Below are 51,399 nucleotides of genomic sequence, written 5' to 3'. Positions count from 1 at the left end.
GGTCGGGGATCAGCGGTGCCGTGGCAACCGGGGGTTGGTCGGGAGCGGTGGGCGCGACGTCCTCGTCGGCGCCGGCAAACAGCGGCACGCCGCGGCTGCGCAAGACGAGCACAAGAACGGCTCCGGCAATGATGCCGCCGATATGGCAGGCCCACGAAATCTGGTCCTCGCCGCCGGCGGCAAACATCACCACCTGGAACAGCACCCACAAGATGAGCGGGATGAAGGCCGGAATCCGCAGCGGGATGCGGGCAAAGGCCAGCACCCAGACCTTCACCCTGGGATAAAGGATCAGATAGGCGACGACCACGCCGGCGATGGCGCCGGAGGCACCGATCAGCGGCACTTGCGAATCCCAGGCGACGAGGCCCTGGAAAGCGGCGCCGGCGATCGCGCACAACAGGTAGAAGATGAGGTAGCGGATGTGGCCGAGCGCATCCTCGACATTGTCGCCGAACACCCACAGGAACAGCATGTTGCCGCCGAGATGGAAGATGTCTGCATGCAGGAAGGAATAGGTGAGATAGCTCAGGCTTTCGGGGATGACGATGAAACGGGGATCGAGCTCGGCGGTGTCATGGACGACCGACGGGATGAAGCCGAGACCAAGCACGGCGGCATTGGAGAAACTCTCGCCGCCGAGCGCGGTGGCAAGGTAGACCAGGGCATTGACCACGATCAGCCCGATGGTCACATATTGCAGGCGGATGTGCCGCAGCCTGTTGGTGTCGTAAAGCGGGATGAACATTGCCCCAGGCCCTCTTCCGCTTTCGACAATCAGCGGTTCTTGCCGGGAACCCATAGCACGTCGGCGTTTCCGTTGTCATTGACCGCCCGGGCGGCGACAAACAGGAAATCCGAGACGCGGTTGATGTATTTCAGTCCGTCGCGGTTGACGTGCTCGTTCGGGTCCTGGGCAAGGGCCACGATCAGCCTTTCGGCCCGCCGCGCCACGGTGCGGGCAAGGTGAAGTGCCGCCGCTGCCGGCGTGCCGCCATTGAGCACGAAGGATTTGAGCGGCTGAAGCTCCTTGTTGAGAAGGTCGATGTCCTTCTCGACCCGGTCGGTCTGCACGGCGACGATGCGAAGCGGCTCGTAGCCGAGTGGCTTGCCGTCGTCGGGCACGGCGAGATCGGCGCCAAGATCGAACAGATCGTTCTGGATGCGGGAAAGCATGTCATCGATCGCGGGATGGGTCGCGGCCGTGTGGACCCGGGCGATGCCGATGCAGGCATTGGCCTCGTCGATCGTGCCGTAAGCGTCTACCCGAAGGTCGGATTTCAGCCGCCTTTCGCCGGTGCCGAGACCCGTGGTGCCATCATCGCCGGTGCGGGTGTAGATCTTGTTGAGCTTGACCATTTCGCCTCCCCGGCTGCCGATATCCTCACTTGCGGGTGAAATACACCGCAAGCAGAATCAGCACCAGCGCCACGGCCTGCAGCATGACGCGTGCCTGCATCAGCTTGTTCGACGTGACGCCGGAACCACCGCGCATCATGTTGATGAGGCCACGAACAAGCACGACCGCAACGGCGACCATGACCAGAATGGCGAGAATGTTGAAGACGGTTGCCATTGTTGCGTTCCAGTTGTTTGGCGTTCAGGCGCGTTTGGCCATCAGGCGGTAGAGCATCGATGCCGGCAGGATGCGTTTGAGCACCGCACCGATCCTGGCCGGCACTGTTACCACATAGTGCGGGCGCGGGCGCCGCGACAGAAGTGCATGGCGCAGCGCCGCATGAACGACTTCCGGCCCTGGCTTCAAGGCCGATTGGCTGCCGCCGGCCCGCAACCGCTCGAGTTGCGCCGCATAGTCCACGCGGTGCACGGAATTTTCGTGGTCGATGTTGCTGAGAAACCAAATGAGGCCATTGCTGGCGATCTTCGACTTCACCGGCCCCGGCTCGATCAGCGAAACGTGGACGCCGCTGCCGGCCAGTTCCTGGCGCTGGCAGAGCATCAAGGCCTCCAGTGCGTGCTTCGATGCCGAATAGGCGCCGCGAAAGCGCACCGGCACCAGGCCAAGGATCGACGAGCAGTGGACGATGCGGCCCTGACCCTGGCGGCGCATCACCGGCACCAGTCGGCGGGTCAAATCATGCCAGCCGAAGAAATTCGCCTCGAATTGCTGCTTGAGCGCCGCAACGGGCAGATCCTCGACGGCGCCCGGCTGCGCATAGGCGCCGTTGTTGAACAGGGCGTCGAGCCGGCCGCCGGTGCGGTCGAGCACCGCCGTCACCAGCGCGGCGATGGAGTCCGGCTCGCAATAATCGAGATAGAAGGCCTCGATGCCGTCGGCTTCGAGCGCGGCGATGTCCTGCGGCTTGCGCGCCGTTGCGAACACCCGCCAGCCTTCCGCCTTCAACGTGCGGGCGCAGTACGCGCCTATTCCCGAAGACGCACCGGTGATGATAATCGAGCGCACCTTCTGCGCCGGACTGTTCGTGGTTTCGCCAAGGGTTGCCATTTGCCGCAATCCCTTCCCATATTCCCGGCGTGGAGACAATTGGAGGGCGCGGTTCTTGTTGCGGAAGATCGTAGCCCTCAAGCGGGTTCTCTACGACGCGCTTGGCCATTTCAACACCGATGACGGCTGGGCCATGGCCAGCCATCTGGCGATCACATCGCTGATGGCGCTGTTCCCGTTTCTGATCTTCGCGACGACGCTGGCGAGCTTCCTGGGCGCGCAGGCGTTCTCCGACACGGCCGTGCATCTGGTCTTCGACACCTGGCCCGAACAGATCGCCAAGCCGATCGCGCGCGAAGTGCTCAATGTGCTGACCGTCCGGCGCACCGACCTTTTGACCTATGGTGTGGTGCTTGCTGCCTATTTTGCGTCGAACGGCATCGAGGCGCTGCGCACGTCGCTCAACCGCGCCTACCGCGTTTCGGAAACGCGCGGCATCATCTACCGCCGGGTGCAGAGCATCATCTTCGTTCTCATCGCCACGGCCGGTTTCCTGGCGATCAGCGTGCTCCTGGTGTTCGCGCCGCTGCTGGCGCGGCTCGCCGAAGCCCATATCGACTGGATCAAGCCCTATATGGGCACCATCACCCTGTGGCGTTACGTCATCGCTTCGGCGGTCATCGTCGGCGGATTGTTTGCCGTGCATTTCTGGCTGCCGGCGGGCAAGCGCCGCTTCGTCTCGCTGGTGCCGGGCATCGTCTTCACGCTGGCGGCATGGCTTATCGGCTCGACCATCTTCGCCACCTATCTCGACCACTTCTCGTCCTACGTGACGACCTATGCCGGCTTGGCCTCGATCATGATCGCCGTGGTCTTCCTCTACATGGTCTCGGCGATCTTCATCCTCGGCGGCGAGCTCAACGCCGCGATCAGTCGCTATCTGGAGGCGCGTGCGCGGGTGGGATGACAGGTCGAATTGGGGAACTGGAATGGGAGAATTGAGGAATGGGAGAATTGAAGAATTGAAGAATTGACGTAGCACCCAGCGCCAGATGGCCCCCATCTGCCTCAATGCCTCAATGCCTCAATGCCTCAATGCCTCAATGCCTCAATGCCTCAATGCCTCAATTCCTCAATTCCACAGTTCTTCCCTTGGTCTGCCGCGCCGTTGCCAGGCCAACGCCGAAGGTCGTGATCGCCATGCCGGCGATCTGCAGCGCGTTGAGCTGTTCGTCGAAGAGTGCCCAGGCGATGACCGCCGTCACCGCCGGCACCAGGTAGAACAGCGACGCCACTTTCGACATCTCGCCGTCGCGGATCATCACCATCAGCAGGAAGATGGCGCCGAGCGACAGCACCAGCACCAGCCAGGCCATGGCGAAGATCAGTTCGCCGTTGATGACGACGGTGTGGGTCTCGAAGGCGAGTGAGGCGAGGAGCATCAGCGAACCGCCACCGATATATTGCCACATGGTAGCCGCGACGAGGTCGCCGCCGGAAGCGAAGCGCTTTTGCCAGATGGTGCCGGCGCTCATGCCGAGCACCGAGACCAGCGAGGCGGTCAATGTCGCCGCGGTCACGCCGCCGCCGAGCGCGCCGAGCTTCGGCCACAGCACGATGACGATGCCGATGAGGCCGATACCAAGGCCAAGCCAGTGGCGCGGCAGGATCGCCTCGCCGAGAAACTTACCGGCAAGCACCGCCGTGATCAGCGGCTGCAGGCCGACGATGAGGGCCGAAAATCCGGCCGGCATGCCCCTGTGGATGGCCCAGAAGACGGCGCCGAGATAGACGCCATGCATCAGGATGCCGGCGCCGGTGGCATGCAGCGCCTCCTCGCGGGTGGCTCTTTTCGAGCCCAGCACAAGCATCAGGACGGCCAGCAGGATGGCGGCGATGACGAAACGCGCGGCGAGGAATGTGAACGGTTCCGCCCACGGCATGGCGTAGCGCGCGCCGATAAAGCCGGTCGCCCACAGGACGACGAAGGTGGCGGGGATGAACCGCTTGATGCTGTGCATGTTCCGGAGACCGCCGCGCTGGAGGGAGTTGACCGTGGCGCTGCTCTACTGCGCTTCAACCCGGCGCGCAAAACGAAACCGTTGATCCATGCGTCACCGGAATTCAACGGCCGGCGCATTTGGGGGGTGGCGCCCTGGTCTCACCGAGCTCAAAACCCGACCATCCGCCTGATGTCGTCAGGCGATGCGCCGGCATGGCGCAATGCGGCAAGGCCGGTATCACTGAAGCTCTTCGACAGTTTTCGTCCGTCCGTCCCGAGGATCAGACGATGATGGAAATAGGCCGGTTGCGGCAGTCCGAGGAGTTGCTGCAGCAGGCGCTGCACGCCAGTGGCGGAAAACAGATCCTGGCCGCGCACGACGTGGCTGACGTCTTGCAGCGCATCGTCCATGACGACGGCGAGGTGGTAACTGGTCGGAATGTCTCGGCGCGCCAAGATCACGTCGCCCCAGTCCCGCGGGCGGGCTTCGACGGAGCGCGTCGCGGAAAGCGTCTCGTCAGAATACTCCGTCCATGAAAGGTCCTTGCCGACACGCGCCATGGCGGCATCGACATCCAGCCGCCAGGCGAAGGGTGCATTCTCGGCGATCCGCCGCTGGCGTTCCTTCAGCGGCAGCGCCTTGTCGGTGGCGGGGTAGAGCGGCACGCCATCGGGATCGCGCGGCCAGTCGCGCCCACGCTTTTCGCTGTCGGTGATGAAGGCGCGGATCTCGCCACGGCTCATGAAGGCGGGGTAGACGAGTTCGTCCGCGATCAACCGCTCGAGCACCGCTTGGTATTCGGCGAAATGCTCGGACTGGCGGCGCACCGGCTCTTCCCAGCCAAGCCCCAGCCATTTCAGGTCGGCAAGCACGCCTGCCTCGAATAGCGGCGTGCAGCGCGTCGTGTCGATATCCTCGATGCGCAGCAGCAGGCGGCCGTGCGCCTGTGCCGCCAGCTTCTGGTTGAGCAGCGCCGAATAGGCGTGGCCGAGATGCAGGTCGCCGTTGGGGCTGGGCGCGAAGCGGAATGTCAGGAGTGTCATCTCTCAGGCGGCAATCATGTTTTGCGGCGCTCCGCCAATTGCTACCCTGTCGACGGTCGAGGAACAAGAAAGCATGCGCCGTATCGTGACATCAGACGACATTGCCCGGGGGCTCGACGCGCTTTGCGTGATCGACCCGCGCCTGGAAAAGGTGCGCGGCATGGCCGGCGAGGTGCCGCTGCGGCTGTCCGAGCCGGGGTTTCGAAGCCTGGCGTCGATCGTCGTCTCGCAGCAAGTGTCCCGCGCCAGTGCCGATGCGATCTTCGGCCGGCTGACCAAACTCGTCGATCCGCTGACGCCGCAAGCGATCCTGGCCGCCGGCGAGGACATGTTTCGCGAGGCCGGCCTGTCGCGGCCCAAGCAGCGCGGCCTGATCGCAATTGCCCAGGCGGTGGCCGACGGCCTCGACCTTCATCACCTCTGTTCGCTCGATGCCCAGGAGGCGATCACGACGATGACGGCGGTGTCCGGCATCGGCCCGTGGACGGCGGAAGTGTATCTCTTATTCGCCGCTGGGCATCCCGACATCTTCCCCGCGCGCGACGTCGCGCTGCAGAGCGCGGTCGGCCACGCGCTCGGCATCGAGCCGCGTCCGCCGGAGAAAACCCTGATCGCATTGGCCGAATCATGGAGCCCGTGGCGAGGTGTCGCATCGCGGCTTTTCTGGTCCTATTATCGTGAAACCAGAGGGCGAGACGCCGCGCCGCCGGCCTGAATCCGCAAAAAATCATAAAAATCACGCATTTTTGGCGCTTAGGCCACGCGACAATCCGCTTCACATCCCTGTCATGTCGGGCTTACAGTATCCGCGCCGTTCGGGTCTAGAACCAAGGAGGTGAACACGTGACGGTTGCCGTATCTCCGGATGGGCTTCCAGCACTGGTGCTGAATGCGGATTACCGTCCGCTCAGCTATTACCCCTTGTCGCTCTGGTCGTGGCAGGATGCCATCAAGGCGGTGTTCCTCGACCGGGTGAACATCGTCGCCGAATACGAGCACGCCGTCTCCTCGCCGACCTTCTCGATGAAGCTGCCGAGCGTGGTCAGCCTGAAGGCCTATGTGAAGCCCTCCAGGCACCCGGCCTTCACCCGCTTCAACGTCTTCCTGCGCGACCGTTTCCAGTGCCAGTATTGCGGCACGCCGGAGGACTTGACCTTCGATCACGTCATTCCCCGCCACCGTGGCGGCGCGACGACATGGGAGAATGTCGTTGCCGCCTGTTCGCCCTGCAACCTCAGGAAGGGCGGCATGATGCCGGCGCATGCCAAGATGTGGCCGCTGCAGAAGCCTTTCCAGCCGACGGTGCACGATCTGCACAACAATGGCCGCCTGTTCCCGCCCAACCATCTGCATGAGAGCTGGATGGATTATCTGTACTGGGATGTCGAACTGGAGCCCTGAGATCGTTCGAGAATTCGGGAGGCTGGCCGTCTGGAGCGATTCACATGCCTACCACTTCCCGGTATCGGGCCAGCACGGTGGCGCTCACCTATCAGCGGCTTCGCGCTTAAGGACCGGCTTCCCCCACTCCGTCGCTGCTTCGCAGCGCCACCTCTCCCCCCTCCGGAGGGAGAGGAAGGGAGCCCAGCGTAAGGAGCGCTGGCTCAATAGGCTCGCGCCTTTCCTCTACCCCGTCGATCGGGGGAGAGGTGGCTCGGCGAAGCCGAGACGGAGTGGGGGTCGATCTTGCTCGGACGTCGAAAGTCGCGCCATCCGGCTCAGTCTGGCGAATTTTTGCTCGAACTCTGCGTCGCGCTGCTCAATCAGTCGCGGGTGAGGGCGCCGCGGAAGGCTACGGCGGCGAGGATCAGGCTGGCGATGGCGTTCCAGCCGGCCAGCGACAGGCCGAGGATGCGCAAGGCGGCCTTGTCACAGGACGGCGGCACGAATTTGTCGAGCGCGTCGAGCACGCCCTTGCCGCCGGTGTCGACCGGCCCGGCGCCTGCGGTACAATCGGTCGGGCCGGCCCACCACTGCCATTCGACGCCGGAGTGGTAGACGCCGAGATAGAGGCCGTAGAGCATCAGGATGCCGCCGACGGCCAGCAGGCCGCGCGTCAGCCAGCTGGGTGCGTGCAGCATCGACGCAATCACCGCCAGCACCATCAGCGGCACGCCGATATAGTAGGGCGTGCGCTGTTCGAGGCAGAGGTGGCAGGGGATGTAGCCGCCGAGATACTGGAAGCCGAGCGCCGAACCAACGGTGGCGGCCATGGCAACGGCGAGGAACAAGGCGGTTAGCGTGCGCTGGCGTCCGGTGTCGGCATTCATGGTCGCTGTCATTTCAATCGGTCCGTCCGGCTCGCAATGGTTCTGTTCAGAACGCGTATTTGACGAGGATATAGAGCAAAATCAGGGCAGCCGCGCCGGCGCCGGCGATGAGGCCGAGGCGCTTTTCGATGAATTCGCGGATCGGTTCGCCATAATGGCGCAGCAGCCAGGCGAGCAGCAGGAAACGGCCACCGCGGGCCACGATCGCCAGCACCACGAACAACAGCAAATTGACGCCGATGACGCCGGACAGGATCGTCACCACCTTGATCGGCGGCAGGTGGGCAGCGCCCGACGTGATCAGCATCAGGACGATGAAGCCGACGCCTGCCCCCGCGCGCAGCGCTTCGAACTCGTCGTACTTGCCGTAGAATTCGAGGATCGGCCTCGCCACCGCGTCATAGGCGTAGTGGCCGATGAACCAGCCGGCGATGCCGCCCAGCACCGAGGCGACGGTGGCGATCAGCGCATAGCGGTAGGCGCGATCCGGCCGCGACAGCGCCATCGGCAGATAGAGCACGTCGGCCGGCACCAGGAACACCGAGCTTTCGACGAAGGCGATGAAGGCCAGCCACCATTCGGCGGATTTGCGGGCCGCCAGCGACAAGGTCCAGTCGTAAAGTCCGCGAAGCATCGGCACTCCTAATGCGTGTCGTTCAATTGCGCAGGCAGGTTGGGGTGTAACGGCATGCACAGAACAAAGACCCAGAGCACGCCATCCGTCCCCGCAGACGTGCCGCGCTTTGATGCGCCGCCTGTCTAGAAAGATTTTCCGCGCTGCACAATGGCAGCCCCGTCACGAAATCGAAAGGCGCAGTTTGGTCGCATCTTGAGAGCGCCGGAGAATTGGCCAGTTGACGAACAGCCCTCCAACCGTATAGTCCCGCGCCATCCAGGCCGCCCGGCCTGAGCCCCTATGGCGGAATTGGTAGACGCGCTCGACTCAAAATCGAGTTCCGCAAGGAGTGCTGGTTCGATTCCGGCTAGGGGCACCAACCTTCACTCTTCGAGCTTTGGGTGGCAAATCCCAACGCGATCAAGACGCCTTGCGCGTCGCGGTGGGATCGCCGTCATTGGCCGCGCCAAGCTCGCCAGCCGCCAGCAATTCGTCGAATGTCCGTTCGAGATCGGCATTGTCATCCGCTGCCGGTCCGCTGGGCGGATCCTGGCGTCTCAGCGTTTCCAGCCTGTGGTGAAGCTGGCGGTTCTCATCGCGGCAACGGGCATGCGCGAGCTCGTCGGTCATGTCGCGCAAGCGGAGATCGGCGAGTTGAACCTTCACCGCGCCATAGTCTCGGCGCGCCGCGTCGCGCTCCTGGCGCAACGTCGCAATCTCGGTTTCCGGGGTTTGGCGCCGATGCTCGGCCACGTCCTCGGCGCGCTGCCCCACGCTCGGCGTTGCGCGGACCACGCTTTGATCGGCGGCGCTGCGCTGGAGTGAGCGCAACCTCTTTTCAAGTTCGGCGGCCCGTACCTGCGCGGTGGCGGCGCAATCGCCGAGAACGCCGCGCTGATGCTCGACCGTGGACAGCCGCACCTGCAGGTCCTGCTGCACCAGCATCTGCGCAGACAGTCTGCCGGTCAGTCTTTCGTTGTGGAGCTGGTAATCCGCGACTTTGGAACGAAGCAGCATGGCGGCCTGTTGCAAGCTGGCGAGCCGCGATGCAACGTCCTCACGCGCCTGCTCGGCGGCTTGCCTGGCGATGATCTCGTCGCGAAGTTGCCCCGACACGCGCGCCAGGTTCCGGCCCAGACGCTCGACCTCGACATTCGCTTCGAGGAACCGCGTTGCGCGCTGGCCGGCATGCCTGTCCGCTTGCGCAATGGTCTGCCGTGCCTTGTTGAGTTGGACCTCCAGGTCGGCGATTGTCTTACTCGCGATCGATAGCTCGCGCGATTTTCGCCCAAGCTCTTTCGAGGTGCGATCCTGCAAGCGCTGCAGCTTCGCCACCTCTTCCTGCAATTCCCATTTGTCGGTATCGGGAGCGTCGGCATCGTGATCAACCAACGACCACGCCAAGTCGTCATCGGCACGTGGATCCAGCCTATCGTTGGACAAGAGCGAGGAGCCGCGCATGGCGCGGGCCTGGCTCGAGCCCGTCCGGGCCGAAGTCGAGCCGAGGGAGGCGGCCAGCGTGTCTGACTGGGCCAACCCGGTCACGGGCTCCTCTTCGAAGAGAGGCAAAGCTTGATGCGTTGCGGCTCGAATGCTTCGAATCAGTTCTTCGAAGTCTTCGTCGGCCCTTCGGACAACGGCGCTGTCCTCCGCACTGATGTGCCGGGCGCCGTTGGCCTCATGATTCAGCGACATTTCTCTCTCATCGCTACCGAATCACTAGATTATCGTGAATTAAGAACAAGAATGCGAGTAGGTCTTATGGGCTTTCACTGGAAATTTCTGCGAGAAATCTCGTTTTTTTATAAGCAGAGATCAATATTCGCGTTTGCCTGCTGGCAACCGAAGTAAATTCCCGGTCACCCACCTGTCAAATATTGCAGCGAAGATGTGCCATTCTCCAGAACCGCACCCTGCCTTTTCTTACCGCCGCCCCAGCAAGCTCTTCATCCGGTTGCGCAGCAGGCGGGCCATGTTGCGGGTTTCGCGGTAGAGGTGCAGTTGCGAGGCGGCCTGGCGGGTGAGGCGGTCGGCGTCCGGCGCCAGGCCGATCACCAGGGTGCCCATCGGCTTGCGCTCGGCCCATAGCCGGCTCATCACCGGATGGTCGGGCACCGCGCAGGAATCGGTCATCATGATGTTGGGATCGTCGAGATGCTGCCTGGTCACCTCGATCATCAGTAGCGTGCCGGGCGAATAGCTGGCCAGCGTCTCGTCATAGGCCGTCTTCCAGGTGTAGGCGATGCCGGCTTCGACGAAGACGATCAGGCAGGCGATGGTGCGGCCGTCGAGCGTCAGCGAGTGGATGCGGCACATGTCCTGTTCGGCCAGCCGGTGCACGGCTTCGCGGGCGAAGGCGGCGCGGAAGCGGTCGATCGCCATGGCGGTGCGTTCGCGGCCTTTCCAGCCGGCCGCTTCCAGCGACAGGAAGCCTTCGATAGCATGGCGGATGTCTTCGGGGCCGCGCGCCACGACATGCTCAAGCTTGCCAAGGTCGCCAAGGCGCCGCTTCAGGCGGCGGAACTCGCGATAATGGTGCGAGCGCAGCGAGGCCTTCAGATAATCGTCTCCATCGAGCTCGCTCTCCAGCGCCGGGCGCTGGCTCTGGCCGGTGGTGACCAGCGTCAGGCCGCGAGCCTCGGCCACGGTGGCAAGCAGGCTCGCCACCGGGCCATCGAGCCGGATGTCGGGCAGGACGAACACTTTCGGCAGCTTGAGATGCGGGCGCGACAGCATCGCAAAAAAGTCCTCGACGACGCCGACCGGGTCGTCGCGGTCGACCAGCGGCGTGCCGAGCGGACCGAACGGGCTCGACCATGTGCGCATGACCGGAACGCCGAGCGGCACCACCGGCCGCTCAACAGAGAACGGCACCAGAAGGCGCAGCCGGTTGCGGTATTCGTCGCCGTCACGGATGACCGCCAGCCGCACCTCGCGATCCTCCAGCCGCGGCATGGCCGGGGCCAGGAAGCGCGGATTGAAGAAAACATTGGGCTCGACCGTGCGGGCGCAGAGATAGTCCAGTTCCTCGACCAGGTCGAAGCCGGCCGATGCCGGGTAGATGGCGAGCTTGCGCTCGGGCCGGTTGTTGGCGAGGATCTCGATATGGGCGGGGTCGGCATCGCGGGTCAGCCCGGCGAGCCCCGACACCATGGCGCCGGCGGTGCCGCCGCTGGTTTCCTCAAGCAACGGGATGGCAGCCATCACGCGGCTCCTTTGGCAGGCACGAAGATAAGCATGGCGATGCCGAGCTTGCGCCACACCGTGAAGGAGAGCGCGCCGGCTTCGAAGATCATGGCAAAGGCGGTGGCCATTGCCGCGCCCCACAGGCCGAACATCGGGATCAGCACCACATTGAGGGCGATGTTGAAGGCCAGCGTCATGGCATAGACGGCGGCGCAGATGTTCTGGTTGCCGCTCATCGTCAGCAGGCTTTCGCAGGGGCCGACGGCGGCCCGCGCCACGACGCCGAAGACGAGCAGGAACAGCAGCGGATAGCCTGATGTGAATTCAGGGCCGAACAGCACCAGCATCGGCTCGCCGAGCGCCAGCACCAGCAGCGCCATCAAGAGCGATGGCCAGAACGTCCACGACACCGTCTCGCGGGCAAAGGCGGCAAGCCTTTGCGGGTCGCCATGGGTGAACTGGGCGTAGCGCTGGGCAACGCCGGCCTTGACGGCGAAGTAGACGAAATGCACCAGCGCCAGCGTCTTCACGGTGGCGAAATAAACGGCGACGTCGTTGGGATCCATATAGGCGCCGACCATCAGCACGTCGGCATTGGTCAGCAGGAAGAAGAAGCTCTCGACCAGGAAGATCGGCAGCGAGACGATGAACCATTGCGCGAAATGCACCTTCATCGGCCCGGCCGGGATCTGCCTTTCCATGCGCTGGGTGACACCGACGAGTTGTCCCAGCGTGGTGGCGTAGGTGGCGGCGATCGAGGCGAAGATGGCGGTCCTGGCATCGGGTGCGTAGCCCACGAACAGCATCAGCGCCATGAACAGCAGGATCAGCACGGGCCGCACCAGATAGGTCGGCGACAGGGCAAACAGTGCCCAGCTGTTGGCGCGTGCCAGGCCCGACAAAAGGTCGGACATGGCGATCATCGGCAGGCAGATGACGCCGAGGATGAACGGGATCACATAGTAGTTCTCGATCCAGGGTGCCGCCAGCCAGACGCCGAGCGCGCCGAGCCCGGCAATCAGCGTGGAGGCGATCAGCACGAACAGGCGGCTGGCCAGCACGATGCCGCGCAGTTCGTCCATCAGGCCGCGCTCGCGATATTCGGGAATGTAGCGGATGACGGAGGTGTGGAAGCCCAGGCAGGCGAGGTTTCCGACGATGACCATCGTCACCCAGACGAGGACGAAGATGCCATATTCGAACGAGCCCATCCACCGTGCCATCAGCACCTGGCTGACGAAGGCGATGACGGCGCTGACGATGCGGACCGAGAAGGCGATGACCGACATGCGGCTCGCCTCGCCGCGCTCGTCGGCGGTGAACAGCACGGCATCGATGCGGCCAAGCAACGGCCCCATGCGCAGCGCCCAACGCTGCGGCAAGAACCGCCCGGCAGTCGTGGCCGCGGAAAAGCGCACCCCGATTTCTCTCCGTTTTCCGCTTCTTTTCAGGGTTGGGTGTAGCGGAGACACATTAAGAAACGGTTGGGTGAGGGCGGGGTGCGGCGGGCGAAAAGTCAGCGATTTGGCTTTTTCGAGTGACGAACGTCCGGTGCCATAGCGGAGGGCCGGTAGGGGCGGTGCGTGGCACGCTCATAAGTCATGCCGATGGCGTCGCCATAACGAGGGTGGTGCCGTCATCCATTCGAACACCATCGAAAGCTATCTCTCGGCGTTCAAGCGTGGCATGCGCGGCAAGGTGTCGTCGGCAACGCCTGACTTATGAAACGACTAGTGCAAGGTGAGGCACCCTATGGTGTCTGGCGACCGTCTAAATATCGCTCCAAAGCCAAAGCCAAAAAGGGCTGGAGAGCTTAGTCAGAAAGAGCAATCCGAGCGGTTTAAACAAGCCGCCCGGGAAGCTGAGGCCGACGAAACGGATCAGGCTTAGCGGTATTATGGAGCAAACTCGCCAAATTTATTGATGTTTGCCGTCAATAATCGTGCAAATTGCGACTTGTTTGACAAACTTGGGGCGCGGGAGTACCCCATACATGCCAGTCCTGCAGTATGAAGCGTAGGAAACGCACCTCAAGTTTCTAGTTAGCCGAAAATGGGCGATCCGGATCGTTCCTAGGCGCGCTTGAGGAGTCGAGGTTCGAGTCCTCTGAATGGGTGTGTGGATTGTCGCCCGGTATGGGAAAACATAGGAAACGCTGGAAAAAGCCGTAGGCATTGGAAAAATCAGGAAAATAGAACGGCCTTCCAAGCGCTTGGAAGGCCGTTCGCGTTTAGCCACCTACTTTGGTGCCGCTACCTTGCGTTTATGAGATCCGAAAATTCGGCTAATCAAACTCGGCGTAGGGTCAGCATAATAGAAGCTTTCGAAGTGAACGTTTTCGATCTCAGAGCCTGATACAAACATTTGGCCTCGGCTTTGCTCCTGCCTCGATACCCGTCGAGCCTCTCCAAACGTCGTCGTGGGTACAGGATCGTCAAAAACCATATAGAACTTCTCTGGGTCGGAGAGAATTATATGGTCGATGTTATTTCCTTCCCGGAGGCAAATTTCCTCAGGATATCCGCAATACATCAACCTCTGTTTGTCGTGGCCGACTTTGGTAAGGACAAAACACGTTAGGAACGGCGCGCCTTTTTGTGAGAGCATCGGATAGATAGGTCCATACATCATCCGGCCAATTAAGCCGATTTGGCGGGAAAGTCGCTGGACGGTGCGAGCCAACACGTATGCGAGTAGGCACACCAAGGAAAACATGGCAACAGTCCTCATCGGATAATTTATGAGGAAGTTCGCTATTGTAAATCGCCTATTTTCTTGTAGGTGGTCATCAAAGATATAAACAATGTCATTTAGCTCGGCAATGCCGAACCTTATTCCATTGCCTATTTCATTTGCGATATACGTGTTTATCTGCAGAATTGATATCGTAAGCGTAAATATCATCGTCGAATACAATATGACCGCTATCGACGAATACAACGTTCCAGATGCCAAAAAGGGCCGCCTCACGGGCGACCCTTCATATAAAGAAAACCTAAAAATGAGACCAGGAACGAGAAACAGGAAAAGCGCTAGGGTAGATACGCTTAGCGACATGCCTAGTTGGCTTCGACGGCTTGTTCCCTGATGATAGCACGAATGCGCCGCTTCACGTCCTCAACGTCCAGGTTTTTATCCTTCTCATGGTTCGCTTTCGCTGCCTCAGACATAGCGCGATAAACGACCGAAAACGATGCGTTAGATTCCCGACGCAATTCGTCGAGAACCTTATCCCGATATGCGAATGCGTTCATCGAATTGCTCCCTACGAATCCGCGCTAATCCCAACGGATGCATGCAGCCATTGTTCCGAATCAAACGTTTCCAGTTTGTTAATCGCAGATTTTTCAATCCTTACGTACATTCGAATCGTACGTCAATTGCAACGATCAGCGCAATGGTTGCGGATGCAATCGCTGCAAGGGACTTATGCATTACGATTAATACGTTCAAGAATGTGCGCGAAAATTCACACTTCCAAGCTAACATGGCGAACGCCGATCACCTCTATGCAGATCATAAAAAATGCAGCGGTGAAGCTACCACGGCTTATCTTGTTGGCCAGATTGCGCTCGCTTTTGTGGGCGTCCTTCTCGGTCAGTTTTTCGGCAAGCGCCGCATAGGTTATGCCCCGGCGCTTCAGCTCGCCCTTCAATTCTTCTCGCGTATCAGTCGCGCCGCATCGCTGGCAACTATTTCGGCTCCTATGCCGCCGAGATGGTATGGCGCGAAGACAACCGCCGCGAGGCAAACGGCACTCAGTACGCGATGGTTGTCAGCGCGGTAGGTGTCGCGCCGAAGTCGGATCAATGGTGCGGGTACTGGCAGCGCCGCGCAAGGCAAGCCTTTAGGCGCCGGCCTTCTTCTGCTCTTTCTTTAGGAAGACATCCAGATACTGACCAAGAACGGCAAGCCCGTCAGCGGACATGTTTTCCGGGAAGATCAGTGTCACGTCCCCTTCCTCTACGGGGAATACCGCCTTTCGCGATCCCTTTTTCGCTTCAATCACTACAGTTTCGCCTGGGCGGTGGACCACGTAGTCCACGAGATGTTGCGGCATGGCCGGAGGCGTCTGTGCGGGAGAAGGTTCCATAACTTTGATCTCTTTTACTGGAATCCCCGACATCCCCCGATCGGTGAAGATCCATTGATTGTCAGCCGAAAACCCTAAGACGGTCGCGCCGTTCGGGAACTGGTCCGAACCTTGACTGGTCCACTGGATCTTATCACCGACCTTAACATCAGGGGGAGACTTGTCCGCCCCGTCATTATGATTCCCGGCGCCATTTTTGTCCACATCTTTATCGGGACCGTACAGACCGATGTATTGGGCTGTCTCCTTAAATTCGGCCAAAAGCTCGTTGGCTGCGTCCCTGTTGAAATGAAGATCGAAGACCAAAAAATGGATTAGGGAGCCGTCCGATGCTAGCCCCGTGGGGTATTTTTCGAAGATCGCCTTATGTGCCGTTGGGTTAAGAGCAACCCGCCGTACCAAAACTTTTTTCTCCGTGTCGTCTTCGCGCTGGTCGAGCAGAATGCGTCGCGCGATTTCAGAGACTTTCACTTTGCGCGTGTCGCCTTCACCTTGGACTTCGATTAACCCATAATATCCGAGAGTTGCAAGAATCTGGCGCCCCCCACTGCTCTTGGAGCTATAGCCCCATGCGGTTGCCGCCGATTCGATTGGCGCTGCATACTCCCCCTCTCTTTCATAAAGGGCCTTGGTCTTCTCCACGGCCTTCTGGACGCTGATGGCGGGGTAAGAGGGGCTGCGCCCGACCCGACGCTTCTGCGCGCTCTTGGTCTCAGCGCTCATGGTCTCGCTCTGGTCCGACATTTTGGCCTCCGGCTCTGATTTCCAAGCCTTCATATAGGAAGAGGCTGGCAAAGTCAAAAATCCGAATATGTCCAGACGACGTATTGCATTATGACCACATTGCCCACAGGATGCGCCGTGGAGATTCGTTCCCCACGGTGCATCAAGTAAAGGTATCGGCATGGAACCCATATAGCTTGACCGCTTCCTGATCTGACGAGGTCTGATCCACCTGGTCAGTTTCAGCAGCCGCCGCTGGGCGGTAGGAGCCGGGGCGCGAATGCTCCGGTTCCACAACTGGTCCGGGAATGGTCCCAGATCAGAAACATGCGACCGAATAAACGGCGCACTTACAACCCGGCGACAATGATTCATCCTTGAATCAGCGTCAACTGTTTATTCGGTCGCATCCTTTTCAGAAAGGAAAAGGGATGAACGACCGTAAGGTGACGCCGGATATGGTTCCGGTGATCAAGTTGGCCCGCTATCTAGGAATCCCGTATTCATGGATTTCGGGCTATTACCCCGGCCTCAACTTTGGCCGGATTGCCGACGTGATGGCGGGGCGCTTGTTCCCCGAAATCCCGCCGGCGGCAGAACTCCCGCTTGACTTCCCGCTGCCGGAAGCAGAAGCGGCTTAAGGCGATTAGATAGGGGCGACCTATAGGTCGCCCCTTTTCAGTTTCCACAGCTTGTAAGGGCCGAATGCGTCTTGGTCGTCGGTCCAGCCACAGTCGCTCACGCCACCAGCGAGAAGGCAGCTGTAACTAATGAATTAACCACCATAAGAACCCTAGCGAACCTAGATACGCGCTCTGTGCAAAGGGCATTTGCAGTTCTGAAACGATCCCAAAGATGTTCGAACGAGGGTTTTCGTTCTGCCTAGGTATCTTAGCCTCGCTGATAGCGTCTTTCATTTCTGATTGGTGGCGGTAGTCCGAGCTACGAGACTACGCGAACGCCCCGTGGCAGTGCTTGTACTTCTTCCCCGATCCACACGGGCAGGCTTCGTTGCGGCCGACCTTGCCCCAGGTGGCCTGGTTGTTGGGGTCGCGGTCTTCGGGAGCGACGACGGCGGTTGTCTCCGGGCGGACCAGGAGGGCGGTCTCGCCGCCTTCGAAGTCGTTTTCGCCGGTTGTGCCGTCAATATGGGTGCCGAACATGTCGGGGGCTTCCGGAGGCGGCGCTTCGGCGGCCTGGCGGACCAGTTCGACGCGCATCAGCTGCGCGGTGACGGCCTGGCGCAGATTGCCCAGCATGGCCTGGAACAGCTCGAACGCCTCGCCCTTGTATTCCTGCAGCGGATCGCGCTGGGCGTAGCCGCGGAAGCCGACGACCGAACGCAGATGGTCGAGATTGACGATGTGCTCGCGCCACAGATGGTCGAGCGTCTGCAACACAACCGAGCGCTCGACGTAATTCATCACCTCGGGGCCAAAACGCTCGGCGCGCTCCTTGGCGGCGGCTTCGGCGGCCTGCCCGATGCGCTCGCGGATGTCGTCCTCGGCGATGCCCTCTTCCTTGGCCCAGTCCTCGACCGGCAGGTCGAGGTTCAGGAACTCGGCGATCTCGGCCTTCAGCCCGGCAACGTTCCACTGCTCGGCATAGGCGTTTTCGGGAATGGCCTTGGCGACGATCTCGTCGATGACGCCTTCGCGCATCTCGGCGATCGTTTCGGAGAGGCCCTCGCCGTCCATCAGCTCGATGCGCTGCTCGAACACCACCTTGCGCTGGTCGTTGGAGACGTCGTCATATTTCAGAAGGTTCTTGCGGATGTCGAAGTTGCGCGCCTCGACCTTCTTCTGCGCTTTTTCCAGCGCCTTGTTGATCCACGGATGGATGATCGCCTCGTCTTCCTTGAGGCCGAGCTTCTGCAGCATGCCGTCCATGCGCTCGGAGCCGAAGATGCGCATCAGATCGTCCTGCAGCGACAGGAAGAATTTCGAGCGGCCGGGGTCGCCCTGACGACCGGAGCGGCCGCGCAACTGGTTGTCGATGCGGCGCGATTCGTGGCGTTCGGTGGCCAGCACGTAGAGGCCGCCGGCGGCTAGCGCCTTTTCCTTCAGCCGCTCGATGTCGGCAATGATTTCCTTTTCCCGCGCCTCGCGCTCGGGTCCGGCCGGCATGTCGCCGAGTTCTTCCTCGATGCGCATCTCGGCATTGCCGCCGAGCTTGATGTCGGTCCCGCGGCCGGCCATGTTGGTGGCGATGGTGATGGCGCCTGGCTTGCCGGCCTGGGCGACGATCGCCGCCTCGCGCTCGTGATGGCGGGCGTTCAGCACTTCGAAATCGGTAAAACCTTCCTTGCGCAGGCGCTCGGCCAGCTGCTCGGACTTTTCGATGGAAGTGGTGCCGACCAGCGTCGGCTGGCCCTTGGCGCTGGCTTCGCGGATCTCCCTGACGATCGCCTTGTATTTCTCCTCGACAGTCCGGTAGACCTCGTCGTCCTCGTCGATGCGCACGACGGGCAGATTGGTCGGGATCTCAGTGACTTCGAGACCGTAGATGTTGCCGAATTCCTCGGCCTCGGTCAGCGCCGTGCCGGTCATGCCGGAGAGCTTCTTGTAGAGGCGGAAATAGTTCTGGAAGGTGACGGAGGCCAGCGTCTGGTTCTCCGGCTGGATCGCCACATGCTCCTTGGCTTCGAGCGCCTGGTGCAGGCCTTCCGAATAGCGGCGGCCCGGCATCATGCGGCCGGTGAACTCGTCGATGATGACGATCTCGCCATTGCGGACGATGTAGTCCTTGTCCTTCTGGAACAGCCGGTGCGCCTTCAGCGCATTGTTGACGTGGTGGACTATGGCGACGTTCTCGACGTCGTAGAGCGACTCGCCCTTGAGCAGGCCGGCGTCGCGCAAAAGGTTCTCGAGCTTCTCGGTGCCTTCCTCGGTGAAGATCGAGGTCTTCTGCTTCTCGTCGACCTCATAATCCTGCGGCTGCAGCTGGATGATGAAGGTGTCGATGGTGTTGTACATTTCCGAACGGTCCTCGAGCGGACCGGAAATGATCAGCGGCGTGCGCGCCTCGTCGACCAGGATGGAATCGACTTCGTCGACGATCGCGTAATTGTGACCGCGCTGCACCATCTGGGCGCGCTCGTATTTCATGTTGTCGCGCAGATAGTCGAAGCCGAGCTCGTTGTTGGTGGCGTAGGTGACATCGGCGGCGTAGGCGGCGCTGCGCTCCTCGTCGGACAGGCCATGGACGATGACCCCGACCGAGAGGCCGAGGAACTTGTAGACGCGGCCCATCCATTCGGAGTCGCGGGTGGCCAGATAGTCGTTGACGGTGACGACGTGGACGCCCTTGCCGGCGAGCGCGTTGAGGTAGACCGGCAGCGTCGCGACCAGGGTCTTGCCCTCGCCGGTGCGCATCTCGGCAATGCCGCCATTGTGCAGCACCATGCCGCCGATCAGCTGGACATCGAAGGGGCGCATGCCGAGCACGCGGCGCGCGGCCTCGCGGGCGGTGGCGAAGGCCGGCACCAACAGGTCGTCGAGCGTGGCGCCGTTGGCGATGTCCTGGCGGAATTTTGCGGTGCGGCCGACCAACTCCTCGTCGGAAAGCGCCCGCATCTCGTTTTCCATGGCGTTGATCGCCTCGACACGAGGCCGGGTCGATTTGACCCGACGGTCATTGGAGGAACCGAAAACCTTACGGGCGAGACCGCCGAGACTGACCATCCAATGGTCCTTTCGATAGAATTCTCAATCTTGAGATGAGCGCCGGCCGGCCCCATCAATTCCACGTGAACACTGGCAAACACATTAGTGAACACTGGCAAACACAAAAAGCGCCCGGAAAACGGTTCTGGACGCAAAGTCGTTGGACAGATAAGAGGGGGCTCAACTGATGTCAACGCCGCGCCGGCCCTGCTGGCTGCGCCAAATTCCGCCACAATCTGGCCGATCTGGAAGCCACCCCTCTTTCAATCCCCACCGGAGTTACCCCATGTCCTTGTTGTTCCGCCGCGCGTCGCTCGCCAGCCTTGGCTTGGCAGTCGGCCTGTCGGCCCTTTCGCTCTCGCCGCTGATGGCGCAGCAAACCGCTCCCGCTCCGGCGGATGCAGCAGCGCCGGCCGCGGCACCGGTCGATCCGAACAAGGTTATCGCCACGGTCAACGGCCAGCCCCTGACCGAAGCAGATCTGGTGCTTGCCGAAGGGGAATTGTCGCAGCAGTTCGCGCAATTGCCGCCCGAGCAGCGCCGTGCCGCCGCCCTTTCGGCTGCCATCGAGATCCGCGTCATGGCCGCCGAGGCGGTCACCACAGGGCTCGACAAGGATCCCGACTTCCAGCGCCGCATGGCTTTCCTGCAGGAGCGCGCGCTGCATGGCGAGATGGTCGAGAAGGGCGTCGTCGACAAGGTCACCGACGCCGAGGTCCGCGCCCGTTACGACCAGGAAATCGCCAACACGCCGCCCACCAATGAGCTGCATGCCCGTCACATCCTCGTGAAGACCAAGGAAGAGGCCGAGGCCATCATCAAGCAGCTCGATGGCGGCGCCGACTTCCAGAAGCTCGCCAACGAGCACACCAGCGATCCCTCGGGCAAGACCAGCGGCGGCGATCTCGGCTGGTTCGGACCTGGCCAGATGGTGCCGGAGTTCGACAAGGCGGCCTCCGCGCTCGAGGTCGGCAAATACACCGAGCAGCCGGTGCAAACGCAGTTCGGCTGGCATGTCATCAAGCTCGAGGACAAGCGCACCAAGCAGCCGCCGGCCTTCGAGGACGTCAAGGACCAGGCCAAGCAGGCGGTCATCCGCGACAAGTATTTCGCACTGGTCAAGTCGCTGCGCGCCGGCGCCAAGATCGAGATCCCCGACGCGAACCTGAAGAAGACGGTCGATACGCTGGAAAGCGCCAAGTAAGACTGATAGCTCCTTGAAAAAGGGCGCGGCAGCCAGGGGTTGCCGCGCCCTTTCTCATTGCCATCTTTACGGGGCGGGCGCCGCTATGCCTCGCATCACGTAGTTGACCGCCTTGCCGATGGTCGCTTCGTCCTCGTCGAGCCGGTTGGTCAACAGATGTCTCCAGGCGAAGGAGGCGATGAGGTCTGCGACAACAGCTGAATCGATTTCGGCCGGGATTTCGCCCCTTGCCTTGGCGCGTTCGATGATCTGGCCGGTATGGGATCGTCGGCCCAGTGAGTAGTCGGCAAGGGCCGCGGCAGCGGCCTCGTCCGACTGTGCCTCGGCGATCAGCGACCGGAACACGCTTCCCGACGATGTCTCGCGCCAGTGGGCGAACAGGTTTTTGAGGAAGCCGACGAGATCCTCCTCCAGCCGCCCGGTATCGGGAACATCGACGCGCTTCTGGCGCTGATAGACCTCGAGCAGCAATGCCGCCTTGCTCGGCCACCAGCGATAGATGGTGGGTTTGCCGGCGCGGGCTCGCCGCGCCACCGCCTCGATCGAGAAACCGGCATAACCGGCTTCGACCAGCACGGCCTCGGCGGCTTCGAGAATGGCATCGGCGCTGTCGGGGTTGCGCCGCGCACCGATCGATCTGCGCGCCGGATCGGCGTCCTCGGCCATCTCTGTCTCCTCGCCAACACTATCGCCGGCAATATAGGCGACCCGACGCTCAAACGAAACGGCGCGTTTTCAAGCTTCAGGAACGGATGGTAGCGGCAGGGGTTAAGTTTATTCTCTGGAAGTCTACCGGCGTGTCGGTTGGCGAAGCTCCAAAGGCAAAAACCCGCCGGGCGGCGGGTCACTGGCGCAAATCAGCACCATGGGCAAAAATGTAGCATAGCTGCCCTCACCGAGTCAAGAAAAAATTCCTATCGCTATGAGACGCTGCCGGCTTAAATTGCCCGGCTGGCCGTGGGATCACGCCTACTGCATCGCCTGCGATGTCTCGGATTCGATACGCCAGCCGCCGCCGGCCTTGACCAGCCCAAGCGTGACGCGCGCCTTGCCGGTCAGGCGTGCCGCCGACGTGTCCTTTGGAAGATAGTCGTAGCGCATCGCAAAGACTGCCTCGGCGCGATCTTCGCCCTGCGGAGCGACTTCCAGGCTGCCGGCCTCCATGCTTAGCGACCAGGAGGCCCACTGCGCGAACCAGTCGGCCTTGACCTTGACGATGGCGTCGGCGTCGTAGCGGGTTCCGAAGATGATGGCGGATGGGCCGTAGAGCCGTTTGACGGTCTCGCTCATCGCCCTGGTGTCCGGCGTCAGATAGTCCTGGCGCAGGAATTTCTCGATCGATCCCTTGTCGTCGCCGACAGAGCGTTCAAGTGCGGCGACTTCCGTCGAAGGCGCCGGCGCCGCGGCCGGCCTTTGTGGCTCTGCGGGTTGTCCGTCCGAGACGAATTCGAAGCGTTCGAGCAGCGATCCCTGCTCCCAGGGGCGCTGGGTTTCGCGGGTTTGCGAAACCACGTCACGGCGCACCGCGATCATCATGTCGTTGATGCTCTGGCCGGGCTCGGCGATGTGGCGCAGCAGGGCGGCGGCGAAGGGCGAGTTGCGTCCGCTGCCGTCCATGGCGACAGCGCCAGGTGCCGTCGAGAAGGCGATGAACGAGCCGCGCGTCGAATCGAACTGGGCCAGCCCGGCCAGCGCCTTCGCCGAGCGCGTGGTGGCGGTGCGGCTGAGACTGCGGGCAAATGGATTGTTGCGGCAGGCATCGAGAAACACCAGGCTGACCTTGGTCTGCTGTTCCATGATGTCGAGGACTTCGTCGATCGGCACGGCCTCGAGCTGCAGCTTGACCGGTACGTCCAGCCTGGCGTCGACCGGCACGATGTAGTTGCGCCCGTCGACCTGCAGGCCGTGGCCGGCATAGTAGAAAAGCCCGACGCCGGCGCCTTCGAGCGCATCGGAGAACTCACCGATGCTGCGCTCGAGTTCGCGCTTGCCGAGATCATTGCCTTCGATGACATCGAAGCCGATGGAGCGCAGCTTGTCGGCGATGTCGAGGGCGTCGTTCACAGGATTGGCCAGCGTGCCGGCTTCGGCGTAAGTGCCGTTGCCGATGACAAGCGCTACCCGCCGTTGCGGCTGCGCATCCGCGCTCAGCAGCAAAAGTCCCAGAAATGCCCATGCAAGGATCGCAAGCCTGCCCATGGGGCAGATCATAACGCCATCGGCCCCGGCGACGCCATCGGATTTGAAATGCAGGCCTAACCACGAGCGGGTTCGAGCTCCCGGGCAAGAGCGACGAAAACGCCTTGCGCCCGCGCGGTCTATCGGGCAAACCGGCCTTCCCCTGCGATTTTTCCCGCCCGAGGCCTCCATGTCCACGACGATTTCGCCGCTCGCGCCGAAGAAATACCCCAAAATGCCGGAAATCGAAGGGGTGCGCATCGCCACCGCCGAGGCAGGGATAAAGTACAAAAACCGCACCGATCTTTTGACCATGGTCTTCGATGAAGGCACCGCGATCGCCGGCGTGTTCACGAAATCGAAATGCCCTTCGGCGCCGGTCGACTTCTGCCGGCAGAATCTCGGCGCAGGCAAGGCCCGGGTGCTGGTCGTCAATTCCGGCAACGCCAACGCCTTCACCGGCAAGAGAGGCCGCGAGTCGACCGCGCTGACCGGCGAGGCGGCCGCGAAGGCGGCCGGCTGCACGGCAGCGGAGGTTTTCCTGGCCTCGACCGGCGTCATCGGCGAGCCGCTCGATACCAGCAAATTCAGCCATCTGCTCGCGGGACTGGTCAGCAACGGCAAGCCTGAGCTGTGGACCGAAGCGGCAAAGGCGATCATGACCACGGATACCTATCCGAAACTGGCGACCGCGACCGTCAAGCTCGGCGACACCGATGTCACCATCAACGGCATTTCCAAGGGCGCCGGCATGATCGCGCCCGACATGGCGACGATGCTCTCCTTCATCGCCACCGACGCGCCGATCGCCGCCCCTGTCCTGCAGGATCTGTTGTCGCGCGGCACGGCCAAGACTTTCAACGCGGTCACCGTCGACAGCGACACCTCGACCAGCGACACGCTGCTGATCTTCGCCACCGGCAAGGCCGCCAAGCGCGGTGCGCCGGAGATAACCGATCCCAGGGATGCCCGTCTCGGCGCGTTCCGCCGGGCGCTCGGCAAGGTGCTGAAATCGCTGGCGCTGCAAGTGGTGCGCGACGGCGAGGGCGCCCGCAAGCAGGTCGAAGTCACCGTCACCGGCGCCAAATCGGCGCGCTCGGCCAAGCGCATCGCGCTGTCGATCGCCAATTCGCCGCTGGTCAAGACGGCGGTCGCCGGCGAGGACGCCAATTGGGGCCGCGTCGTCATGGCCGTCGGCAAGGCCGGCGAACCCGCCGATCGCGACCGGCTGTCGATCTGGTTCGGCGACAACAGGCTGGCGCATGAAGGCGAGCGCGACCCCGGCTACTCCGAGGCCGCGACGTCGGCCTACATGAAGCGCGACGACATCCGCATCCGTGCCGATATCGGCATCGGTCGCGGCAAGGCGACGGTGTGGACCTGCGATCTCACCAAGGAATATGTCGCCATCAATGGCGATTATCGGAGCTGACGGTTTTGAGCTCCAGGCATCCGGCAAGCATGCTCGCGATCGTACGCCGCTACGAGGCGGCCGGCTTTCGCGCCTGGCCGGCAGCCGCCGTCCACTATGACGGCACCTGGGTGGTGCGGCTGACCGCCGGCCATCCGGCCAAGCGGCTGAACTCGGTCAATCCGCTCGATCCCGGCGATATCATGCACATGGCCGACCGTATTGGCCGGGCCAGCCGCCGTTTCGATGCCTATGGAAGGCCGCTGACGTTCCGCATGTCGCCGCTGTCGGGCCCAGATCTCGCCAGCCATCTCGACCGCGAGGGCTGGAGCCGGTTCGACGAGTCGCTGGTCATGCGGCTGCCGCTGGCCGGCGCGCAGCTCGACGCCGCCATGGACCAGATTCCGCTCAAGGACATCAGCCGCTTCATCGGCGCGTTGCTCAAGGTCAGCGGTTCGGATGTTTCGCTGCGGCCCGGCCTGTCGGAGATCATCGGCGCCATCCAGCCCGAAGCCGGGCTGTTCGCGCTCGAAGATGGAGCCGAGGCGCTGGCGACGCTTATCTGCGTGCATGACGGCGATCTCGCCGGCCTGTTCGAGGTCGCCACCGACAAGTCGGCACGCAACAGGGGCCATGGCCGCAACCTGATCCTGTCGGCGCTCAAATGGGCGCGACTGCGGGGCGCGCGGGAGGCCTGGCTGCAGGTCGAGGCCAACAATGTGCCGGCGCTGGCGCTCTACCATTCGCTCGGCTTCGAGGAAGTCTATCGCTACCACTATCGCCGGCCCCCGGGTCATGAATGATGTCGTGACCGCCGGCAAACGCCTGCTCCTGGTCGCCGCCTGCGCGCTGGTCGATGCCGACGGCCGGGTGCTTCTGGCGCAGCGGCCTCAGGGCAAGCAACTTGCCGGGTTGTGGGAATTTCCCGGCGGCAAGGTCGAGCCCGGCGAGACGCCCGAACAATGCATCATTCGCGAACTGCATGAGGAAATCGGCATCGAAACCGACATCCCGTGCCTGGCGCCGCTTACTTTCGCCAGTCATTCCTACGACGATTTCCACCTGCTGATGCCGCTGTTCGTCTGCCGCCGCTTTCGCGGCATAGCCCAGCCCAGGGAAGGGCAGACGCTGAAATGGGTGCGGCCGAAGCAGATGCGCGACTATCCGATGCCGCCGGCCGATGCGCCGCTGATCCCGTTCCTCATCGATCTTCTCTGAGGCTCGCGTTCGGTCGGTTCCTGGCCGAGGCGTGTATCAGCCAGCGTTAATGGAAGATTTATCTCGTCGTGAAAAATTGAGGCATGGCCGTTCGCGGCCGAGCCGTCGATTTGCCGGGGAGCGATAGCATGAGCCTAGACAGGGATTGGGACTCGATCCGGCCCGAGCGCGGCTTTCGCGCCGCCGATGCGGGCATGGGCATATTGCGCATCACGCTGCTGTTCGGTTCGGCCGCGGTGGCGCTGGCGCTGATCGCAACCCCTTTCCTCGACAGCCAGACACGCTCGCTCTCGGCCCGTAATGGTTTCGGCGGGCTCGACATGGCGGCCACAGGCTCGATCGGCCATCGCGAAACCTACACGCTGCGCCGCAGCGTGCTGCAGCCGCAGCCGAGCTCGGTCTGCATCATCAGGTCCAATGGCAGGAGCAGCGGCGACTGCTGACATGGTTAAGAGATTTCGGAAAGGCGGCAGCTTCATCGCCTGTTAAGCCTTTGCCGTTAACCTTTCTTAACAGGTCGGCTGTAAGGTCCCGGACAGAGGGGTTAAGGCCATGAAAGCAGTGCTGCTGCGTTTTCTGAACGACGAGACCGGCGCCACGGCCGTCGAATATAGCCTGATCGTCGCCGTGCTGTCATTGGCTATCGTCGGCGGCATCGGCCGGGTCTTCGACTCGCTCACCTGGCTGTTCAGCGACAATAACAGCAAGCTTGCGAACGCTTTCGCACCCACTCCCTGATCCGGCTTTTCCGCGCCTGCGGGCAGGATCATTGCCCGCCGGGCGCCTCCAGAATTGCCTTCAGCGAGATCTTGGCCGACCCTGGCTTCAGCGGTTTTTGCTGCGATGCGTCGGGCGCCCAGCCGGACATCCAGACAATCGAGAAGCTTGCCCTCACGCGCCCGTCGGGGTCGGAAAACCGCTCGGCGTAGATTTCCGCCGCACGGGCAAACAGCTTGCGCGAGCCCGGCCGCCGGCTGCGATCGGTGAGCGCATTGGTCTCGCCCATGGCCCGCAAATCCGCCATAAGGTTAAACAGGCTGGCATAGCGCACGGTCACCGTCTCGACGTCGGCGACCGGCAGAGCGAGACCGGCGCGCTGCAGCAGCGCACCGGCATCGCGCACGTCGGTGAACGGGGCGACACGCGGGCTGGCGCCGCCGTAAAGCTCGGTCTCGGCCGAAAGCAGGCTTTCGCGCAACTCGAAAAGCGTACCGGCGCCGGCAAAGGCGCCGAGGAAAAGCCCATCCGGCCGCAACGCACGGCGGATCTGGATCAGCATGCCGGGGATGTCGTTCATGGCCTGCAGCGACAGAAGCGACACCGCCAGATCGAGGCTTTCCGCTTCGAACGGCACGGTTTCGAGCGGTGCGATCAAGCCGGCGCCGCCACCGCTCAGGAAGGCCGTGTCCGCCTCGACGCGGACAATGTCGGCGACCTTGCTGCTTTCGGCGAGCGTTTCGGCCGCCGCCGGCGTCTGGCAAAACAGCACAGCCGCCTTGCCGAACCTGCGCTCGACGGCGCCCAGCCGGTCGGCAAGGTCCTCGGCCGTGCGGCGCATGAGGAAGTCCGCGCCGTCGACCGGATGGGCAAGGGCGCGCCGCTTGTGCGCCAGCCACAGAGAGGTATCCATTATCGGCTGCAACGGGCAGATCCTTTGTTTGTCCACGCTCCGAGATCGTTGATATAGTGGCGTGCAGGAGCAACCACGTGGCCGATCCGATGCCCAAGATCAAGTCCATCGGAATCACGAACCTGGCCCGGTCGGTTGTCGGCTGGCCGGCGCGGATGCTGTTTCCGCCGGTCTGCGCCGGTTGCCGCCGGCATGTCTCGCAGCCGGGCGTGCTGTGCGGCGCCTGCTGGCCGAAGCTCAGGCTGCTGGAGCGGCCATGGTGCCCGGTCATGGGCACGCCGTTCACCCATCATATGGGCGAAGGCTTTCTGTCGGCCGAGGCGATTGCCGATCCGCCGCCTTTCGAGCGGGCGCGAGCGGCGGTCGCCTATTCCGGCGTCGCCCGCCAGATGGTGCAAGGATTGAAATACCAGGATCGCACGGATCTGGCACCTTGGATGGCGCGCTGGATGGTGCGTGCGGGTGCCGATCTCATCGCCGAGGCGGATGTGGTGGTGCCGGTGCCGCTGCACTGGCGGCGCTTTTTCAGGCGGCGCTTCAACCAGTCGGCGGAGCTGGCAAGGGCGGTCTCGGCGCTCAATGAATTGCCCTTCGCCCCCTCGGCGGTGCGGCGCGTGAAACTCACCCGCCAGCAGGTCGGGCTGGAGCGCGGGGAACGCGAGGAAAATGTGCGGGCCGCCTTTCGGGTACCCGCCGAGGCGGAAATCGAGATCGCCGGCCGCAGGGTGCTTTTGATCGATGATGTCTACACCACCGGCGCCACGGTGCGCTCCGCCACCAAGGCGCTGAAAAGGGGAGGTGCGGCCGCCGTCGACGTGCTGACCTTTGCCCGTGTGTTGCCGGGGGACTTCCGGGCGGACGAGTCCGCGACTATATAAGTCGGCAACGAACAGCGGAAATTCGTCATGGCCGATGTCACGATCTACACCCGCATGATGTGCGGCTATTGCACGGCAGCCAAGCGGCTGCTCGAGCGCAAGGGCATAGCCTTTACCGAGCACGATGCCTCCTTCTCGCCGGAACTGCGCCAGGAGATGATCTCCCGGGCGCATGGCCGCTCGACCTTTCCGCAGATTTTCATCGGCGATACGCATGTCGGTGGCTGTGACGATCTCCACGAGCTGGAGGCCGAAGGCCGGCTCGACAAACTGCTCGCCGACGGCGCGACGAATTGAGGGAATGACGATGGGTGTTTTCAAAGCCGCTGCGATCCAGATGCGTTCAGGCGAGAGCCCCGAGCGCAACGCCGTCGATCTCGAACGGCTGGTGCGTGAAGCAGCTGGCCAAGGTGCCGCCTACATCCAGACGCCGGAAATGACCGGCGCGCTGATCCGCGACAAGGAAGCTCGCGCCGCCTCCTTCACCTCCGAGGACAAGGATATCGTCGTTGCGACCGCGCGCAAGCTGGCCAAGGAACTCGGCGTCTTCCTGCATATCGGCTCGACAGCCATTTTACGCGCCGACGGCAAGCTCGCCAACCGGGCGCTGCTGTTCGGGCCGGACGGCGCCGCGCTCGCCACCTACGACAAGATCCACATGTTCGACGTCGACCTCGACAATGGCGAGTCGTGGCGCGAATCCGCCGCCTACGAACCGGGCACCGAGGCCGTCGTCACCGAGATCGAGGGTGCAAAGCTCGGCTTCGCCGTTTGCTACGATCTGCGCTTTCCGCAGCTCTTCCGTGCCGAGGCACTGGCCGGCGCCGACCTGCTTTCCGTACCTGCCGCCTTCACCCGCCAGACCGGCGAGGCGCACTGGCATGTGCTGCTCAGGGCCCGCGCCATCGAGAATGGCGCCTATGTCGTCGCCGCCGCGCAGGGCGGCTTGCATGAGGATGGCCGCGAGACCTACGGTCATTCGCTGATCGTCGATCCGTGGGGCCGTATCATCGCGGAAGCCGCGCATGACGAGCCGGCGGTGATCATCGCCGAGATCGACCCGGCGCAGTCGCTTGCCGCGCGCAAGAAGATCCCCAATCTCAGAAATGCGCGGGATTTCGCCGTCAATGCTGGCTTGGGCGAGGCGCCGCGGCTCAGGGGTGCAGCCTCTTGATCCGTTTTGCCCTGATCTGTGAGCACGAGCACGAATTCGAAGGCTGGTTCCGCAGCAACGACGATTTCGACACCCAGAAGAAGCGCGGCTTTGTCGATTGCCCCACCTGCGGTTCGCACAAGGTGCAGAAAGCGCTGATGGCGCCGGCTGTCTCCACGGCGCGCAAGCAGGAAACCATAGCGCTCGCCATGGGCGAGGCGCAGAAGCAGGCTCTGGCGCAGCTGAAGGCGATGGCCGAGAAGGTGCGCGAGAATGCCGACTATGTCGGCGACAAGTTCGCCGAGGAAGCGCGAAAGATCCATTTCGGCGAGAGCGACCCGCGCGGCATCTATGGCGAGGCGACGCTGGACGAGGCCAAGAGCCTGGCCGAGGACGGGGTCGAGTTCATGCCGATCCCGGTGTTTCCGGACGATCGCAATTGAGCGGCTAGCTGACGCTGCCGATCAATTTCTCAAGCAGCCGAGAGAGCGTTTCGCGTTCCGCCTGCGTCAAGCCCGAAAGCACCGCGTGTTCGTTGGCCACATGGGCGGTAACGGCCTCGTCGACCAGCGCCAAGCCCTTTTCGGTCAGCCTCACGACAATGCCGCGTCTATCGTTGGGATGAGGCCCACGCAGGATCAATCCGGACGTTTCGAGCCGGTCGAGCCGGTTGGTCATGGCGCCCGATGTGACCATCGTCGCTTCATAGAGAGCGGTTGGCGTCAGCGCGTAAGGTAAGCCCGAGCGGCGCAGCGTTGCCAGCACGTCGAATTCCCCGGACTGCAATCCATAACGGGCAAACAGCGGCGCGAGCCGTTCGCGGGCGATCAGCGAGGCGGCCTCGTTCAGCCGTCCGAGCACGGCCATCGGCGAGACATCCAGATCCGGCCGCTCCCGCTTCCATTGCTCGATCGCTCTTGCTGCCCTGTCCAATTGTCTCACCATTATTTATCTTGACGTTAAGAATCTTGCCATTATCTTATCGTAACATGCAATGCCGGCCAAGAGCCGCGCTACAGGATTCGGTCAATGAAACTTCTCTGGGATTCGGCGCTCGGCCTGCTGGTCGTCACCGGCGGCCTGCTCGGCCTGACGCTGCCCTTCGGCAAGCTCGCCACGGCTGCCGGCGTGCCGGCCATGGTCTGGGCCTTCGTCATCTCGCTCGGCGCCGGCGGGGTCTTGCTGTGCGTGCTCTTGGCTCGCGGCAAGCGGGTCCGGCTCACCGCGCACAAACTGCGCTATTTCTTCGTCACCGCCGCGGTGTCCTATGCTGTCCCCAACCTCCTGATGTTCTCGGCCATCCCGCATCTGGGCGCCGGCTACACCGGCATCATGTTCACCCTGTCGCCTGTCATCACACTGGTGTTCTCGATCCTGTTGCGTGTCCGGCGCCCCAACATGCTGGGCATTGTCGGCATCGCCGTCGGCTTCGTCGGCGCTGTCATGGTGGCGGTGACGCGCGGCGAGGCCGGCCAGCCGGCCGATTTGTTCTGGGTGGCGATGGGGTTGCTCATTCCGGTCAGCCTTGCCGTCGGCAACATCTACCGCACGGTCGACTGGCCGGACGGCACCGGCCCGATCGAGCTTGCCGTCGGCAGCCATCTGGCGTCAGCGGCGATGCTGCTTGCCGGCATTCTTCTCCTGTTCGGCGGCGAGGCTTTCGTGCCACTCGGCGGCGTGCCGCTGGTGGTGGTCGCGCAGGTCGCGTCGGCGTCGGCGATGTTTGCCTTCTTCTTCAGGCTGCAGGCGGTTGGCGGTCCGGTCTATCTCAGCCAGATCGGTTATGTGGCGGCCGCCGTCGGCCTGTTTGCCGGAACCATCTTCCTCGGCGAGCACTATCAGTTGCTGACCTGGGCAGGCGCGCTCATCATCACTGCCGGCGTGTTCATCACCACCAGGGCACAAAGCCAGAAGGGTCGAGTTCCTGCAGCCGGAGCCGCCTTGCCGATCCGTTAGGCCTGGCTCGCGTCAAAGATTTTCCTGAGAGCCGGCGGGGCAACATTTCGCCATGACATCCGTATTGCGCTGCGAAATGTCTTTCATCGCATGCGTCAAGAATGATCGACGTCCAGCCCTTTCGTCCCCATCCACCAGGCACTGGCTTGAAAACCAGCGGTTCGGCTGCAGTCGTCATCTCTTGCTGGCCGATGTCGAGCTTTATGACGGCGCGATCGTTTTCGGGCAGCGACATGAAGATGCGATTGCGTACCCGGAAGTCGGCCTTGCCGAAATGCGATTTCTCGGCCGCTTCGGGAAGCTCAAGCGCCAATTGTCGGGCTCTCACACTGTCCACGGTCCGACAAATCTCCAGATCAGCCTTCAGACCGAGCCTTTTTCCGCCAGGACCATGTAGTTGACGTCCATGTCCTTCGACCGCGCCCAGCGGTCGGCCAGCGGGTTGTAGGTGACGCCGGTGCGGTCGATGATGGTCAGGCCGGCGCCGCCAAGCGCCTTTTCGAGCTCTTCCGGGCGCACCAGCTTGCCGAACTGGTGGGTGCCGCGCGGCAGCCAGCGCAGCACATATTCGGCCCCGATGATGGCTAAGCCCAGCGCCTTCAGCGTGCGGTTGATGGTGGCCACGAACATGATGCCGCCGGGCCGCACCATCTCGCCGCATTTGGCGACGAACAGGTCGATGTCGGCGACATGCTCGACCACTTCCATGTTGAGGATGACGTCGAATTTCTCGCCGGCGTCGGCAAGGTCCTCGGCCGTCGTGGCGCGATAGTCGACGCTGACATTGCCCTCGGCGGCGTGCAGCTTGGCCACTTCGATGTTGGTTTCGGAGGCATCTGCGCCCACAACCTCGGCGCCAAGCCGCGCCATCGGCTCGCACAGAAGTCCGCCGCCGCAGCCGATGTCGAGGATGCGCAGGCCCTCGAAAGGCCTTGCAGCGCGCGGGTCACGGCCGAAGCGCGTCGCTATCTGGTCGCGGATATAGGCCAGCCGGACCGGATTGAATTTGTGCAGGGGACGGAATTTGCCGTTCGGGTTCCACCATTCGGCGGCAAGGGCGGAAAAGCGTTCCACTTCTCCGGCATCGATCGTCGATCGTCGGGGCTCTGGCATCGGTTGGTCTCCTCGACACTACAGCGCCGCGCGTCCTCTTGGACGCGCAAAGGACGCTGTAGCACTTTAAATTCTGCGTATGATCCTTTCCGAAATCGACTTCGATTTCGGGGTCATGCGCTAGGAAGTCGGGCGTGAGGCCGCGAATGTCAAGGCAGCATTTTCCTCGGCCTGCCAGGCAACAGGCTCTGTCAGGGCATGTCACCTGTCACGCGCCTGCATCGAAACACAATTGATCCGCCGGGCGAAAAGGAGACAGGATTTGAATTGGAGGAAACCATGATGAAACAGGAAACGGCTTCGATCCTTTGGCACCGCCTCGACGTGGAGGGTCACGACGCCTGCCTGTTGTCACAGACCAATGTCGGGCACAGTCTCGAGGGACAGGCCATCTTCATCCAGGACGGCAAGCCGTGCTGCCTTGGCTATGAGGTGATCTGCGATGTCGGCTGGCGCACGCGTTCAGCGCGGATCGACGGCTTTCTCGGCACCCGCAAGCTGCATTATGCGATCGAACGCGATTCGGACGGCCAGTGGACGCTGAATGGCGAAGTCCAGCAGGGCGTCGACGGCCTTGTCGATGTCGATCTTGGCTTCACACCGGCATCGAACCTGCTGGCGATCCGCCGGTATGACCTCGGCATCGGCGAGGCGACGCCTGCTCCGGCCGCCTACCTGACTTTCCCTGAACTGAGCCTGGTGCGCCTCGATCAGACCTATCGGCGTCTCGACACGGTTCGCTACGCCTATGCCGCGCCGGTGTTCGGCTATGACGAGACCCTCAACATCTCGCCGCACGGCTTCGTTGTCGACTATCCTGGCCTGTGGAGAAGCGCGGCTGCGTCAGACTGAAGCGATTGTAATCAATCCGCTGCGCCCTGCGTCGTGCCGAGCACGTCACGCAGTTTCGCCGCCAGTTGCTCGATGGTGAAGGGCTTGGCGAGGAAATGCACGTCGTGGTCGAGCACGCCGTTGTGGACCACCGCGTTCCTGGTGAAGCCGGTGGTGAAGATCACCTTCAGCTGCGGCATGCGGGCAACGGCCTCTTCCGCCAGCTTGCGGCCGTTCATGACGGGCATGACGATGTCGGTGAACAGAAGGCCGACGTTCGGGCGCTCCGCCAGTTTCTGCAACGCTTCCTCGCCGCTCGCGGCATGAATGACGGTGTATCCGAGTTCGCGTATGGCCTCGGTGGTGGAGACCCTCACGCGGGCATCATCCTCGACGACAAGGATCGTTTCGGTGACCGGTGCGGCGGGGTTGTCGCCTCGCCCGGTGGGCACGGCCGGCTCATCGGCGCCGAAATACCGCGGCAAGTAGATCTTGATCGTCGTGCCTTCGCCGGGTTCGGAATAGATATTGACGTGGCCGCCCGACTGTTTGACGAAGCCGAACACCTGGCTCAATCCCAGGCCGGTGCCCTTATTGACCGGCTTGGTGGTGAAGAAGGGTTCGAAGGCCTTGGCGATGACATCGGGGGTCATGCCCGAACCGGTATCGCTGACGGCGATCATCACATACTGGCCGGCCGCGACTTCGGCATGGGCGGCGGCGTAGCTGTCGTCGAGATGGCTGTTGGCGGTCTCGATGGTCAGCTTGCCATCATCGCCCATGGCGTCGCGGGCGTTGACGGCCAGGTTGAGAACGGCGTTCTCGATCTGGCTCGGGTCGGCATGGGTTTTCCACAAGCCTCCCGCCAGCACCGTTTCGATGCGGATGGTTTCGCCGAGTGCCCGCCGGATCAGGTCGGACATCCCGGTCAGCAGGCGGTTGGCGTCGACGATCTGCGGCGCCAGGGGCTGCTGACGCGAGAAGGCGAGCAGCCGGGCCGTCAGATTGGCGGCACGGGTCGCGGCATCGATCGCCGCGTCGATGAATTGTGCGATGTCGTGCTCGCCGCGCGCCAGCTTGCGCTGGGCGAGATTCATGGCGCTGATAATCACCGCCAGCATGTTGTTGAAGTCGTGGGCGATGCCGCCAGTAAGCTGGCCGACCGCCTCCATCTTGTGCATCTGGCGGATCTGGGATTCGGCCTTTTCACGTGTCTCGATCTCCTTGCCGAGCGCCACGTTCTTGCGCACCAACTCATCCTGGGCAACGGCAACCTCATGGAAGCGGCGGCGCGATTCCCTGATCGCGTAGCCGGCAAGCAGCAAGATCGCCAGCAGCGCCGCCAGCGAGCCGATGCGTAGCCAGGCCTCGACTTGGTCGATATGCTCGTCGCGCGCGGCGACGGCTGCGGCGCTGATGCGTCGGACCGTATCCATGCTGGTCCGGATTTCGTCCATGACTGCCTTGCCCTGGCCGCTGCGAATCAGATCCAGCGCTTTCGTCGCATTGCCCTGGTCGTACAGGGCAATCGTCTCGGCCAGTTCAGCCTGCTTTTGCGAAAGCGCGTCCTTGATATGGTTGATCGGCTGGACGAGCTGTTCATCGGGGGCGGTCAAGCTGTCGATGCGGGCAAGTTGCCCCGGAATGGCGCCGACAGCGTTCCGATAGGGTTCGAGATAGGATTTCTCGCCAGTCAGCAGGTAGCCATGCTGACCGTTCTCGGCTTCCTGTGCCAGAGAAAGCAGACCCGAAAGCAATTGCTGATATTCGATTGCCTCGCGCGCGGCGGCGCGGTTGGCCCGCTGTTCCTCGACCAGCATGGCACGGCTGCCGACAATCAGCGCCAGCACGGCGAAGCCGGCGACAAGCGGGAGCGATTGCCATCGCATGGCACGTCGAAGACGAGCAATCATCATCTGTTATGCCGAACCAAAAGAATTCCCCGCAGGCTGCATTTCGTAGGCGGCGGCGGGGCGGAAGGCAATATGCCGGCTTCTGGAGCCGCAATCGGCCGCCAGCCTTGCGAAACCTTCATCATTTGGCTAAGGAGGCCGCGCATTCAGCGGCCGGCGTCAGCCGGCCTTCCGCTTTTCGGGATTCCGGGTTTTGGCCGGGTCCGGCTTCAGGCAAAGGCATTTCGCTCCCATGGCGCGCATCGTGATGAAATTCGGCGGAACCTCGGTCGCCGACATCGCCCGCATCCGCAACGTGGCGCGTCACGTCAAACGCGAGGTCGACGCCGGCCATGAGGTGGCGGTGGTCGTTTCGGCGATGGCCGGGAAAACCAATGAACTGGTCGGCTGGACGCGTGAGGCCTCGCCGATGCACGACGCACGCGAATATGATGCGGTCGTCGCTTCCGGCGAGCAGGTCACGGCCGGCCTTCTGGCCATCACCTTGCAGAATATGGGCGTGCATGCCCGCTCCTGGCAGGGCTGGCAGATCCCGATCAAGACCGACAATGCGCATGGCGCGGCGCGCATCCTCGACATCGACGGCGCGTTCCTGATCAAGCGCTTCGGCGAGGGCCAGGTGGCGGTGATCGCCGGGTTCCAGGGCATCGGCCCGGACAATCGCATCGCCACGCTCGGCCGCGGCGGCTCCGACACCAGTGCTGTCGCCATCGCCGCGGCGGTCAAGGCCGACCGCTGCGACATCTACACCGACGTCGACGGGGTTTACACCACCGATCCGCGCATCGAGCCCAAGGCGCGGCGGCTGGCCAAGATATCGTTCGAGGAAATGCTTGAAATGGCTTCGCTCGGCGCCAAGGTTCTGCAGGTGCGTTCGGTCGAGCTTGCCATGGTGCACAGGGTGCGTACCTTCGTGCGGTCGTCCTTCGACGATCCCGACGCGCCCGGAATGGGGGATTTGCTCAATCCGCCCGGAACGCTCATTTGCGACGAGGAAGAGATCGTGGAACAGCAGGTCGTCACCGGAATTGCCTACGCCAAGGACGAGGCGCAGATTTCGCTGCGCCGGGTCGGCGACCGGCCGGGCGTTGCCGCCGGCATCTTCGGGCCGCTGGCCGAGGCCAACATCAATGTCGACATGATCGTCCAGAACATTTCCGAGGACGGCAAGTTCACCGACATGACCTTCACCGTGCCGTCGGGCGATGTCGACAAGGCGCTGGCCGTGCTTGAACGGCTGAAAGCCGAGATCGGCTACGACGTCGTGCAGTCGGAGGCCGGCATGTCGAAGGTTTCGGTCATCGGCATCGGCATGAGGAGCCATGCCGGCGTCGCCGCCACCGCTTTCAAGGCGCTGGCCGACAAATCGATCAACATCCGCGCCATCACGACCTCCGAGATCAAGATTTCGATCCTGATCGACGGTCCGTATACGGAACTTGCGGTTCGTACTTTGCATTCCGTCTACGGTCTGGATAAGCAGTAGCGAGAACGATTTGAGTTGTTGCGTGTGCGCCGGTCGCGGTGGAAACTGCGGCGGGCAGAATGCCCATTGGAGAACAAGCCGCGATGCGTGATCAGGCCAGTGGCCCGCGCGTTTTGCTCAAACGGCTCCGCGAGCTCATGCAGGAGCCGCTGGAGCCGCAGGAGCGGCTTGACCGGATTGTGCGCGACATCGCCTCCAACATGGTCGCGGAAGTCTGCTCGCTCTATGTGCTGCGCGCCGATTCAGTGCTCGAACTCTATGCCACCGAAGGTCTGAACCCGAACGCCGTCCATTTGGCGCAGTTGCGGCTGGGCCAAGGCCTGGTCGGCACGATCGCCGCCAGCGCGCGGCCGCTCAACCTGTCCAATGCGCAGGAACACCCTGCCTTCGCCTATCTGCCGGAGACGGGGGAAGAGATCTACAACTCGTTCCTCGGCGTGCCGGTGCTGCGGGCAGGGCGCACGCTGGGCGTGCTGGTGGTGCAAAACAAGACCATGCGCCACTACCGCGACGACGAAGTCGAGGCGCTGGAAACCACGGCGATGGTGATCGCCGAGATGATCGCCACCGGCGATCTGGCGCGGCTGACCCGGCCCGGCCTCGAACTCGATCTGCGCCGTCCTGTCAGCTTCACCGGCCTGTCCTTCAATGAGGGCGTCGGGCTTGGCCATGTGGTGCTGCACGAGCCGCGCATCGTCGTCACCAATCTGTTCAACGAAGACAGCGAGGAAGAGGTCCGCCGGCTCGAGACCTCACTCAGCTCGCTCAGGCTGTCCATCGACGACATGCTGGAACGCCGCGACGTCGCCTTCGAAGGCGAGCATCGCCAGGTGCTGGAAGCCTATCGCATGTTCGCCAACGATCGCGGCTGGGTGCGGCGGCTGGAAGAGGCCATCCGCAACGGCCTGACGGCCGAAGCGGCGGTGGAAAAGGTGCAGAGCGACATGCGCGCCCGCATGCTGCACATGACCGATCCCTATCTGCGCGAGCGGATGAGCGATTTCGACGACCTCGCCAACCGCCTGCTGCGCCAGCTGATGGGGCGCGGGCCGGAAGATGTCGCCGCATCGCTGCCGAAGGATGCCATCATCGTTGCCCGTTCGATGGGGGCCGCCGAGCTGCTCGATTATCCCCGCGACAAGATGCGCGGGCTGGTGCTCGAGGATGGTGCCGCGACCAGTCACGTCGTCATCGTCGCGCGTGCCATGGGCATCCCCGTCGCCGGCCAAATGAAGGGCGCCGTTTCCATGGCGGAAAACGGCGATGCCATCATCGTCGACGGCGAAGAGGGCGTGATCCATTTGCGGCCGCAGCCAGATCTCGAGGCCGCCTACGCCGAAAAGGTGCGTTTCAGGGCGCGCCGGCAAGAGGTCTACCGCGAGCTGCGCAAGAAGCCGTCGACGACCAGGGATGGTGTCCAGGTCGATTTGCTGATGAATGCCGGTCTTGCCGTCGACCTGCCGCAGCTTGCCGAAGCGGGCGCGGCCGGCATCGGCCTGTTCCGCACCGAATTGCAATTCATGGTCGCTTCCACTTTTCCCCGGGCCGAGGCCCAGGAAAAGCTCTACCGCGACGTGCTCGAGGCGGCGCGCGGCAAGCCGGTCACCTTCCGCACCATCGATATTGGCGGCGACAAGGTGCTGCCCTATTTCAAGGGTGCGATCCAGGAAGAGAACCCGGCGCTTGGCTGGCGGGCGATCCGCCTGACGCTCGACCGGCCAGGGTTGTTGCGCACCCAGATCCGCGCTTTGCTCAAGGCCAGTGGCGGGCGCGAGCTGAAGCTGATGCTGCCGATGGTGACCGAGCTGGGCGAGATCGCCCAGGCACGCGAGATCATCGACCGCGAGGTGCGGCATTTGTCGCGCTTTGCCCATCATTTGCCGACCAGCCTGAAGTTGGGCGCCATGTTGGAAGTGCCGTCGCTCCTGTTCCAGCTCGATGAATTGATGAAGGCGGTCGATTTCGTCTCGGTCGGTTCGAACGACCTGTTCCAGTTCGTCATGGCCGTTGACCGCGGCAACACGCAACTGGCCAACCGCTTCGACACGCTGTCGGCGCCGTTCCTGCGCGTGCTCAAGCAGATCGCCGATGCCGGGGTCCGCAACCATACGCCGGTGACGCTGTGCGGCGAACTCGCCGGCAAGCCGATCTCGGCGATGGCGCTGATCGGTCTCGGCTTCCGTTCGATCTCGATGTCGCCGGCCTCGATCGGTCCGGTCAAGGCGATGCTGACGGAACTGCCGCTGGACGAGTTGAAGGCGTTTTTCGACGACAATCTGATGGCTCCGGCACAGGGCTTGCCGATGCGAGCGCTGCTGCAGGCCTTTGCCGACGACCGTTCGATCCCGTTATAGCAGCCTCATCATGGTCAATTTGCCCCGCGATCGTATGGATCAAGTCGTCAAGCGTTTCGAGATGCTCGAAGCGCAGATGTCGGCCGGCCCGGCGCCGGATGCCTATGTGCGGATGGCGTCCGAATATGCCGAAATCCAGGACATGGTGGCCAAGGTCAGGGCGCTGCGCCTGGCCGAGCATGAGCAGGCCGACCTCGAAGCCATGCTTGCCGACAAGGGCACCGATGCCGAGATGCGGGCGCTCGCCGAGGCCGAGCTGCCGGAGGTCGAGGACCGTATCGAGGCGCTGCAGAAGGACATCCAGATCCTGCTGTTGCCCAGGGATGCGGCCGACGACAAGAACGCCATTCTCGAAATCCGCGCCGGCACCGGCGGAGACGAGGCGGCGCTGTTCGCCGGCGACCTGTTTCGAATGTATGAGCGCTACGCCGCCGAACGCGGCTGGCGTTTCGAGACCGCCTCGGCCAGTGATGGCGATGCCGGCGGTTTCAAGGAGATCATCGCCACGGTGTCGGGCAAGGGCGTCTTTGCGCATCTGAAGTTCGAATCCGGCGTGCACCGGGTGCAGCGCGTGCCGGCGACCGAGGCGAGCGGGCGCATCCACACCTCGGCGGCAACCGTCGCGGTGCTGCCCGAAGCCGAAGAGGTCGACATCGACATCAGGGCCGAAGACATCCGCATCGACACGATGCGTGCATCGGGTTCGGGCGGCCAGCACGTCAACACCACCGATTCGGCCGTCCGCATCACCCATCTGCCGACCGGCATCATGGTCGTGCAGGCGGAGAAATCGCAGCATCAGAACCGCGCCAAGGCCATGCAGATCCTGCGGGCCCGGCTCTATGATCTGGAGCGCGGAAAGGCCGACGAGGAGCGTTCCGAATCGCGCAAGTCACAGGTCGGTTCCGGTGACCGCTCGGAACGCATCCGCACCTATAATTTCCCGCAAGGGCGCGTCACCGACCACCGCATCAATTTGACGCTCTACAAACTCGACCGGGTAATGATGGGCGAACTCGACGAGATCATCAACGCGCTGATCGCCGATCACCAGTCGAAATTGCTCGCCGACATCGGCATCGATGACTGACCTGCCCGATGCACTCGGGCCGCTGCTGCGGGAAGCGCAGGCTCGGCTTGCCGCTGCCGCTATCGATGATCCGGCGCTCGATGCGCGGCTGATCGTCGAGCATTTTTCGGGCACGACGCGCACGCAAGCCATTGCGGACCCCGAACGCAGGCTCGGCGCCGGCGTTGTTGCCGAAATCGATGCCGCCTTGAGACGCCGCGCTAGCGGCGAACCGGTGCATCGCATCCTCGGCTATCGTGAATTCTACGGTTTGCGCCTGTCGCTGTCGCCGGAAACGCTGGAGCCGCGGCCGGATACCGAAACGCTGGTCGAGGCGATATTGCCCTTCGTCAAGGCAGTTGCGGCGCGGGAAGGCGGGTGCCGCATCCTCGATCTTGGCACCGGCACCGGCGCCATTGCGCTGGCGCTGCTCAGTGTCGTGCCGACGGCTAACGCCACGGGCGTCGACCTGTCCGCGGGTGCGCTGGTGACGGCGGCGCGCAATGCCGGGCAACTGGGTCTTGCAGGCCGGTTCACGACGCTGCAGTCGGACTGGTTCGAAAAAGTTTCCGGCCGGTACCATGTAATTGTCGCAAACCCTCCCTATATAACCACGGAAGACATTGGAAATCTGCAGGACGAAGTCCGCAATTTCGACCCGCGCCTGGCCCTGGATGGCGGCGCGGACGGTCTGAACCCCTACAGAACCATCGCAGCGGAAGCGGCAAGGTTTTTGGAAACTGAAGGCAGGATTGCGGTCGAGATCGGCCATACGCAACGCAATGAGGTCTGCGAGATATTCGCTGCAGCCGGCTACGTGCCGGGCGGTGCTTTTCGTGACCTCGGTGGAAACGACAGGGTTGTTGTCTTTGAAAGGATAAAGCCTTGACGCAGTGCAAAAAAGCGCTTGGCAATGCCGGGGAATGCGGCTAGGGTCGCCTTAACCGGATGAGACGAAGCAGGCAGTGCTCTTAGCGATTCGGTTTTCCTCGGAAATAGCTGCCTTCTTGCGCAAACGATGCCCAAGCTTCGTGCGGGAATCGTCCGGCAAGTGATGTAACCGGAACAGGATGGCACGTGGCGCCAACGCAATCGATGCGGGCGAACGCCGGTGAAGAGACGAAACGGCTGGCTGCATGAGCGCCTCCGTTCGTGAAGAGTTTTTCGAAAATTTCAAAATGAAGAGAGTTTGATGAGGCCACAACAGCAGAACAGGCGCATGCGCGGTCGCAACAATAGTGGCGGCGGCGGTGGTAACAATAACAACAACAATAACAACAACAACCGCAAGGGGCCTAATCCCCTGACGCGCAACTACGAGAGCAATGGCCCGGATGTGAAGATCCGCGGTTCGGCTCAGCAGATCGCCGAAAAATACGCCACCCTTGCCCGCGATTCTCACAGCTCCGGCGACCGGGTCATGGCGGAGAACTATCTCCAGCACGCCGAGCACTACAATCGCATCATCGCGGCCGCACAGGCGCAGATGCCGATCCAGAACGCGCAGCAGAATCGCGATGATTTCGACGATGACGGCGACGAGGATCGCGACGATTTCGACAATGGCGGCAACAACAACAGCAACACTGTTTCCGACGTCCAGGTCCCGGTGATCAACCATGGCGCCGGCCCGCAGCCGGTCATCGAAGGGACGCCTGCCGAGGTTGCGCTCAACCGGGAAGGTGGCCGCGAGGCCCGCGATAACAATGGCGGGCGTAACAATGGTGGCCGCGACAACAATGGCGGGCGCCATCGCGATCGTCGCCCCAATGGCGGTTATGGCCAGAACGGCCAGCGCGACTTTGGTTCACCCGTGGAACAAGGTGGTCAGCCCCAGGGCAACGAGACCCCGGTTCAGGGCGAAGCCGTTTCGCCGACCGAATCTGCAGCGCCGGCCGAACCGGCTCCGTCGTTCGAGAATCTTTCCCCGGCAGGTCTTGCCGCCCAGGCCGAACTCAACGAGGCGGCCGCCGAAAGCGGGGCTGCCCGTCGTCCGCGTCGTCCGCGCCGCCCGCGCGTCAACGCCGATCAGGCTGACGGCGGTGGCGAAAGTGCCGAGGCGGCCCCGGTCGAAAGCGGCAATGCCCAGCCGGTCAATGTCGATATCGACAACTGATCGAACGGCATTTCAAGGCATTGAACGGCGGAGAGAAATCTCCGCCGTTTTCGTTTGGGCGGCCGTGCAATATTATGAAGTTGCCGATATCGAGACGTCTTGAGGGTTCGGAGCTTGTGCACCATATCAGCCTCAACTGGACCCGGCTCGAATGGGCGGGTCCGTCACCGCAATCGGATCCGGTGCCGCAAAGCGGGCCGGTGATGGAAGGAGACAGATATGAACCTTGAGAAATACTCAGAGCGCGTGCGCGGCTTTATCCAGTCCGCGCAGACTATGGCGCTTTCCCGCAACCACCAGCAATTCACCCCTGAACATATCCTGAAAGTGCTCGTCGACGACGATGAGGGCCTGGCGGCGTCGCTGATCGAACGCGCCGGCGGCAACGTCCGCGACGTCAAGCTTGGCGTCGAGACGGCGCTCGAAGCGATGCCCAAGGTCGAGGGCGGCAATGGCCAGCTCTATTTGGCCCAGCCGCTGGCAAAAGTGTTTTCGACCGCCGAGGAACTGGCCAAGAAAGCCGGCGACAGCTTTGTCACGGTGGAGCGGCTCTTGCAGGCGCTCGCCATGGAGAAATCGGCCAAGACCGCCGACATACTGGCCAAGGCCGGCGTCACCGCGCAGGCGCTCAACCAGGTCATCAACGATGTCCGCAAGGGCCGCACCGCCGATTCGGCGAGTGCCGAACAGGGCTACGACGCGCTGAAGAAATACGCGCGCGACCTGACCGCGGATGCCCGTGCCGGCAAGCTGGACCCCGTGATCGGCCGTGACGACGAGATCCGCCGCACCATCCAGGTGCTGTCGCGCCGCACCAAGAACAATCCGGTGCTGATCGGCGAACCGGGCGTCGGCAAGACGGCGATCGCCGAGGGCCTGGCGCTGCGCATCGTCAATGGCGACGTACCGGAATCGCTGAAGGACAAGCAACTGATGGCGCTCGACATGGGCGCGCTGATTGCCGGCGCCAAATATCGCGGCGAGTTTGAGGAGCGGCTGAAGGCCGTGCTCTCCGAAGTCACCTCGGCCAACGGCAACATCATCCTGTTCATCGACGAGATGCACACGCTGGTCGGCGCCGGCAAGGCGGATGGCGCCATGGATGCGTCGAACCTGTTGAAGCCGGCTTTGGCGCGCGGCGAGCTGCACTGCGTCGGCGCCACCACGCTCGATGAGTATCGCAAGCATGTCGAGAAGGATGCAGCGCTTGCCCGCCGCTTCCAGCCGGTGTTCGTCGACGAGCCGACGGTGGAGGACACCGTTTCGATCCTGCGCGGCCTGAAGGAAAAATACGAGCAGCACCACAAGGTGCGCATTTCGGATTCGGCGCTGGTGGCGGCGGCGACGCTGTCCAACCGCTACATCGCCGATCGCTTCCTGCCGGACAAGGCGATCGACCTGGTCGACGAAGCCGCATCGCGGCTGCGCATGCAGGTCGATTCCAAGCCCGAGGCGCTGGACGAGATCGATCGCCGCATCATGCAGCTCAAGATCGAGCGCGAGGCGCTGAAAGTCGAGACGGACGATGCTTCGAAGGACAGGCTCGCCCGCCTGGAAAAGGAACTCGTCGGCCTTGAGGAGGAATCGACCGAGATCACCGCCAAATGGCAGGCCGAGAAGCAGAAGCTCGGGCTTGCCGCCGATCTGAAGAAGCAGCTCGACGAGGCGCGCAACGACCTTGCCATTGCCCAGCGCAAGGGTGAATTCCAGCGCGCCGGCGAGCTTGCCTATGGCAAGATCCCGGAGCTGGAAAAGAAGCTGAAGGAGGCCGAGGCCCAGGACGGCAAGGTCGGCATGGTCGAAGAGGTGGTCACCCCCGACCACGTCGCCCATATCGTCTCGCGCTGGACCGGCATTCCGGTCGACAAGATGCTGCAGGGCGAGCGCGACAAGCTGTTGCGCATGGAGGACGAGATCGGCAAGCGCGTCGTCGGCCAGGGCGAGGCGGTGCAAGCTGTCTCGAAGGCTGTGCGGCGCGCCCGCGCGGGCTTGCAGGATCCGAACCGGCCGATCGGCTCGTTCATGTTCCTCGGGCCGACGGGTGTCGGCAAGACCGAGTTGACCAAGGCGCTGGCGAGCTTCCTGTTCGACGACGACAGCGCGATGGTGCGCATCGACATGTCGGAGTTCATGGAAAAGCACTCGGTCGCCCGGCTGATCGGCGCACCTCCCGGCTATGTCGGCTATGAGGAAGGCGGCGCGCTGACCGAAGCGGTGCGGCGCCGGCCTTATCAGGTCGTGCTGTTCGACGAGATCGAGAAGGCGCATCCCGATGTGTTCAACGTGCTGTTGCAGGTGCTCGACGATGGCCGCCTGACCGATGGCCAGGGCCGCACGGTCGACTTCCGCAACACGCTGATCATCATGACGTCGAACCTCGGCGCCGAATCTCTCGTCAATCTCGGCGAGGATCAGGACGTCGATCTGGTTCGCGACGAGGTGATGGGTGTCGTCAGGGCGTCGTTCCGGCCGGAGTTCCTCAACCGCGTCGACGAGGTGATCCTGTTCCACCGGCTGCGCCGGCAGGATATGGGCCGCATCGTCGAGATCCAGCTCAAGCGGCTGGAGAGCCTGCTTGTCGATCGCAAGATCACACTTTCGCTGGACCAGGAGGCGATCAATTGGCTGGCGGCCAAGGGCTACGACCCTGCCTATGGCGCGCGACCGCTGAAGCGAGTGATGCAGAAGGAATTGCAGGACCCGCTGGCGGAGAAGATCCTGCTCGGCGACATCCTCGACGGCTCGACCGTCAAGGTGACAGCCGGTTCCGACCGGCTGAACTTCCGCTCGAAACCGACGATTGTGGCGGCGGAAGTGGCAGCCTGATCCAAGCCCCGCGTCCATCCCGGACGCGCGGCTTTTGAGGTCTTTGTCATATGCATGTCGTTCTCCCAAAATCGGGGCCACTTTTGGGCGACATGCGCAAAAAAGCGGGCGCGGATGACACTGGACGATTACAACAGCTTCTGCGCCTCGCTGCCCGCGACGAGCCATGTCGTCCAGTGGGGCGGCGCCCATGTCTGGAAAATCGGGGCCAAGGTCTTCGCGATCGGCGGCTGGGACCAGGGCCAGCAGCTCTTCGTCACCTTCAAATGCTCCGATATCGCCTATGACGTGCTCAAGGAGCAGCCGGGCCTGCGGCCCGCGCCCTATCTTGCCTCGCGCGGCATGACATGGATCCAGCGTCGGACAAGCCAGAGCATGGATGATGCCGCGCTGAAGGACTATTTGCGCGAGAGCCATCGCCTTGTAGCCCTGAAACTGACCAGGCAGGCGCGCAAGGAATTAGGACTTGCCGCAAGCTAGTCTATATTCCTCGAGGCGCCGGAAAACCGCCATCTTCATGCCCGGTTCATGTTGGAACCATATGGTGGGTAACTGGTTTGCTGGCGAGGGGCTTCGCCAGAGAACAATGCCGGGCGGCGGCAATTACGGACCGGAGAGTTTCGCCACTATGCTGCGTACGATCTTCACCCTTTCGGTACTTGCCGGCGGGCTTTTGTCTGCCAATGCAATCGCTGCCCCAACGCAGGACAGCGCACCACCGATTGTCCGTGCCGCCGATACCGGGGGCATCCTTATCGCCCAGGACGGCAATCTCGACATCTACTACGACGCTAGAGGCAACCGCGTCATCGTCGATGCCGATACCGGCAAGGTCATCGCCATCCAGCCGCCGCAGACCCGGCTCGACCGTCGTGCCCTGCGCCGTGAGACACGACTGCGCGAATTGGGCCGCGCCCCCGACGGCGACGACCGCTACTATCTCGACGATCCGGAAGACATGGCGCGGTTCCGCCGCCAGCAGTTGGAAGAGGAAGGCCGCGTTATCCCGCCGCCGGCGGACGAGTACGATCCCTATGGGGACAATTCCGTCGAAGCCTATCCTCCCCCACCGCAGGACGATGGCAGCTACGACGACAATTATCCCGACGCGCCGCAGCCGGCGAAGCCGGGCACCATCAAGCGCCAGCCGCTGAACGAGGCCTCGATAGACCCTGCCCAGCCGGCGATACCCGCCGATCAGGCGGCTCTGCCACCAAAGGCTGGCGACAAGACCACTGTTGCCCCGGCACTTTCGCTGGGAGCGCGCCAGGATGTCGCCGCCCTTCAGGTGCTGCTCGACCGGGGTGGCGCTTCGCCTGGCGTCATCGACGGGCGTTTCGGTTCGAATGTCGACAAGGCGCTCGCTGCCTACAACCAGATCACCGGCGCCAATCTGCGATCGACCGACGCGGTCGCCATCCAGGCGGCACTTGCGCAATCCGGCGGCGATGCCTTCGCCAACTACACGATCACAGCGGAGGATGCGGCCGGTCCCTATGTCGCGTCGATCCCGGAAGACTACAGCCAGAAGGCGCAACTCGACCGCATGGGTTACACGTCGGTGACCGAGGCGCTCGCGGAGCGCTTCCACATGGACGAGAATTATCTCAAAGCGCTCAACCCGGACGTCGATTTCAATCGTCCCGGCACGACCATCAAGGTCGCCAATTTCGGAAAACTGGTTTCGACGCCGGTGGCCCGCATCGTCGCGGACAAGGACAAGAAAGAGGTTTTCGCCTATGATGCCGGCGGCAGACTGGTCGCGGCCTATCCCGCAACCATCGGCTCATCGGACACGCCGTCACCGTCCGGCATACACACGGTGTCGCGCGTCGCGCTCGATCCGAACTACACCTACAACCCCAGCATCAATTTCAAGCAGGGCCAAAACGACAAGGTCCTGACCATTCCGCCGGGCCCGAACGGTCCCGTCGGCTCGGTCTGGATCGCCCTGGACAAGCCGACCTATGGCATCCACGGCACGCCGGATCCGTCGAAGATAGGCAAGACCGAAAGCCATGGCTGCGTACGCCTGACCAACTGGGATGCGCGGGAGTTGGCCAAGCTGGTTTCGCCGGGTGTCACGGTGGAGTTTGTCGGCGGACCTTCAGCCGATAGCCTTGCGCAGCAGTGAGCTGTGAAGTGCGGCGGCATAGACCAGCTGCACGATCGGGATGAAACCGAGCTTTCAAGTGGTCGCCTTATCGAAATCCCCGCCGGCTGCACGTAACGGGGCTGGCATGACTGTGCCATTTGCACCCTGACATGGTGCAACCCTGGCCAAACGGCTGTTTTCAGCGACTGCAAGCCACTGGCCGGTTGTTGCTGGTGCGCTAGGGGTTTAAGCAAGGTTTCATGCATTCACCGAGTAAAGCTGCCGCCGTCCCGCTGACCAGCCCGGTCATGAATGGGACGTTCTGTCCGCAGTCGCAGCGGCGATTTGTGCTGATCGCGGCAATCCTGGCCTCGGCGCTTGGCTTCATAGACGGCTCGATCCTGGCCATCGCCACGCCGGCGATCCGCGTCAACCTTGGCGCCAGCCTTGCCGAGGCGCAGTGGATTTCCAATGCCTATGCGTTGACGCTCTCGGCGCTGATCCTGGCCGGGGGTGCCGCTGGCGACCGATTCGGCCTACGCCGCGCCTTCGTGGCCGGCATTGCGCTGTTCATCGTCGCTTCGCTTGCCTGTGCGCTGGCGCCGAATGCCATTGTGCTGATCGCATTTCGTGCCGTCCAGGGCATTGGCGCAGCGATCATGGTGCCCGGCAGCCTCGCCATCATCGCCAAGGCCTACCCGAAGAAAGAACGCGGCCGCGCTATCGGCATCTGGGCGGCGGCTTCGGCGCTGACCACGGCACTTGGCCCGGTGCTCGGCGGCTTCGTGCTGTCGGCCTTCGGCGACGGCATCTGGCGGGCGATCTTCGCCATCAACCTGCCGCTCGGGCTTATTTCGATCTGGCTGCTGCTGGCCAAGGTTCCAGCCGATACGCCGACGGAGAAACGCAGCCTGGATCTCGGCGGTGCAGCGCTCGCGACATTGGCCTTCGGCGCGCTTGCCTATGGGCTGACCTCGATGAGCGCGAGCGGCGAGGGCCTCATGGCAGGGCCGAGCATTGCCGCAGGCGTCGTATTGCTGGCTGCCTTCATCGTCTTCGAGCTTCGGCAGCGTGAGCCGATGATCGACCTCAGCCTGTTTCGTGTCGGTGCTTTCGCCGGTGCCAATGTGGCGACGTTCTTCCTCTATTTCGCGCTATCGGCCAACCTTTTCTATCTGCCGATGCTGCTGATCGCCGGCTGGGGACTGAGCACGGCCGAGGTCGGCTTCATCTTCCTGCCCTTGTCAGCAGCGATCGCGCTTTTGTCGGGACCTGTCGGCAAGCTGTCGGACCGGATCGGACCGCGTTTTCCGATCGCCTGCGGCAGCCTGGTCGTGGCTTTTGCGTTTGCCGGGCTGGCCTTGCTCACCTACGCCGGTATCCATAATTTCTGGACCGGAACATTCCCGCTGATGGGGCTGATGGGGCTCGGCATGGCTCTGGTCGTATCGCCTTTGTCGACCGCGATCATGACGGCGGTGGAAGACAAGGACACGGGGGCGGCCTCCGGCATCAACAATGCCGTCTCACGCATCGGCGGTTTGATCGCGGTGGCGGCGATGGGCTCGCTTGCCGCATGGGTTTACGCGAATGCGCTGGACGCGAGCGCAACGCCGGGCATCCCAGGATTTGGTGAACCGGCGCCAGCCGGGCTTGCGCCGGCCATCGATGCGGCGAGGCTCGCCGCCAGCGACGCCGCTTTTGCCGCGGTCTCTTCGGTGACCGCGCTGCTTTGCCTGTTTGCGGCTGTCATCGCCTGGACGACCATTCCCGGTGAGCGATTGCCATGGCCGCGACAGGCCGAAGATCAGCAAGGCTGAAGCGGGTCAACCGTCGATCTTGGCGCTCGCAACCTTCAGCGAATCGCTGTCTTCCTGCTTCAGCAGTTCGTCGATGCGCTCGCGCTCGCGCTTGAAGGCAACGAGGTCATCGCCCTTCAGCACCTTGCCGACCGGCAGGCGGACACGCATCGGATCAACCTTGGTGCCGTTGACGATCAGTTCGTAGTGAAGATGCGGGCCGGTGGCGAGGCCGGTCTGGCCGAGGAAGCCGATGGTCTGGCCCTGGCGGACGTGCACGCCCGGTTCGATGCCTTTGGCAAAAGCGCTCTGGTGATTGTATGATGTCTCATAGCCATTGGCATGGCGGATGATGATCTGCTTGCCGTAACCGCCGGCCCAGCCGACCTTCTCGACCGTGCCGTTGCCGGCGGCGATGATCGGCGTGCCGATCGGCGCGGACCAGTCGACGCCGGTGTGCATGCGGACATAGCCGAGGATGGGATGCCTGCGGGCGCCGAAACCGGAGCGGAATTTCCCGGCGGGCAGGGGATTGCGCAACAGGAACTGCTCGGCGCTCGAGCCGTCCTCATCGAAATAGTCGGTGCCGCCGTCCTGCATCTGGAAGCGGTAGAAGTTGCGGGTCTGGCCGCCGAACGTCGCCGAGACGTAAAGAAGCTCGGAGCTGTCCGAGGTCTGGTCGTCACCGTCGGGCTGCGAGAACAGGACTTCGATGCGGTCGGCGGGGCTGAGGCGGGATTGGAAGTCGACGTCGGACGCCAGCAACTTGATCAACCGCTGCGTCATCACCTTGGACATGCCGTAGGAATAGGCGGCGCGGTAGATGCCGTCATAGACGTTGGGCAGGTTGCCGCGCACCACCACGGGCGCCGACGAATCATCGAAGGCCGTCAGCAATTCGGGGTTCGGATCCGGTTCCTGCGCCGGCACATACTGGCCGCGATCGTTGAGCGCGATGGTGACGATGTGCTGGGTCCGGTCATAGACGCTGGTGCGCACGACCTTGGCGGCATCGCCGTGAACCTCAAGACCGACACGCAGCACGGTTCCAGCTTTGAGCGCCGTTGCGTTGAGCAACTTGGCGATAGCTTCGGCCATTCCGGTGGCATCTTCACCCGTGTAGCCCGAATTAGCAAAAGCCTCGGTGACGTCGAGATCCTTGGTGAAGGGGATGATTTCCTCGGCGAAAGCCGGCGCCTGGTCGTCAACAGTGGCGCGGGGCGCCACCGAGACATTTTCCGGCACGATCTTGACGTCGTAGGAGCCCGCCATGCTCTCGGCAAAAGCTTCGCCGAATCGCTGCGGGTCGACATAGTGAAGTGAAGCGACCTGCACGGCGCCGTCGCTGAGGTCGGTGCCGGCTTCGCGCACCACTTTTTCCACCTCGTCGGCGGAGAGGTCACTCTTTTCGTCGAAGGAAGCCGTTTCGATCGGAAAATCGATGGTCTTCAGGCTCATCTCGCTTTCGACCTTGGCGCCGTAGATCTGGCCGGAAGCGGCAGAGGCCGTCGCCGGCTGGGCATTGTCGTCGCTGTCGTCGCCGAACACCTGCATCGGGTCGAAGGGTGGGTAGGCGCGGCTGGTGGTGTGGCCGGCGGCAAGGGCCATCTTGATCTGGACGAAAGGCATGGTGTGGATGACGTCGCGGTCGCCGACCTTGGTGACCATCGACACTTCCATGCGGCGGCGGTCCTTGGCCTTTGCGATCTGACGCGGCGCCACCAGCCTGGTGGTCTTGGCGACTTCGCCAGAATCCCCGTTGCCGGCAAGGCTGATCAACTCGGCGATCTCGGGTGGGGTGGCTAGTTGCTGGCGGCCGTCAAGGGCGGCGAACAGCGCCACGCCCATCAGCACGCTCGAGGTGACGCCAGTGAGAAATGTTCCCGACAGCCAGCGTGCAGAAACCTCGCGCCGGTCGGGCGGGCCGCTGCGGCCATCCGCGACAAGCGGCGGCTCGTTGCCGAGTTCGGCTATGACATCTTCCGTGTCTGGCATCCAGAAAGGCTGCTTCTTCCCCGGGCGGAACGGCTTGTCGCTTTTGTTGTGGCCGTGACATTTGCCTGTCATGGCAGGTGAAGTCAACGAAGCGCCAGGCTCCGAACGAATTGCCCCCAAGCACTTCTCTTATAGAGCGCCCTACCAGGCGGGGCGGTGTACCTTCTC

47 protein-coding genes, 1 tRNA gene and 2 pseudogenes are annotated in these 51,399 nt (G+C 62.9%); 27 read left to right on the top strand and 23 right to left on the bottom strand.

Translation table 11 applies throughout. The annotated features are described in order from the left end of the window. From EOA19_RS19900 to EOA19_RS19885, 4 genes are all read right to left on the bottom strand, one after another. Window positions 1–748, bottom strand: a 748-nt coding sequence (locus tag EOA19_RS19900) for a rhomboid family intramembrane serine protease (RefSeq protein ID WP_164892968.1), incomplete at its 3' end; no start/stop codon positions are given. Between the two features lie 29 nt (window positions 749–777). Then, complete coding sequence (locus tag EOA19_RS19895; protein ID WP_128304573.1) at window positions 778–1,359, bottom strand: cob(I)yrinic acid a,c-diamide adenosyltransferase; 582 nt, start codon at window positions 1,357–1,359, stop codon at window positions 778–780. A gap of 25 nt (window positions 1,360–1,384) precedes the next feature. Continuing rightward, window positions 1,385–1,576, bottom strand: a complete 192-nt coding sequence (locus EOA19_RS19890; protein ID WP_013529428.1) for a twin transmembrane helix small protein — start codon at window positions 1,574–1,576, stop codon at window positions 1,385–1,387. 24 nt (window positions 1,577–1,600) lie between these two features. Then, on the bottom strand, window positions 1,601–2,467 hold the full coding sequence (locus tag EOA19_RS19885) for an SDR family oxidoreductase (protein WP_128304572.1): 867 nt from the start codon (window positions 2,465–2,467) through the stop codon (window positions 1,601–1,603). 55 nt (window positions 2,468–2,522) lie between these two features. Between EOA19_RS19885 and EOA19_RS19880 the strand changes: the two genes are divergently transcribed. After that, window positions 2,523–3,374, top strand: a complete 852-nt coding sequence (locus EOA19_RS19880; RefSeq protein WP_013529430.1) for a YihY/virulence factor BrkB family protein — start codon at window positions 2,523–2,525, stop codon at window positions 3,372–3,374. A gap of 157 nt (window positions 3,375–3,531) precedes the next feature. Here EOA19_RS19880 and EOA19_RS19875 read toward each other — a convergent pair whose 3' ends face one another. Then, entirely contained in the window at window positions 3,532–4,428 is an 897-nt protein-coding gene (locus EOA19_RS19875; RefSeq protein ID WP_128304571.1) for a DMT family transporter, read from the bottom strand. Between the two features lie 149 nt (window positions 4,429–4,577). Continuing rightward, on the bottom strand, window positions 4,578–5,453 hold the full coding sequence (gene gluQRS / locus EOA19_RS19870; protein ID WP_128304570.1) for a tRNA glutamyl-Q(34) synthetase GluQRS: 876 nt from the start codon (window positions 5,451–5,453) through the stop codon (window positions 4,578–4,580). 73 nt (window positions 5,454–5,526) lie between these two features. On the opposite strand from gluQRS, the gene EOA19_RS19865 reads away from it, so the two are divergent. After that, window positions 5,527–6,168, top strand: a complete 642-nt coding sequence (locus EOA19_RS19865) for a DNA-3-methyladenine glycosylase (protein WP_023811137.1) — start codon at window positions 5,527–5,529, stop codon at window positions 6,166–6,168. Window positions 6,169–6,296: 128 nt separating this feature from the next. Further along, the gene (locus EOA19_RS19860) at window positions 6,297–6,854 is read left to right on the top strand and encodes an HNH endonuclease (RefSeq protein ID WP_006328497.1); all 558 of its coding nucleotides are present in this window, start codon (window positions 6,297–6,299) and stop codon (window positions 6,852–6,854) included. A gap of 362 nt (window positions 6,855–7,216) precedes the next feature. On the opposite strand, the gene EOA19_RS19855 is transcribed toward EOA19_RS19860, so the two are convergent. Continuing rightward, the gene (locus tag EOA19_RS19855) at window positions 7,217–7,735 is read right to left on the bottom strand and encodes a disulfide bond formation protein B (protein ID WP_013529434.1); all 519 of its coding nucleotides are present in this window, start codon (window positions 7,733–7,735) and stop codon (window positions 7,217–7,219) included. 34 nt (window positions 7,736–7,769) lie between these two features. Continuing rightward, entirely contained in the window at window positions 7,770–8,357 is a 588-nt protein-coding gene (locus tag EOA19_RS19850; RefSeq protein ID WP_023811139.1) for a YqaA family protein, read from the bottom strand. Window positions 8,358–8,633: 276 nt separating this feature from the next. Between EOA19_RS19850 and EOA19_RS19845 the strand changes: the two genes are divergently transcribed. Next, window positions 8,634–8,718: transfer RNA gene (locus tag EOA19_RS19845), tRNA-Leu, on the top strand. A 41-nt stretch (window positions 8,719–8,759) separates the two neighbouring features. Here EOA19_RS19845 and EOA19_RS19840 read toward each other — a convergent pair. From EOA19_RS19840 to EOA19_RS19820, 5 genes are all read right to left on the bottom strand, one after another. Further along, window positions 8,760–10,034 (bottom strand): hypothetical protein, encoded by a 1,275-nt coding sequence (locus EOA19_RS19840; RefSeq protein ID WP_128304569.1) that lies wholly within the window; start codon window positions 10,032–10,034, stop codon window positions 8,760–8,762. Window positions 10,035–10,262: 228 nt separating this feature from the next. Next, a complete protein-coding gene (locus EOA19_RS19835) occupies window positions 10,263–11,543 on the bottom strand; it encodes a GNAT family N-acetyltransferase (RefSeq protein WP_128304568.1) in 1,281 nt (426 codons plus the stop codon). Further along, the gene (locus EOA19_RS19830; protein WP_128304567.1) at window positions 11,543–12,943 is read right to left on the bottom strand and encodes a lipopolysaccharide biosynthesis protein; all 1,401 of its coding nucleotides are present in this window, start codon (window positions 12,941–12,943) and stop codon (window positions 11,543–11,545) included. The genes EOA19_RS19835 and EOA19_RS19830 overlap by 1 nt, the downstream gene beginning before the upstream one ends. Window positions 12,944–14,584: 1,641 nt before the next feature. Beyond that, entirely contained in the window at window positions 14,585–14,779 is a 195-nt protein-coding gene (locus EOA19_RS19825) for a hypothetical protein (RefSeq protein WP_128304566.1), read from the bottom strand. A 215-nt stretch (window positions 14,780–14,994) separates the two neighbouring features. Next, on the bottom strand, window positions 14,995–15,180 hold the full coding sequence (locus EOA19_RS19820) for a DUF6471 domain-containing protein (protein WP_128304565.1): 186 nt from the start codon (window positions 15,178–15,180) through the stop codon (window positions 14,995–14,997). Window positions 15,181–15,206: 26 nt separating this feature from the next. On the opposite strand from EOA19_RS19820, the pseudogene EOA19_RS35910 reads away from it, so the two are divergent. Continuing rightward, window positions 15,207–15,362 (top strand): annotated as a pseudogene (locus EOA19_RS35910) (IS1595 family transposase); the annotation flags it as partial. Window positions 15,363–15,372: 10 nt separating this feature from the next. On the opposite strand, the gene EOA19_RS19815 reads toward EOA19_RS35910, so the two are convergent. Beyond that, on the bottom strand, window positions 15,373–16,362 hold the full coding sequence (locus tag EOA19_RS19815; RefSeq protein WP_128304564.1) for a hypothetical protein: 990 nt from the start codon (window positions 16,360–16,362) through the stop codon (window positions 15,373–15,375). Between the two features lie 410 nt (window positions 16,363–16,772). On the opposite strand from EOA19_RS19815, the gene EOA19_RS19810 reads away from it, so the two are divergent. Further along, complete coding sequence (locus EOA19_RS19810) at window positions 16,773–16,982, top strand: hypothetical protein (RefSeq protein WP_128304563.1); 210 nt, start codon at window positions 16,773–16,775, stop codon at window positions 16,980–16,982. A 309-nt stretch (window positions 16,983–17,291) separates the two neighbouring features. Here the strand turns inward: EOA19_RS19810 and secA are convergent, their stop codons facing one another. Beyond that, window positions 17,292–20,024 carry a preprotein translocase subunit SecA gene (gene secA, locus EOA19_RS19805; RefSeq protein ID WP_128304562.1) on the bottom strand — a complete coding sequence of 911 codons (2,733 nt, stop codon included), beginning with the start codon at window positions 20,022–20,024 and terminating at the stop codon, window positions 17,292–17,294. 268 nt (window positions 20,025–20,292) lie between these two features. Here secA and EOA19_RS19800 point away from each other — a divergent pair, with 268 nt between their 5' ends. Further along, on the top strand, window positions 20,293–21,210 hold the full coding sequence (locus EOA19_RS19800; protein ID WP_023811146.1) for a peptidylprolyl isomerase: 918 nt from the start codon (window positions 20,293–20,295) through the stop codon (window positions 21,208–21,210). A gap of 66 nt (window positions 21,211–21,276) precedes the next feature. Here the strand turns inward: EOA19_RS19800 and EOA19_RS19795 are convergent, their stop codons facing one another. Together EOA19_RS19795 and EOA19_RS19790 are read right to left on the bottom strand one after the other, a co-directional pair. After that, window positions 21,277–21,876, bottom strand: a complete 600-nt coding sequence (locus EOA19_RS19795) for a TetR/AcrR family transcriptional regulator (protein ID WP_128304561.1) — start codon at window positions 21,874–21,876, stop codon at window positions 21,277–21,279. Window positions 21,877–22,179: 303 nt separating this feature from the next. After that, complete coding sequence (locus tag EOA19_RS19790; RefSeq protein ID WP_128304560.1) at window positions 22,180–23,409, bottom strand: caspase domain-containing protein; 1,230 nt, start codon at window positions 23,407–23,409, stop codon at window positions 22,180–22,182. A 169-nt stretch (window positions 23,410–23,578) separates the two neighbouring features. Here EOA19_RS19790 and argJ point away from each other — a divergent pair, with 169 nt between their 5' ends. From argJ to EOA19_RS19765, 5 genes are all read left to right on the top strand, one after another. After that, a complete protein-coding gene (argJ, locus tag EOA19_RS19785; protein WP_128304559.1) occupies window positions 23,579–24,820 on the top strand; it encodes a bifunctional glutamate N-acetyltransferase/amino-acid acetyltransferase ArgJ in 1,242 nt (413 codons plus the stop codon). Window positions 24,821–24,849: 29 nt separating this feature from the next. Beyond that, a complete protein-coding gene (locus EOA19_RS19780) occupies window positions 24,850–25,602 on the top strand; it encodes a GNAT family N-acetyltransferase (RefSeq protein WP_031213220.1) in 753 nt (250 codons plus the stop codon). After that, the gene (locus EOA19_RS19775; RefSeq protein WP_023811151.1) at window positions 25,595–26,017 is read left to right on the top strand and encodes a (deoxy)nucleoside triphosphate pyrophosphohydrolase; all 423 of its coding nucleotides are present in this window, start codon (window positions 25,595–25,597) and stop codon (window positions 26,015–26,017) included. Before EOA19_RS19780 ends, EOA19_RS19775 begins: the two co-directional genes overlap by 8 nt. A 128-nt stretch (window positions 26,018–26,145) precedes the next feature. Further along, complete coding sequence (locus tag EOA19_RS19770) at window positions 26,146–26,460, top strand: hypothetical protein (protein WP_023811152.1); 315 nt, start codon at window positions 26,146–26,148, stop codon at window positions 26,458–26,460. 109 nt (window positions 26,461–26,569) lie between these two features. After that, complete coding sequence (locus EOA19_RS19765; protein ID WP_128304558.1) at window positions 26,570–26,755, top strand: Flp family type IVb pilin; 186 nt, start codon at window positions 26,570–26,572, stop codon at window positions 26,753–26,755. A gap of 28 nt (window positions 26,756–26,783) precedes the next feature. On the opposite strand, the gene EOA19_RS19760 is transcribed toward EOA19_RS19765, so the two are convergent. Then, window positions 26,784–27,659: a methyltransferase domain-containing protein gene (locus EOA19_RS19760; protein ID WP_128304557.1), complete on the bottom strand. Its 876-nt coding sequence runs from the start codon at window positions 27,657–27,659 to the stop codon at window positions 26,784–26,786. 65 nt (window positions 27,660–27,724) lie between these two features. On the opposite strand from EOA19_RS19760, the gene EOA19_RS19755 reads away from it, so the two are divergent. From EOA19_RS19755 to EOA19_RS19740, 4 genes are read left to right on the top strand one after another with little or no spacing between them, the layout of a single operon-like run. Further along, entirely contained in the window at window positions 27,725–28,525 is an 801-nt protein-coding gene (locus EOA19_RS19755) for a ComF family protein (protein WP_128304556.1), read from the top strand. 27 nt (window positions 28,526–28,552) lie between these two features. Continuing rightward, window positions 28,553–28,822 (top strand): glutaredoxin 3, encoded by a 270-nt coding sequence (grxC, locus tag EOA19_RS19750; RefSeq protein WP_128304555.1) that lies wholly within the window; start codon window positions 28,553–28,555, stop codon window positions 28,820–28,822. Window positions 28,823–28,832: 10 nt separating this feature from the next. After that, window positions 28,833–29,699: a carbon-nitrogen hydrolase family protein gene (locus EOA19_RS19745; RefSeq protein WP_128304554.1), complete on the top strand. Its 867-nt coding sequence runs from the start codon at window positions 28,833–28,835 to the stop codon at window positions 29,697–29,699. Beyond that, window positions 29,696–30,121 (top strand): DUF1178 family protein, encoded by a 426-nt coding sequence (locus tag EOA19_RS19740; protein WP_023811158.1) that lies wholly within the window; start codon window positions 29,696–29,698, stop codon window positions 30,119–30,121. Before EOA19_RS19745 ends, EOA19_RS19740 begins: the two co-directional genes overlap by 4 nt. Window positions 30,122–30,125: 4 nt before the next feature. Here EOA19_RS19740 and EOA19_RS19735 read toward each other — a convergent pair whose 3' ends face one another. Further along, window positions 30,126–30,611 (bottom strand): MarR family transcriptional regulator, encoded by a 486-nt coding sequence (locus tag EOA19_RS19735; RefSeq protein WP_128304576.1) that lies wholly within the window; start codon window positions 30,609–30,611, stop codon window positions 30,126–30,128. A 96-nt stretch (window positions 30,612–30,707) separates the two neighbouring features. Between EOA19_RS19735 and EOA19_RS19730 the strand changes: the two genes are divergently transcribed. After that, on the top strand, window positions 30,708–31,634 hold the full coding sequence (locus EOA19_RS19730; RefSeq protein ID WP_023811160.1) for a DMT family transporter: 927 nt from the start codon (window positions 30,708–30,710) through the stop codon (window positions 31,632–31,634). Here EOA19_RS19730 and EOA19_RS19725 read toward each other — a convergent pair. Both EOA19_RS19725 and ubiG read right to left on the bottom strand, forming a co-directional pair. Beyond that, window positions 31,631–31,971 (bottom strand): annotated as a pseudogene (locus EOA19_RS19725) (MmcQ/YjbR family DNA-binding protein). The gene EOA19_RS19730 and the pseudogene EOA19_RS19725 sit on opposite strands and share 4 nt — an antisense overlap. Window positions 31,972–31,997: 26 nt before the next feature. Further along, the gene (ubiG, locus tag EOA19_RS19720) at window positions 31,998–32,747 is read right to left on the bottom strand and encodes a bifunctional 2-polyprenyl-6-hydroxyphenol methylase/3-demethylubiquinol 3-O-methyltransferase UbiG (protein ID WP_023811162.1); all 750 of its coding nucleotides are present in this window, start codon (window positions 32,745–32,747) and stop codon (window positions 31,998–32,000) included. A gap of 279 nt (window positions 32,748–33,026) precedes the next feature. Here ubiG and EOA19_RS19715 point away from each other — a divergent pair, with 279 nt between their 5' ends. Next, a complete protein-coding gene (locus EOA19_RS19715) occupies window positions 33,027–33,599 on the top strand; it encodes a putative glycolipid-binding domain-containing protein (RefSeq protein WP_348629846.1) in 573 nt (190 codons plus the stop codon). A gap of 11 nt (window positions 33,600–33,610) precedes the next feature. Here EOA19_RS19715 and EOA19_RS19710 read toward each other — a convergent pair whose 3' ends face one another. Next, a complete protein-coding gene (locus EOA19_RS19710; protein ID WP_128304553.1) occupies window positions 33,611–35,467 on the bottom strand; it encodes a CHASE3 domain-containing protein in 1,857 nt (618 codons plus the stop codon). A gap of 256 nt (window positions 35,468–35,723) precedes the next feature. Between EOA19_RS19710 and EOA19_RS19705 the strand changes: the two genes are divergently transcribed. The 9 genes from EOA19_RS19705 (at window position 35,724) to EOA19_RS19665 (ending at window position 49,257) form a co-directional block, all read left to right on the top strand. Next, on the top strand, window positions 35,724–36,977 hold the full coding sequence (locus EOA19_RS19705) for an aspartate kinase (RefSeq protein WP_023811164.1): 1,254 nt from the start codon (window positions 35,724–35,726) through the stop codon (window positions 36,975–36,977). 83 nt (window positions 36,978–37,060) lie between these two features. After that, on the top strand, window positions 37,061–39,331 hold the full coding sequence (gene ptsP / locus EOA19_RS19700; RefSeq protein ID WP_013529460.1) for a phosphoenolpyruvate--protein phosphotransferase: 2,271 nt from the start codon (window positions 37,061–37,063) through the stop codon (window positions 39,329–39,331). Window positions 39,332–39,341: 10 nt separating this feature from the next. Further along, window positions 39,342–40,421 (top strand): peptide chain release factor 1, encoded by a 1,080-nt coding sequence (gene prfA, locus EOA19_RS19695; RefSeq protein ID WP_128304552.1) that lies wholly within the window; start codon window positions 39,342–39,344, stop codon window positions 40,419–40,421. Further along, entirely contained in the window at window positions 40,414–41,289 is an 876-nt protein-coding gene (gene prmC / locus EOA19_RS19690) for a peptide chain release factor N(5)-glutamine methyltransferase (RefSeq protein WP_128304551.1), read from the top strand. The genes prfA and prmC overlap by 8 nt, the downstream gene beginning before the upstream one ends. A gap of 303 nt (window positions 41,290–41,592) precedes the next feature. Next, entirely contained in the window at window positions 41,593–42,516 is a 924-nt protein-coding gene (locus EOA19_RS19685) for a DUF4167 domain-containing protein (RefSeq protein WP_128304550.1), read from the top strand. 219 nt (window positions 42,517–42,735) lie between these two features. Continuing rightward, window positions 42,736–45,342, top strand: coding sequence for an ATP-dependent chaperone ClpB (gene clpB / locus EOA19_RS19680; RefSeq protein WP_128304549.1), 2,607 nt, complete (start codon window positions 42,736–42,738; stop codon window positions 45,340–45,342). A gap of 114 nt (window positions 45,343–45,456) precedes the next feature. After that, window positions 45,457–45,822: an MmcQ/YjbR family DNA-binding protein gene (locus tag EOA19_RS19675; protein ID WP_128304548.1), complete on the top strand. Its 366-nt coding sequence runs from the start codon at window positions 45,457–45,459 to the stop codon at window positions 45,820–45,822. Window positions 45,823–45,970: 148 nt separating this feature from the next. Beyond that, complete coding sequence (locus EOA19_RS19670; RefSeq protein ID WP_128304574.1) at window positions 45,971–47,476, top strand: L,D-transpeptidase family protein; 1,506 nt, start codon at window positions 45,971–45,973, stop codon at window positions 47,474–47,476. A gap of 221 nt (window positions 47,477–47,697) precedes the next feature. Beyond that, window positions 47,698–49,257, top strand: coding sequence for an MFS transporter (locus EOA19_RS19665; protein ID WP_128304547.1), 1,560 nt, complete (start codon window positions 47,698–47,700; stop codon window positions 49,255–49,257). A 6-nt stretch (window positions 49,258–49,263) separates the two neighbouring features. Here EOA19_RS19665 and EOA19_RS19660 read toward each other — a convergent pair whose 3' ends face one another. Next, on the bottom strand, window positions 49,264–51,231 hold the full coding sequence (locus tag EOA19_RS19660; RefSeq protein WP_164892966.1) for a M23 family metallopeptidase: 1,968 nt from the start codon (window positions 51,229–51,231) through the stop codon (window positions 49,264–49,266). Between the last annotated feature and the right edge of the window lie 168 nt (window positions 51,232–51,399).

It is taken from the genome of Mesorhizobium sp. M7A.F.Ca.US.010.02.1.1, assembly GCF_004023085.1.
GTDB lineage: Bacteria > Pseudomonadota > Alphaproteobacteria > Rhizobiales > Rhizobiaceae > Mesorhizobium.
Note: the sequence above shows the minus strand (reverse complement) of the source record. Positions and strands in the feature narration are given on the sequence as shown.

Bases quoted from the DNA above. Each gene is read 5' to 3' on its own strand.
- clpB (WP_128304549.1), top strand. From the start codon at position 42,736: ATGAACCTTGAGAAATACTCAGAGCGCGTGCGCGGCTTTATCCAGTCC.
- EOA19_RS19710 (WP_128304553.1), bottom strand. From the start codon at position 35,467: ATGCGATGGCAATCGCTCCCGCTTGTCGCCGGCTTCGCCGTGCTGGCG.
- EOA19_RS19890 (WP_013529428.1), bottom strand. From the start codon at position 1,576: ATGGCAACCGTCTTCAACATTCTCGCCATTCTGGTCATGGTCGCCGTT.
- EOA19_RS19855 (WP_013529434.1), bottom strand. From the start codon at position 7,735: ATGACAGCGACCATGAATGCCGACACCGGACGCCAGCGCACGCTAACC.
- EOA19_RS19850 (WP_023811139.1), bottom strand. From the start codon at position 8,357: ATGCTTCGCGGACTTTACGACTGGACCTTGTCGCTGGCGGCCCGCAAA.
- EOA19_RS19685 (WP_128304550.1), top strand. From the start codon at position 41,593: ATGAGGCCACAACAGCAGAACAGGCGCATGCGCGGTCGCAACAATAGT.
- EOA19_RS19765 (WP_128304558.1), top strand. From the start codon at position 26,570: ATGAAAGCAGTGCTGCTGCGTTTTCTGAACGACGAGACCGGCGCCACG.
- EOA19_RS19670 (WP_128304574.1), top strand. From the start codon at position 45,971: ATGCTGCGTACGATCTTCACCCTTTCGGTACTTGCCGGCGGGCTTTTG.
- EOA19_RS19705 (WP_023811164.1), top strand. From the start codon at position 35,724: ATGGCGCGCATCGTGATGAAATTCGGCGGAACCTCGGTCGCCGACATC.
- EOA19_RS19875 (WP_128304571.1), bottom strand. From the start codon at position 4,428: ATGCACAGCATCAAGCGGTTCATCCCCGCCACCTTCGTCGTCCTGTGG.
- secA (WP_128304562.1), bottom strand. From the start codon at position 20,024: ATGGTCAGTCTCGGCGGTCTCGCCCGTAAGGTTTTCGGTTCCTCCAAT.
- EOA19_RS19810 (WP_128304563.1), top strand. From the start codon at position 16,773: ATGAACGACCGTAAGGTGACGCCGGATATGGTTCCGGTGATCAAGTTG.
- grxC (WP_128304555.1), top strand. From the start codon at position 28,553: ATGGCCGATGTCACGATCTACACCCGCATGATGTGCGGCTATTGCACG.
- EOA19_RS19840 (WP_128304569.1), bottom strand. From the start codon at position 10,034: ATGTCGCTGAATCATGAGGCCAACGGCGCCCGGCACATCAGTGCGGAG.
- EOA19_RS19790 (WP_128304560.1), bottom strand. From the start codon at position 23,409: ATGGGCAGGCTTGCGATCCTTGCATGGGCATTTCTGGGACTTTTGCTG.
- EOA19_RS19665 (WP_128304547.1), top strand. From the start codon at position 47,698: ATGCATTCACCGAGTAAAGCTGCCGCCGTCCCGCTGACCAGCCCGGTC.
- prmC (WP_128304551.1), top strand. From the start codon at position 40,414: ATGACTGACCTGCCCGATGCACTCGGGCCGCTGCTGCGGGAAGCGCAG.
- EOA19_RS19780 (WP_031213220.1), top strand. From the start codon at position 24,850: ATGCTCGCGATCGTACGCCGCTACGAGGCGGCCGGCTTTCGCGCCTGG.
- EOA19_RS19885 (WP_128304572.1), bottom strand. From the start codon at position 2,467: ATGGCAACCCTTGGCGAAACCACGAACAGTCCGGCGCAGAAGGTGCGC.
- prfA (WP_128304552.1), top strand. From the start codon at position 39,342: ATGGTCAATTTGCCCCGCGATCGTATGGATCAAGTCGTCAAGCGTTTC.
- EOA19_RS19745 (WP_128304554.1), top strand. From the start codon at position 28,833: ATGGGTGTTTTCAAAGCCGCTGCGATCCAGATGCGTTCAGGCGAGAGC.
- EOA19_RS19825 (WP_128304566.1), bottom strand. From the start codon at position 14,779: ATGAACGCATTCGCATATCGGGATAAGGTTCTCGACGAATTGCGTCGG.
- EOA19_RS19715 (WP_348629846.1), top strand. From the start codon at position 33,027: ATGATGAAACAGGAAACGGCTTCGATCCTTTGGCACCGCCTCGACGTG.
- EOA19_RS19795 (WP_128304561.1), bottom strand. From the start codon at position 21,876: ATGGCCGAGGACGCCGATCCGGCGCGCAGATCGATCGGTGCGCGGCGC.
- EOA19_RS19835 (WP_128304568.1), bottom strand. From the start codon at position 11,543: ATGGCTGCCATCCCGTTGCTTGAGGAAACCAGCGGCGGCACCGCCGGC.
- gluQRS (WP_128304570.1), bottom strand. From the start codon at position 5,453: ATGACACTCCTGACATTCCGCTTCGCGCCCAGCCCCAACGGCGACCTG.
- ptsP (WP_013529460.1), top strand. From the start codon at position 37,061: ATGCGTGATCAGGCCAGTGGCCCGCGCGTTTTGCTCAAACGGCTCCGC.
- argJ (WP_128304559.1), top strand. From the start codon at position 23,579: ATGTCCACGACGATTTCGCCGCTCGCGCCGAAGAAATACCCCAAAATG.
- EOA19_RS19865 (WP_023811137.1), top strand. From the start codon at position 5,527: ATGCGCCGTATCGTGACATCAGACGACATTGCCCGGGGGCTCGACGCG.
- EOA19_RS19730 (WP_023811160.1), top strand. From the start codon at position 30,708: ATGAAACTTCTCTGGGATTCGGCGCTCGGCCTGCTGGTCGTCACCGGC.
- EOA19_RS19815 (WP_128304564.1), bottom strand. From the start codon at position 16,362: ATGTCGGACCAGAGCGAGACCATGAGCGCTGAGACCAAGAGCGCGCAG.
- EOA19_RS19895 (WP_128304573.1), bottom strand. From the start codon at position 1,359: ATGGTCAAGCTCAACAAGATCTACACCCGCACCGGCGATGATGGCACC.
- EOA19_RS19660 (WP_164892966.1), bottom strand. From the start codon at position 51,231: ATGCCAGACACGGAAGATGTCATAGCCGAACTCGGCAACGAGCCGCCG.
- EOA19_RS19800 (WP_023811146.1), top strand. From the start codon at position 20,293: ATGTCCTTGTTGTTCCGCCGCGCGTCGCTCGCCAGCCTTGGCTTGGCA.
- ubiG (WP_023811162.1), bottom strand. From the start codon at position 32,747: ATGCCAGAGCCCCGACGATCGACGATCGATGCCGGAGAAGTGGAACGC.
- EOA19_RS19675 (WP_128304548.1), top strand. From the start codon at position 45,457: ATGACACTGGACGATTACAACAGCTTCTGCGCCTCGCTGCCCGCGACG.
- EOA19_RS19775 (WP_023811151.1), top strand. From the start codon at position 25,595: ATGAATGATGTCGTGACCGCCGGCAAACGCCTGCTCCTGGTCGCCGCC.
- EOA19_RS19770 (WP_023811152.1), top strand. From the start codon at position 26,146: ATGAGCCTAGACAGGGATTGGGACTCGATCCGGCCCGAGCGCGGCTTT.